This window comes from Thiobacillus thioparus DSM 505 (assembly GCF_000373385.1).
Taxonomy (GTDB): Bacteria; Pseudomonadota; Gammaproteobacteria; order Burkholderiales; family Thiobacillaceae; genus Thiobacillus; species Thiobacillus thioparus.
This window is the reverse complement of sequence record NZ_KB891317.1, coordinates 282,591-331,754: the sequence shown is the minus strand read 5'-3', so window position 1 is coordinate 331,754 and position 49,164 is coordinate 282,591. Positions and strand designations below refer to the sequence as shown.

Here is a 49,164-nt window from a genome sequence, read left to right as displayed (position 1 = left end):
TGCGATTCGGTCCGCGACGACAGGTCGGCGTTGCCAGAAGCAATCTCCCGTGAGGCAACGGCAATGGTCTCGGTGCCGGTCCGTACCTGGCCAACGATGGTCACCAGGCTGGCGTTCATGTCCTTCAGGGCCTGCATCAGCTGGCCAACTTCATCCGTGGAGTGAACGTCGATACGCTGCGTCAGGTCGCCTTCGGCAACGCCTCGCGCAAGCTTGACCGCTGCATCCAGCGGACGGGTGATGGCACGGATCAGGATGAAACCGAACCATGCGGCCAAGGCCAGACCCAGGACGATGGCCGCGACGGCAATCACCCGGCTGGTCTCGTAGCGGCTACGGGCCTGCCCGAATTCATTTTTAGCGACCGCGCCCTGCAATTCGATCAGTTTGAACAGGGTTTCGCGGGCAGCCGAAAACTTCGGACCGGCATCCTTGGATACGTTTTCCTTGGATGCATCGAAGTCCGAGTCCATCGCCAGCTTCATGGTCACGTCGCGCGAGGTCGCGTAAGCCTTCCATTGCGTATTGAAACTGTCCGCCAGCGTCTTCTCGTCCGAAATCATGGCCGTACGCGTGTATTTGGCCCAGAGCTTGTTGATTTCCACGTCCAGCTGCTGCGTGTCCGCATTGGCCTTGTTGGCCACATCCGCCCAGGGCGCCGTCGCGGCAATCAGGGCGTTGGTACGGGTCCGGTTGGCCATGTCGATAAGGCGCCCCAGATCCATCAAGGGAACGGTTCGATCCTCGTATACGGTTTTCAAGCCTGCATCGGTTTTACCCATACCACTCAAACCGATCCCGCCGATCGCGAGCAGCAGCGCCGCCATGAAGGAGATAAGGATGACCAGGCGCGACTTGATGGTAAGGTTTCTGAACATTTCAGACTCTCCGAATGATTGGCTATGTAGGCAATGTCACGATCGATCAGGCTGCCAGCTTCTCGATCAAGCCCATTTCAGCGCTGGACATCAGCTTGTCGATATCCACCAGGATCAGCATGCGTTCGTCGAGCGTGCCAAGGCCGATGAGATAGTCCGTATCGAAGGTCGTCCCGATTTCCGGAGCGGGCTTGATCTGTTCCGGCGTGAGCGTCGTCACGTCGGACACGCTGTCCACCACCATGCCGACGACCCGCCCGCCAATATTCAGGATGATCACCACCGTGAACTGGTCGTAGGTCGGCGTGCCCAGGTCGAACTTGATGCGCATGTCGACGACCGGCACGATGGTGCCGCGCAGGTTCACCACACCCTTGATGAAGTCGGGCGCATTGGCGATCCGGGTCACCGGCTCGTAGCCACGAATCTCCTGCACCCGCAGGATGTCAATCCCGTACTCTTCGCGGCCGAGGGTGAAGGCCAGAAATTCGTTTCCGGCGCTTTCCCCTGCAGCTTCCATGCTGGTCTGTGTTTGCGTGGTATACGACATGGTTCTTGTCCTTAAATCTGGCCTTAGAAGAAAACAGGATCGGCGTTGAGTTGACGGCTCGACCGTAACAGGGCGGACACGTCGAGAATCAGGGACACGCCTCCGTCGCCGAGGATCGTGGCGCCGGAAATCCCGGCCACCTTGCGGAAATTCGATTCCAGGTTCTTGACCACGACCTGCTGCTGCCCGACCAGGCTGTCGACCAGCAGGGCCGCTTTCTTGCCGTCGCTTTCGAGGATGACGATGATGCCCTGCGACGGGTCCTCGAACCGGGGATCGATCGCGAAGATCTGATACAGCGGGATCAGCGGTAGATATTCCTCGCGGACCTTGACCACCTTGCCCTGGCCGGCGACTTCCTTGACGTCCACCGCAGCCGGCTGCAGCGACTCGATGACGTAGCCCAATGGCAGGATGTAGATTTCCTCGCCGACCTTGACCGACATGCCGTCGAGAATCGCCAGCGTCAGCGGCAGGGAAATGGCGATCGTGGTGCCGGTTCCCGGGATCGAGCGAATATCGACGGTCCCGCCCATCGCGGTGATGTTGCGCTTGACAACGTCCATGCCGACCCCGCGTCCGGACACGTCGGTCACCACTTCCGCGGTGGAGAAACCGGGGGCGAAGATCAGTTGCCAGACATCGGCATCGGGCATCGTGTCCGAAACGGGCAGGCCTTGCGATTTAGCCTTGGCGAGGATTCTGTCGCGGTTCAGGCCGCCACCATCGTCGCTCACCTCGATCACGATGTTGCCGCCCTGGTGCGCGGCCGACAGAACCAGCTTGCCGGCTTCGGTCTTGCCGCTGACCTTGCGCTTGTCTGGCATCTCGATGCCGTGGTCGACGCTGTTGCGGACCAGATGGGTGAGCGGATCGACGATACGCTCGATCAGGCCCTTGTCGAGTTCAGTGGCGGCACCCCGCGTGACGAACTCGACCTTCTTGCCGAGTTTGGCAGCCAGGTCGCGTACCATGCGGGGAAAGCGCGAGAACACGTAGTCCATCGGCATCATGCGGATCGACATCACGGCTTCCTGCAGATCCCGCGTGTTGCGCGCCAGCTGGCCGGCACTGTTGAGCAGCCGCTCGTGATGCAAGGGGTCGAGCGCGGCGATGCGCTGTTCGATCATGGCCTGGGTGATGACCAGTTCGCCGACCAGATTGATCAACTGGTCGACCTTCTCCACGCTGACACGGATCGAAGACGACTCCTGGCTGGCCCCTTCCTTGTCGGTGGCACGGCGGCCGTAATTCTTGACCTCGCCGGCAGGCACGGCGGCGGCATCAGCCGCCGGGGTGGACACTTGCGGAGCCGTAGCGGGGCTATTCTCCGGTTCGAAGATTCCATAGCCCGGGTCTTCGGCGGGCGTGCCGGGCACTGCGTCGGCGGATGCCGCTGTAGGCGCAGCGTGATACGTGATCTTGAGATCGTCCGGGTCGAGCACGAACGAGCAGATGGCGACGATATTGTCCTGGCTCTCGCCAGTGGTCAGGATGAACACGGCGCGCTTGTCATCCAGGGCTTCCTGCTCAATCGTACCGAGCAGGCCGAGTTCGGTCGCCAGTGCATCGACGTCCTTCTGGGGTACTTCGGGCAATTCGATCCGGAAACGGCAATTGCCGTCCACATCCACGACCGGGGTCGCCACGGGTTCGGGTGCTGTGGCGACGGCCGGCGCCGGTGCGGCAACCGGCGCATCGGCCATGGCCCCTTGCGACAATGCCTTCAGCCGCTGGCATACGTTGTCGACCGCAGCCTGGTCGACGCTCGAACCATGATGATGGCCATCCATCTGCATGGTCAGCACGTCCTTGGCCACCAGGAAGGCATCCACGTGCTCGGGCGTCAGCGCCATTTCGCCCTTGCGGATGCGATCAAGCAGCGATTCCAGCATGTGGGTGACTTCGGTGATATCGGTAAACGCGAAGGTGGCGGCGCCTCCCTTGATGGAATGCGCAGCGCGGAAGATCGCATTGAGATCCTCGCTGTCCGGCGCCGACACGTCGAGAGCCAGCAGAAGCTTCTCCATTTCGGCGAGCAGCTCGTCTGCCTCGTCGAAGAACACCTGGTAGAACTGGCTCATGTCAATTGTCATTTTTTGAACTCCGTCATGTTTCGCTGCGTACCCTGTTGTCGAATCTTCAGCCGATCAGTTTTTTCACCACTTCGGTCAGACGCGTGGGATCGAAGGGTTTGACCAGCCAACCGTTGGCGCCCGCCGCCCGGCCCATTGCCTTGATGTCGTCGCCGGACTCGGTTGTCAGCATCAATATCGGCACGCTTTGGTAATTCTTCATGGCGCGTAATGCCTTGATCAGGCTCAGGCCATCCATACCCGGCATGTTTTGGTCGGTCAGCACCAGATCGACGGTCTGCTGTTTCGCCTTGTTCAGGCCGTCTTCGCCGTCGATGGCCTCGATCACGCCATAACCGGCCGCCTTCAGGCTGAAGGAGAGCATCTGGCGCAGCGAACCCGAGTCATCTACTGCAAGTATTGTTTTCATCGTCATTGCTCCTGCTACTTTCGTTAGCGGGACAAGCCCGCGCATTTCGTAATCTCAAAACAGCTCGATGTCGCCGCTTTCCATGTGGCGCTGGTTGACCGTGCTGCGCACGGCACCGGCCAGTTCGCTACAGCGTGCCCCGACCCGGTCGCTGATGCGATTCAGCATGACCAGCATTTCCTCGCTGCCGCTTTCCGGCAGGTCTGCCGCCCCGTTCGTGCCAAGCTCACCGAATACGTCGCGCAATCCCGCCAGATGCTGCACCATCCGGCCGATGAGCTGGCTGGTCATGTCCTGGAACTGCAGGCCCGTGACCGCGGCACCGACATGCTGGCCGATCTCTTCGCGCAGCATTTCCAGGCGCGCGGCCTGCTCGGGTGCCGGTTCTCCAGTCGACAGCATGCTCTTGAGGGTTTCCTGCTGCAGATCGATGGCGTGGTGGATCGCCATGAAACTGGTGCACAGCTTCTTGATCGCCTCGTTCAGCAATACGTCCATCTGCACCAGATCACGTTCGACCTCGGCCAGGTGCTGGTCCCCGTGCGTGGACACGCCAGACAGCAGGCGCATGACCTGGGTTTCCATCAGATCGGACGGGGATTCCCGGGAAAGCATGCCCATCCTTACAGGAACTTGAAGAGCGACAGGCTGGAGGTTTGCGCAAACGATTTCTGCGCGGCTTCCAGCGTCGTCTGCTGCCGCGACAGATCGGTCAGCGCCTTGGTGTAGTCGAGATCCTGCAAATCTGACAGGGTCTGGCTGTACTGGAGGTTCTTGTTGGTGCCGGAATTGTCGAGCGACGTGAGCTCCTGCATGCGCGTACCGACCGATGCGCGTACCGTGGACACGTTGTCCAGGGCCGCTTGCAGATCGCTGTTGGCGGTCGTCAGGGTGGCACTCAACCCCGTGGTGCCCGGCGTGTTCAATTGGGTGATGAGGTCGTTCAGGGTCTTGAACATATCCTGCCCCCCGCCCTGGAACACGCCCTGGCCCGGGCTGCTGACCGCCATCTGGCGAGTGGCGTCGACCTGGATCAGGCGCTGTCCCTGGTCGCCCTGGTACTGTACGCCGGAGGCAGTCTGGACAAAGGGAGGCGTCGAGGTCTGAAAGCCCGAGAACATATAGTTCCCCTGGCCGTCGCGGGAATTTGCCAAGCCCATCAGCAGACCGAGGCTGCTCTGCAATGAGGTTGCAATGGAGGCTCGCTCGCTGTCGGTCAGGGTCGGGTTGCCGGCCGAGATCGCGGTGGTCTTCACTTCCTGCAGCAGATCCGTCACGCTCGACAACGTGCCGTCCACGGCGGCGAGCGAGTCTTTTGCATAGCCGCGGTTGGTGCCGTACTGGGTATTGAGCGATTGCGACTGCGTCACTTCGAGCGCCCGCGCCGCCGCGACTGGATCGTCCGACGGCGTGAGGATGCGGCGATCGGCGGCAACCTGTTGCTGCGTCTTGTACAGGGCGGCTTGCGCATCAGCGATGCGGGCGGCGCCATTGTCAAACAGGGTCTGGGTACTGATGCGCATGATCTTTATTGTCCAATCGAGAGCAGAACATCGAACAACTGGCTGGCAATCTGCATGACCTTGCCGGCCGCCTGGTAGGCCTGTTGATAACGCAGCAGATTGGCCGCCTCTTCGTCGAGGTTGACGCCCGACTCGTTCTGCGCCGAGAGCGTGGCCTGGGAAAGCAGATTGCTGGCCGCACTGCTGGTCACTTCGAGTTCGCGGGTCTTGTTGCCGATCTCGCTGACGAACTGCGAATACGCGCCCTGGTAACTGGTGGTGCCGTTGCCCAGCGTATTGCTGGTCTGCAGGTCGCCCAGCAGCAGGGCATTGCGGCTGTCGCCCACGCCGCCGCTATTGGATGCCACGGTAAAGCTGTCGCCTGCGGCGGGCGTGCCGCTGATGGCGGTGCTCCAGCCGTTGTAGCTGATCGTTGCGCCGGGCGTATACGTCAGGCCCGTCGGATTGCCCGTGCCCGTGCCCGTCACGTTGTAGGTCGTGGCTGACGTGAACGTGATCGTGACGGGCTGCTGCAGATTGGCATTGGGCGGGGGCGGCGTGTTGACGCTGCCGGGGCCGATGGTGCCGGTACCGGTATTGCCGCTGGTCGCGGTGGCACGGATCGGTGCGGCGGCCGCGAGCAGGGCCGGATCGCTGATCGCCACGCCGATGCCGGACGCGCCGTTGACGGTGGGGCGGATCAGAAAGCTGTCGCCCGCAGCGGGTGCGGTCGACACGTTGATGGTCACGCCGTCCACTGTCTGCGGCAGGGCGGCGGGCGCGAAGGTCGTCGCGGTATTGTCGGACAACCGGGTCAGCGTGTAGTTGCTGCCGTCGTACTGCAGGCGGTAGTCGCTGGTGGTCAGGGCGCCGGCATCGCTGATACTGGCGGTCACGGTGGCCGAACCGGTATTGCCCGTATTGGCGTTCACCACCGGCGAGGCCAGCGTGAACAAGGCACCGCCCAGGTTGCCGTTGAGATCCTGGCCGAGGCTGTGCTGGGCATTGACGGTGCTGGCCAGCCCGATGGCAACCCGACCCAGTGCGTTCTGTGCCGGTTCCAGCGTCTTGCTGCGGAACTCGGCCAGGCCGCCCAGCTGCCCGCCCACCAGGCTCGACTCGCTCAGGGGGATGGTGCTGCCGCTGCTGGACTGGTAGGCCACCACGATTTTCGAGAGATCGGTCGCGGAGGCCACGCTGACCAGCTTGGACGTCGTCGTGCCCACCACCAGCGACTGGCCGTTGCCGATGAACACGTTGTAGGAACCGTCACCCTGCTTGACGACCGTCGCCTTGATCTCCTTGTTCAGATTCAGAACCAGCTGGTCGCGCTGATCGAGCAGATCGTTGGGAGGCTGGCCGGTCGCCCGTTGGGCCTTGCCGATCGAGTCGTTCAATTGCGCAATCTGCTGGGCATAGCTGTTGATGCTGCTAACGCTCGACTGGATCTGGCTGTTGACGCCCTGGCTGATTTCATTGAGTTGCCCGGCCAGGCTCTGGAAGCGCCCGGCCAGCGTGTCGGCTGACGACAGGACGGCCTGGCGCGCGGGAACGTTCGACGGATTCGAGGCCATGGCCTGGATGCCGCTGAAGAAATCCTGCAGGGACGGCGACAGACCGGCGGTCGAGTCGGCCAGCATGTTGTCGATCTGCTTGATCTGCGTGTAGTACGTGTCGAGCCCGCTTTGCGACGCCTGGGCGGACTGCACCTGCACGCCAAGATATTCGTTGTACACGCGCTGGACCGTGGATATCTGGGTGCCCTGCCCCATGAAGCCGAAGCCGAAGTTCTGCGGCTGGGCCGCGCCCTGTATCACAACCTGGCGGCTGTAGCCCGGCGTCGACGCGTTCGCGATGTTATGGCCGGTCGTGCTCAGTCCTGCCTGTGCGGCAGCGAGGGCGCTCTGACCGATACTGAGAATGCTGGTAGCCATCTATCTGGTCGCCAAGGTTATGAGGGAAGGAATATAAATACGCTTGATAGGTGAATCGGTCGGCCTGTGCTTTTCTTGAGTCAGGTCGTTTCTACCATCCGGATCACGCCCATCAGCTTCTGGGCGTAGCCTGGATCGGTGGCGTAGCCCGCCTGCTGCAGCCCTTGGGCGAAACCGGCGGCATCCTGGCCTTGCGCGATCGCATTCTGGTAGCGCGCATTACCGCGCAGCAGGTTGGCGTAGTCGCGGAAGGCGTCGGCATAGGAGTCGTAGGCGCGGAAAGTGTCCACCTGCTTCTGCGGCTTGCCGTTGACGTATTCGGTGGTGACGATGTCGACGGTGCGGCCTTTCCACGACCCGCCCGCCTTGATGCCGAACAGGTTATGGCTGTTCTGGCCGTCGGCTCCGCGGATTTCGCTGCGGCCCCAGCCGGTTTCCAGTGCGGCCTGGCCCATCATGAAGCTGGCGGGAATGCCGCTGCTGGCGCTCGCCGCCTGGGCATGCGGCAGCAGCTTCTGCACGAAGGCCTCAACATGGGGAGGGTTATCCCCGCTGCGGGCGGCGACCGGGGCTGCCGCTTGCGTTGCCGTGCCGGGCGCAGACGACTCCTCGGGCGCTTGGACACGTAGCGGCGCGGCATTCAATTCCATTCCCTTTTGCGGGGCGTTCAGCGGCAGGCCGGCCGGCGCGGCTCCATCGGACGACGCTCCGTCGACACCAGGTGCATTCAGGGTGCGCGAAAGCTGGCGCACCATCATGTCGGCCAGTCCGATCCCGCGGCTGGCAAGCTGCTGCGTCAGCTGCTGGTCGAGCATTGCGGTGTACATGCGGGTCTGTTCACTGTCGAACATGCCGTCCTGCGGCGACGCTTCGCGCATGCTCTTCATCAGCATGTTCATGAACACCGCCTCGAACTGCTGCGCCGCCGCCTTCAGCGCCTCGGGCGAGGACTGCTTGGCCTCCAGCTTGAGCTGGTTGACGCCCTGGACGTCGAGCGCGAACTTGGAGGTGAGGTCGGCGCCGCCTATCATTCTTCAGATCACCTCGAGTTCCGCATGGAGTGCGCCGGACGCCTTCAGGGCCTGGAGGATCGCCAGCAGGTCCTGCGGCGTCGCGCCGATGGAGTTCAGCGCTTTCACCACGTCGGCGAGCGATGCGCTGCCCTTCACCAGCATCACTTCGCCTGGCTGCTGGCGGATCTCGATCTGCGACTGCGAAGTGACCACCGTCTCGCCCTTCGAGAACGGCGCAGGCTGACTGATGACCGGCTGGGTATTGATGATCACCGACAGGTTGCCGTGCGACACCGCGCTGGGGTCGAGCATGACGGCCTGGTTCATCACCACCGAACCAGTGCGCGCATTGATGATGACCTTGGCCATGGCCTGGGCCGGGTTGACGTCGAGGCTTTCGATCGCGCCCAGGAAGGTCACGCGTGCATCGTCTCCCACCGGCGTCCTCACCTGGATCACGCGCCCGTTCAGCGCACGCGCGGTGTCCTTGCCGAAGCGGGCGTTCACCGCATCGACCACACGGCTGGCCGTGGTGAAATCGCTTTGCATCAGTTCAAGATTGATGGTGCCGGATGCGCCCAGCACCGTGGCGACGCTGCGTTCCACAGTCGCGCCGCTCGGGATGCGCCCCACGCTCAGATGGTTGATCTGCACCTTGCTGCCGCTGGCCGACGCGCCGGCGCCGCTGACCACGAGGTTGCCCTGGGCCATCGCGTAGACCTGGCCGTCGGCGCCCTTCAGCGGCGTCATCACCAGCGTGCCGCCGCGCAGGCTCTTGGCGTTGCCCATCGACGACACCGTGATATCGATGGCCTGTCCGGCCTGGGCAAACGGCGGCAGATCGGCGGTCACCATCACCGCCGCCACGTTCTTCAACTGCATGTTGGTGCCGGGCGGCAGGTTGACACCCATCTGCATCAGCATGTTGGTGATGCTCTGGGTGGTGAACGGCGTCTGCGTGGTCTGGTCGCCCGTGCCGTCGAGGCCCACCACCAGGCCGTAGCCCACCAGCTGGTTGACGCGCACCCCCTGGATGGCAGCAATGTCCTTGATGCGTTCGGCCTGCGCGGCGCTGCTCAGCACAAGCGCAGCCAGCAGAAACAGAGACGAAATCCTCATGAGGGCCACCATTTACAAGGGAATGAAACTGAGGAAGAAGCGCGCCAGCCAGCCCATCACTTCAGCCGAGTCGAACTTGGCGCTGGAACGGTATTCGATGCGCGCGTCAGCCACCTTGGCCGACGACACGGTATTGCCCGCCTGGATAGTATCGGGCTGTATCACACCGGACAGACGGACATATTCGGTGCTCTTGTCGAGCGCGATCTGCTTCTCGCCGGCGACCACCAGATTGCCGTTCGGCAGCACCTCGGTCACGGTGACGGTGATGTTTCCGGTAAAGAGATTGCTGGAGTCGATTGCCGACTTGTCGTCGTATGAGGTCGACGAATCGGCCTTCACGCCGGCGCCTTGGAAGGTCTTGAGCGGCAACCCGGCGACGGCGCTGATCGACGAATCGACCGCGCCGGTTTTCGCCCCATTGGACGACGCCTTCTTGCCGGCCTGCGTCTTCTCGTTGATGACGATGGTCAGCACGTCGCCGACGTGGCGCGCGCGCCGGTCTTCGAACATGGGGGTGTAGGAAGCGACCTGGTAGATGGCGCCATTGCCGGCTGCCTGGGTGGGCAGCGCCTGCGGACGCGCCGTGGTGGGCTGCTGGATGATGGACGACGGCGTGGTGCCGCAACCTGCCAGCCCCAGCAGCATCCCCGCACATCCCACGATACGCGACATCTTCATGGCAAACCTCAGAGCTGGGTCAGGCGCTGCAACATCTGGTCGGATGTCGTGATCGCCTTGCTGTTGATCTCGTACGCGCGCTGGGTCTGGATCATGTTGACCATCTCTTCCACCACGTTGACGTTCGAAGTTTCGACGTAACCCTGATTGAGCGTGCCAGCACCGTTGCTGCCGGGTGCGTTGGAACTCGGCGTGCCCGATGCGGCGGTTTCGGCATAGAGATTCTCGCCCAGGCTCTGCAGGCCGGCGGGGTTGACGAACATCGCCAGTTGCAGGGTGCCGACGGTCACCGGCGTGGACGAGCCCGCCTGCTGCACCGACACCGTACCGTCGCGTCCGATGGTCAGGGTCTGCGTGTCGGGCGGAATGGTGATGGCCGGTTGGACCGCGTAGCCGCTGGACGTCACCAATTGGCCATTGGAATCGGCCTGGAAGGAGCCGTCGCGCGTGTAGGAAGTCGTGCCGTCCGGCATCAGCACCTGGAAGAAACCGTTGCCCTGGATCGCCACATCCTTGGCGTTGCCGGTCTGCTGCAGATTCCCCTGCGTGAAGATGCGCTCGGTGGCCACCGTTTTCACGCCGGTGCCGATCTGCAGGCCGGAGGGCAGCTGCGTCTGCTCGGACGACTGCGCGCCGGGCTGGCGAATGGTCTGGTACAGCAGATCCTCGAACACCGCGCGCGCGCGCTTGAACCCGCTGGTGCTGACGTTGGCGAGGTTGTTGGAAATCACGTCCATTTGCGTCTGCTGCGCATCCAGACCGGTTTTGGCAATCCACAGTGAGCGAATCATGTCGGTTCCTTCAAGAATTACGGGATCAGTTCATCGACAGCAGCTGGCCGGCCTTGCTGTCGTTGCTCTCTGCGTTCTGCAGCAGCTTCATGTTCATGTCGAACGAGCGGGCCAGCGAGATCATGTTGACCATGGCGTCGACAACGTTGACGTTGCTCGATTCGAGCGCGCCGCTGACCACCTTCACGTTGGGATCGGCTTCCGCTGTCTGACCATCCTTCATGCGGAACAGGCCATCGTCGCCGCGCACCAGGTCCGCCGTGGGTGGATTCACCAGCTTCAGGCGGCCCACCGAGGTCAGGCCGGTGGCGGCGGAGCCGTCGGGCACCAGCGAGATCGTGCCGTCCTTGCCGATGGCGACATTGCGGCCCGGCGGGATGGACAGGGGGCCACCGTCGCCCATGACGTTGAGGCCGTCATGGGTCTGCAGCACACCGTTCTCGTCCAGCTTCAGGCTGCCGTTGCGGGTGTAGGCTTCGTTGCCGTCGGCCGCCTGCACCACGATCCAGCCGTCGCCCTGCACCGCCACGTCGAGCTCGCGGCCGGTCTGCTGGATCGCGCCGGAACGGAAATCGCTGCCGGTGGTGGAGTCGACCACGAACGCCCGGGTCGGTAGGATCGCTCCCTGCACCGGCACCGCGCGGAACTGGTCGATCTGCGCACGGAAACCCGTGGTGGTCGCGTTCGCCAGGTTGTTCGACGTGGTCGCCTGCTGCTCCAGCGCGTGCTTCGCGCCGGTCATGGCGGTGTAGATGAGACGGTCCATGCGGCCTCCTTAAACGCTCACTGCATCAACGCAGGTTGACCAGGGTCTGCATCACCGCATCCTGGGTCTTGATGGTCTGCGCATTGGCCTGGTACACCCGTTGCGCGGTGATCATGTTGACCAGCTCGGCGGTGAGGTCGACGTTGGAATCTTCCACTGCAGACGACTGCAACACGCCCAGGCTGCCCGAATTGGGCGTGCCGACCAGCGGCGAACCCGAGGTCGAGGATTCGGTCCACATGTTGTTGCCCATCTGCTGCAGGCCGTTGGGGTTGGAGAAATTCGCCAGCACCACCTGGCCCAGCACGGCCGACTGACCGTTGGTATAGCGGCCCAGGACCACGCCATCGGAGCCGACGTTGAAGCCGGCCAGGCGGCCCGAGGTATAGCCGTTCTGATCCAGCGTGTTGACGCTGAACGCGGAGCCGAACTGGGTGGTGCCGGTGTAATCGAAGGTGACAGGGAAAGGCGAGGTCGCACCCGTTGCCGTGGCCGGCACGTTGATGGCCGCAAGCGGCATCGCGGTCGTCAGGGCACCGCTGGCGTTGAAGTTGAGCGTGGCGACCGGGCCCGCGCCGATCTGGGTTCCGTCGTTGGCCGCATATACATCCCAGGCGCCGGACGGCCTTTTCACATAGTAGGTTTGCAGCGTCTGGGAATTGCCCAGGCTGTCGTAGACCGATACCGCGGTCGAATTGTGGAAGGTGGTCGGGTCGTTCATGTTGAACGGCGTGACGGTTCCGTCGATCGGCGTGCTGCCCGAATCCAGGTTGAGCACGGCGGTCACGTCCGTGGTGATGTTCGGCACCAGGTCGGCCGTATTGATCCGGATCGGCGACGGTGCGCCGACCGACAGTACGCCGCTCGCATTCGCCGTATAGCCGGTCAGCTTGGCCCCGGTCGGGTTGACGATGTAGCCGCTCTTGTCGAGTTGGAACTGGCCGTTGCGCTGGTAGGCGATCTCGCCATTGGTGTCCATGCGGAAGAAGCCGCCGCCGTTGATGGCCATATCCAGCGGATTGTTGGTGGATGTGATGTTGCCCTGGGTGAACTGCTGGGTCACCTGCGAAACTTTGGTGCCGATGCCGACGTTGGAGCCGCCGGCACCCGTCAGGGAGTTGGCGTAGACGTCGGCGAACTGGGCCTGGGACTGCTTGAATCCGACCGTGCTCGAGTTGGCTACGTTATTGCCGATGACGTCCAGGTTCTTTGCGGCGGCGTTGAGTCCGCTCAATCCTTGCTGAAAACTCATGTTCTGCTCCTTGTGATGATGGCTGGCGGCTTATCCGGCACGCCGACTCGAACTACTCAGAAAATCTGCCGGATATCGGCATACCCCACATTCGTATTGCCCGCCAGGTTCAACTGCACGCCCTGGCTATTCTGCGAAACACTGTTGACCGTCCCCAGGTTCAGGGCGGTGCTGTCGATTGCCTGGCCGCCCTGGACGGCATCGATCTTGAAGCTGTACTTGCCCGTAGGCGCGGTCGTCCCACTGTCCGTCAGGCCATCCCACGCCACCACGTTCACACCCGCCTCGCGCGAACCCAGGGTCAGTTTGCGCACCAGGGAGCCCGATGCGTCGTAGATGCTGGCCGTGACCTTGTCGGCGGGACGCGACAGGTCGAATCCCATGACGTTCTCGAGTTGGGCCGGGCTGATCGCATCGCCCGGAACCAGGACTGTCCGCCCGATCAGGCTGGCGGCCTGCGACATCTGGTTGGTGCCCAGACTGGCGGCCATCGCCTGCAGGCTGCTGTTCATGTTCTCGATGCCCTGTACCGTGCTGAGCTGGGCCATCTGGCTGGTCACCTGCGCGTTGTCGAGCGGATTAAGCGGATCCTGATTCTTCATCTGGGCCACCAGCAGGCTCAGGAAGCGGTTCTGCGTATCCGCCACGCTGCTCTTCGAGGACGTGGATGCGCTTGCGCCAAACAGGCTGTTTACACTACTGGTGTCTTGTACGGTGCTCATGGTTGTTCCTCGTTATCGCTGCTGTTTACTGTCCCAGGCTCAGAGTCTTGAGCAGCAGGGTCTTGGCGGTGTTCATCATGTCCACGTTGGACTGGTACGAGCGCGAGGCGGAGATCATGTTGACCATTTCCTCCACCACATTGACGTTGGGCATGGTCACGTAGCCTTTCTCGTCGGCGAGCGGATTCTTGGGGTCGTACACCTGCTTCATCGGTGACTGATCCTCGACCACCGCAGCCACGTTCACCCCGGTCGCGCCGTTCTCGCCCACCGGCGTGGCGGCGAACACGACCTGCTTGGCCTTGTAGGGCGTGCCATCGGCGCTGGTTGCGCTGTCGGCGTTGGCCAGATTGCTGGCGACGGTATTCAATCGCTGCGACTGGGCGTTCATGGCCGAGCCGGCGACGTTGAAGATATTGGACAGTGACATGCGTTATGCTCCCTATCCCTAGCCTTGGATCGCAGCCATCATGCTTTTGATCTGCTGCGTGATCCGGGTCAGATTGAATTCGTAGTGAACGGCGTTGTCGGCGAAGGCGGCGCGTTCGGCATCCATGTTCACCGTGTTGCCGTCGACGCTGCCCTGGGCCGGCGTGCGGTACAGCAACCCGGCTTCCGCCGCCACGCCCGGGTTGCCCGCCAGATGGCCGGGGGCCGTGGTGGCCAGCGCCGTACCGTCGGTCGCGGACGTGCCCTGCAACGCGCTCTGCAGGGCGGCCTTGAAATCCAGGTCGCGCGCCTTGTAGTTCGGCGTGTCGGCGTTGGCGATATTGGAAGCCAGCACCTGCTGGCGCTGCTCGCGTATGCGTAGCGCCTGGGTGTTGAAATTCAGCATGTCATCAAGCCGGTTCAGCATGGTTTTCACCTCTTTCTGCCGCAAAGCCTTTTTGCGATGACTGCATCCTAGGTACTCGCCTGTCCATTCAATCGAACGATAAAGGGCACAAAGCCCGTTCATTTCGCCGTTTAAGATGGGGCAACGCTCCCTACAATGCAGCAGTGTGAGAAACCGAGCCAAGGAGTCGACATGGCCTTCAAACGTAGCCGGACCCTGGCAGGCCGCCTGGGAGCCGGTGTGGCATTCGTGGCCGGCCTGGTTCTGCCCGCCGTGGCCCCCGCAGCGGACCTACAGGACCCGGCCGCCATCCAGGCGCACGCCGAGCAGTTCCTGAAGAAACAGACCGCCGGCCTGCCCGGCAAGGTGACAATCCAGGTTGCCGCGCCGCGCGCCGCGCTGCCAGCCTGTTCCGCATTCGACGCCTTCCAGCCCACCGGCAGCCGCAGCATGGGGAAAACCACGATCGGCGTGCGCTGCCTGGCGCCCAGCCGGTGGACGGTCTATCTGGCGGCGCAGATTCGCGTGATGGGGTCATACGTCGTGACCCGCGAGCCGCTGCCCGCCAACCACATCCTGAGCGCAGCCGACCTCGCGCTGCGCGAAGGCGATCTGGGCAGCCTGCCGGCCGACGTCGTCACCAATGCCGACGACCTGAAGGGATATCGCACGGTATCGGGTGTGGCAGCCGGAGCGCCGCTGCGCAACGCGCTGCTGCGCGCCCCGCTCGCCGTGCAGCAGGGGCAGAGCACCCGCCTGGTGATGAACGGACCGGGCTTTTCCATCCAGAGCGAAGGCCAGGCGCTGGCCAACGCCAGTCGGGGCGACCGGGTCCGAGTGAAAACCCCTTCCGGCGAAGTGGTCAGTGGCGTGGCGCAGGACGGCCAGCAGGTGGTCGTCGCCTTCTAAATCGGGTAGATTAAATCGGGCAGACTTCAGAAAATCCGTAAATTGACGTTACTGAGTTAGCTTAAAAAACCGAGCACCTGCCCGATCAGGAAACTGCCATGAAAATCGATCCCGGCCTGAAACCGATCACCCTGCCGAATTCCGTCGAAACCCGTACCGGCAAGGCCGAAGACGCCAAGCCTGCCGACGCCCAGAAGACGGATGTCAACCTAAGCCCGCGCGCCCTCCAGCTGAAACAGCTGGAATCGCAACTGGCGGCGATTCCGGTCGTCGACCGCGCACGCGTGGACAGCATCAAGCAGGCCATCACCCGCGGGGAATACACCATCAATACCGGGAACATCGCGGAAAACCTGCTCAATTCGGTCAAGGAAATGCTCCATGTCGCCAAGTGATCCGTCCTCCCGCCCGGCCCTGATCGCCAAACTGGCGGTGGAGAGCACACTCTGGCAAGCCCTGCTGAATGTCATGGGCGAAGAGGAACGCGCACTGGTGGACGGCGAGGCCGATCGCCTGGCGCCGCTGAACGCCTCCAAACTCGCACAGCTGCAAACGCTCAGCAACCTCGCGCGCGAGCGCTATGTCGAACTGCAGGCCGCCGGTTACACACCCGATCTCGCCGGCATGGGTACCTGGCTGACCCAGCATGGTCAGCCCCAACATCTCGCACGCTGGCAGCAGCTGTGCGACATGGAGCAACAGGCGCGCGCCCTGAATCAGCGTATCGGCACGCTGATCGATATGCGTCTGGCCTCCACCCGCCAGGCGCTCAATGTACTGGTCCACGCCGCGACCAATCAGAACGGCCTGTACGACCAGGCCGGCCAGTCCGTTGCTGCCAGCAAGGGCAAGCCCCTGGCAGCAGCCTGAGCCTGCGCCCCTGGCGCTAGCGTTCGAAACGTCCGGGCGCGATCGCCCGCATCAATTCGGTTTCCAGCGGCCGGGGCTGGCCTGTCATCTGATCGGCCAGCGCCTCGCCCAGCACCCCTGCCCACACGACCCCGCGCGAGGCATAGCCCGCCGCGACATACAGCCCGGGCTGCCCGTCGACTGCGCCTACCAGCGGCAGCCGATCCGGCAGGGTGGCGCGCAATGAGGCACGGCCGCTCACCTGCCCCACGGCCACACGCTCGCCCGCGCCCGGCAGGATCCCCTCCAGCCGGGCCAGGTTGGCGAGATCGCTTTCCAGGCGCGGCATCGTGTCGTCGTCATCGTGTTCGTAAGTGGCGCCGACCAGTGGTTGTGCACCTGGCGCCACATAGCCCTCACGGGCGATCACCCGCCGGATGTCCGGCAGGCTGCCGGGGGGCAAGCGCGTGATCTGGCCGCGTACGGTATTGAGCGGCCAGCGCTGCTCCGGCACCAGGCCCAGGGTGTCGCGCGCGTTTGCCAGCACCACGGCATCGGTCTCGGCCAGTATCGTGCCTTCCCGATCCACGACGTGCCATCCCGCCGCAACGCGTACCACGCGCGCAACGGTGCAGTTCGCCTGCACACGGATGGCCGGATGGTCGAGCCAGGCACGGCACAGGCTCCCTGGAACCACCCAACCCGCTGTCGGGTAATACACGCCTGAGGCTGCCACCGGCCAGTTCGCCAGTTCGCGTGCTTCGTCCCGTTCCACCCAATATGCATAATCGGTCGGCGGCATCGTGGCCGCCAGCGCCTGCTGCTGCTTCACAGCCGCTTCCGTATTCTTGGCCAGATGCAGCACGCCGCAGCGCGCCCACTCGACGCCATCCAGCATGGCCCATGCGCGCAGGTCGTGCAGGAAGGCCGCCCGTGTCAGGCGCGTAGCGCGGTTGTCGTCGCGCGAGATCACCGGCCGGAATACCGCCACCGGATTGCCCGAGGCCGCTTGTGCCGGCGAATCGGCGCGCTCCAGCACGGTGACCGCCACGCCGCGCTGTGCCAGGGCATGCGCCACGGCAGCGCCCGCCACGCCGGCGCCGACGACGGCGACATGCCGCGGCGACGCAGATTCGGCCCGACTGCTTTCCCTCTGGAAACGCGCGCGCAGGCAATGCCGCTTGCGGCCGTAGCCCGTCCGTTTCTCACAGTCGAAGCCGATCCGCCCCAGGCCCTCGCGCACCGACGCCGCCACGGTATAGGTCGCAGCCATCGCGCCAGGCCGGGCCAATGGCACCAGCGCGTCGAACAGTGCCGGCTGCCACAGGTCGGCATTGCAGTCGGGTGCGAAGCCATCCAGGTAGAACGCGTCCACTTTCGCCTGCACCTGCGGCAGGCAGTCGAGCGCGTCGCCCAGCATCAGGGTGAGCTGCACCCGCCCGCCGTCGAGTGCGATGCGATGGAAGCCCGGCGTCAGCGTCGGCCAGTTCGCCAGCAGTTCTTCCGATAGCGGCGCGAATTCCGGCCACTGCGCATGCAGCCGCGCCAAATCCTCTGTGCGGAATGGGTGTTTCTCGACCGACAGGAAATGCAGCCGTGCACAACGTGCCGGATCGTCGTGCCAGACCGCCCAGGTCGCCAGAAAATTCAGCCCGGTGCCGAATCCGGTTTCCAGCACGACAAAGCGACTGCGCCCTGCCCACGCCTGAGGCAATCCGCAACCCTGCAGAAACACATGGCGCGCCTGCCCCGCGCCGCCATCGGCCGAATGGTAGATGTCGCCGTAGGCGGCGGAATACGGGACGCCGTCCTTGAATTCGAGACGGGCGGGGACGATGGTTTTCAGCATGGTCGAATGTTACATTGGGGCGGTTAATTGCTGCTTCACCCCATCATGTTCAAACCCACAACCTGGCTTCGTCTTGTCATCATCGTGCTGGCGGTCGCTGCGCTGGCCTACGCGGGCTGGCACTTCACCCGGCCGCAATCACCCGCAGTCGAACTCGCCACGATTGCACGCGGCACGGTCGAATCGACCGTGGTCAACACCCGCGCCGGCACGGTCAAGGCCTGCCGCCGTGCCAAGCTCGCTCCGGTCGCAGGCGGGCAGATCGTCAAGCTGTGGGTGAAGGAAGGCGAACGTGTGAAGGCGGGGCAGCCGCTGCTCGAACTGTGGAATCGCGACCTCGCCGCGCAGCGTGAACTCGCAACCCGCCAGTTGACCACGAGCGAGGAACGCCGCCGCGAGGCCTGCATCATGGCGGACAACGCAAGGCGTGACGCCGAACGCACCGCACAACTGGCAGCCAAGGGATTCGTCAGCCCGCAGAGCACCGAAAATGCCCGCGCCGATGCGCGCGCGCGCCAGGCGAACTGCGATGCGCTCGCCGCCGACGTCAAGCGCGCGCAGGCGCAGATCCGCGTCACGCAGGTCGGGCTGGAGCGCACCACGCTCACCGCGCCGTTTGCCGGCATCGTGGCGAAAATCACCGGCGAAGTCGGCGAGTTCACCACGCCCTCGCCGCCCGGCATTCCCACCCCGCCGGCCGTGGATTTGATCGACGACAGTTGCCTGTACGTGAGCGCGCCGATGGACGAAGTCGACGCGCCGAAACTGAAGCCCGGGCAGCCCGCGCGCATCACGCTTGACGCCCTGCCCGGCAAGGTCTTCAACGGCCACGTCCGGCGCATCGCCCCGTACGTGACCGAAGTCGAGAAACAGGCGCGCACGGTCGACGTCGAGGTCGATTTCGACACGCCGCCGCACGATGCCCTGCTGGTCGGCTACAGCGCCGACGTCGAAGCCATCATCGATCATCGCGACAACGTGCTGCGCGTACCCACCCAGGCAATCCAGCAGGACGGCAGCGTGCTGGTGCTGGGCAAGGACGGCACGCTGGAAACGCGCAAGCTGAAGACCGGACTGGCCAATTGGGCATTCACGGAAATCACCAGCGGCCTCGACGCCGGCGACCGCGTGTTGCTGTCTTTCGACCAGGAGAACGTCAAGGCCGGCGTGAAGGTCACCCCAAAATGATCCGCCTCACCGCGATCACACGCGTGTTCCGCATGGGTGACCAGGAAGTACGCGCACTCAACGGCATCGACCTCGACATCGCGTCAGGCGAATACGTATCGATCATGGGGCCATCGGGCTCGGGAAAGTCTACCCTGCTCAACGTCATCGGCCTGCTCGACCAGCCCAACAGCGGCCGCTACGAACTCGACGGCAGCGACGTCACCGACCTATCCGAGACCGAGCGAGCGCGCGTGCGCCGCGAGAAGATCGGCTTCGTGTTCCAGTCCTTCCATCTGGTACCGCGCCTGACCGCGGCGGAGAACATCGAGTTGCCGCTGATGCTTGAGGGCATCGCCCCGGCCGAGCGCACGGCCCGTGTCGACGCCGCACTCGACGCCTTCGACCTCAAGGACCGCGCGCACCATCGTCCGGCCGAGCTCTCCGGCGGACAACGCCAGCGCGTGGCGATCGCGCGCGCCACCATCCTGCGCCCCACCGCACTGCTGGCCGACGAGCCGACCGGCAACCTCGACCACCGTATCGGCACCGAAGTGATGGAACTGCTCGAGGGCCTGCACCATGCCGGCACCACGCTGATCGTCGTTACCCACGACCGTGAGCTCGGCGCCCGTGCGCATCGCCACATTGCGATGCGCGATGGCGAGATCGTCGCCGACGAAAAATGAACCTGCGCGACACGCTGACCCTCTCCTTGCAGACCGTGGTGAGCTACCGTACCCGCTCGCTGCTCATCGTACTGGCGATGGCGCTGGGAGTGGCGGCGGTGGTGGTGCTGACCGCGCTCGGCGACGGCGCACGGCGCTATGTGGTCGGGCAGTTTTCCTCGCTCGGCACCAATCTGGTCTTCGTCCTGCCGGGCCGCGCCGAGACCTCGGGCGGCTTCCCCGGCGCCGCGCTCGGCCAGACGCCACGCGACCTGACCCTGGAAGACGCCCGCTTCATTGCCCATCTGCCGCAGGTCAAGCGCATGGCACCGCTCAACGTGGGCGTGGCCGAGCTCACGTCCGGCGGCCGCCTGCGCGAAGTGACCGTGCTCGGCAGCACGTCCGAACTGCTGCCGATCCGGCACATGAAGCTGTCGCAGGGCAGCTTTCTCGCCCACGGCTCGGAACGCAGCGCACAGATCGTGCTGGGCAGCACGCTTGCGCACGAATTCTTTCCTGACGGCGAGCCGGTCGGCCAGCGCATCCGCCTGGGCGACAGCCGCTTCCTGGTGTCCGGCGTGCTGGCCCCCCAGGGCGAGTCGATGGGATTCAATTCCGACGAGATCGTCATCATCCCGATCGACTACGCGCAGGAACTGTTCAACACCAACACGCTGTTCCGCATCCTGGTCGAGGCCCGCAGCCGCACCGACATCGAGCCAGCCAAGGCCGCCATCGCCCACGCCCTGAAGCTGCGCCACGACGGCGAGGAGGACGTCACCGTCATCACCCAGGACGCGATCCTCGCCACTTTCGACCGCATCCTGCGCGCGCTGACCCTGGGCGTGGCGGGCATCGCCGCCATCAGCCTGGCGGTCGCCGGCATCCTGGTGATGAACGTGATGCTGGTCGCGGTGGCGCAACGCACCTCGGAAATCGGCCTCCTGAAAGCCCTCGGCGCGCCCGCCGCCGACATACGCCGCCTGTTCTTCGCCGAGGCGCTGTGGCTGTCGCTGGCGGGCGGCGCCATCGGCTACGCGCTGGGGAACCTCAGCGCCTGGGGAATCCGCCTCGCCTATCCCACACTCCCCGCCTGGCCGCCGCACTGGGCCAGCCTAGCCGGCGTCGCCACTGCGATTCTCACCGGCATCATCGCCAGCCTGCTGCCCGCCGCGCGCGCGGCGCGGCTGGACCCTGTTCTGGCGCTGAGCGGAAAATGAGTTTCATCGACACCCTGCGCTTCGCCCTGCACGCCTTGACCGCGCACCGGTTGCGCACCTTCCTGTCCGCCACGGGCATCGCGGTCGGCATCGCCGCGGTGATCCTGCTCACCTCGATCGGCGACGGCATCCATCAATTCGTGCTGTCCGAGTTCACCCAGTTCGGCACCAACATCATCAACGTCAGCCCGGGCAAAATCACGACGCACGGCGCCTCGGTCGGCGCCATCGGAAGCGCGCGGCTGCTGACGATCGAAGATGCGCTGGCGCTGAAGACCTCGCGCTACGCGCAGTACACCAACGCGGGCGTGATGGGCAACGCGGAAATCCGCGCCCACGGCCGCAGCCGCCGCGTGACGGTGTACGGCGAGGGGCCGGACTTTTCGCGCGCCTTCAACATGCACGTGGCGGTCGGCCAATATCTGCCCGCCGACGATCCGCGCAATCCGCGCGCCTATGCCGTACTGGGCGCGAAAGTGCGAACCGAGCTGTTCGGCACAAGCAATCCGCTAGGTGCCTCCCTGCAGGTCGGGGCGTCGCGCTTCCGCATCATCGGCGTCATGGCGCCCAAGGGCCAGGTGCTCGGTTTCGATCTCGACGACACCGTCTACATCCCCACCGCGCGCGCGCTGGAAGTCTTCAACCGCGAAGGCGTGATGGAAATCCACATCGCCTACCGGCCCGGCGCGCCGCTCAAGGCGGTGGTCGCCGATGCCAAGCGCATCCTGATCGCGCGCCACGGCCGCGAGGATTTCACCCTGACGCCACAACAACAGATGCTCGACACGCTGAGCACCGTGCTCGAAGTGCTGACCTTCGCCGTCGCCGCGCTCGGCGGCATTTCGCTGCTGGTGGGCGCAGTGGGCATGGTCACGCTGATGCACATCGCGGTGGCCGAGCGCGTCGCCGAGATCGGCCTGCTCACCGCCCTGGGGACCACGCACGCCCAGATTCGCACCCTGTTCCTGATGGAATCGACCGTGCTGTCCACTCTGGGCGGACTCGGTGGACTGGCCGTCGGCGCGGGCATCGCCGCACTCCTGAAGCTCACCGTGAGGGATCTGCCGGTCAACACGCCGTGGGACTATGCCTTCGGCGCGCTGGGGGTGTCGGTGCTGATCGGGCTGGCGGCCGGCGTGGTGCCGGCGATGCGCGCGGCACGGCTCAATCCGGTGGATGCATTGCGGACCGAATAAGGCCCCTACACCGCGACCATCCATCCGTGGTGCCGCACAGGCAAGCCGCCCACCCTGCAGAAAACCCGATTGACAGTTGTCCTACAAGCGGGTGCGCCATTTACCTATACGGCCGGAACGGCACTCCCATTAAATTTTCATCTGCGTCGCCGACATCACAGCGTCCCCGCTCGGTGCGTAGCCAGCAGCCACGTTGCATCGTTGGCTCCTATCCCTTCCGTAAGGAGATCCTCATGAAACACGTATCCAGTATTGCAGCATTCGCCCTGGCTTCAGGCCTTACCCTGCTGGCAACCGGCTGTGACCGTAAGCCTGCAGATCAGCCGGCCAATGCAACCAGCCCGACGACGGGCGAGAAAATGGACAATGCCATCGACCATACCAAGCAGGCAACCCAGGAACTGGGCAACACGCTTGAACAGAAAGCCGACCAGGCAGGCCAAGCTATCGACGACGCCACGATTACGACGTCGATCAAAGGCAAGTATCTGGCCAACGACACCCTCAAGGGGCTCGATATTTCGGTTGAAACGGACCATGGCGTGGTGACGCTGACCGGTACGGTACAGAGCGATTCGGCCAAGGAGCTCGCCACGAAGATTGCTCAGGGCGTAGAGGGTGTGGCAAGCGTCAACAACCAGCTCACCGTCAAGTAAGCCGTTCGCTCCTTGGAACCGGCCAGAGCTTTCCGCCTGTCATGCGGCGCGTCATGAACGACCGGGAAACTCGTTACGCTCGCCAGCGATACCGAGGTGCTCGGGCAACAATTCGTCGCTTCCGTCCATGTCTTCCACTTCGTCATAACGCAGGGGTCGGACGCGTTCCTGCAAGAAACCGCCGCCCATTATCTCGGCCAAAATCACCCTGTGGTCGCCAGCCGGATATCCTGCTACGACGCGGCAGTCGAGATAGGACAGCCCTTCATCTAGTATCGGAGCGCCTGAGGGGGCTGCGTGCCAGGCTACTGCGCTCAGTTTGTCCTCGTCCTGGGCGCTATGGTTGCCGAAGAAGTCTGCGAGGGCGCATTGGTCGCGCTGCAATACCGTCACTGCGAACACGCCGCTTTCCACGAGCAAGGGATATGAAGCATTGTCGGGATTGACGGCAATCGCCAGCATGGGCGGTTGCATGGACACCTGCATGACCGACGAGGCGGTGAAGGCATTCCGCAGGCCGCCCTGCCCCACGCCCACTACATAAACACCTTGGGTCACAGTCATCAGCAGACGTTTGACGGGGTTTTCTATGCTCATGTTTACTCTGCCGGCATGGGCGCGGCACTCGGTGACCGAGCTCGCACTATGCCCGGATACGCCCGCCCGGACGAATCGGCATTATCCGAAACGGACGTAAGACCATTCCGGTTGCGCGAGCGAACCGGAAGATGCGGATTCCTCGTTCGGCTTGACTCGCCTTAACCTGCTTTTTATAACCCGAGCCGGGTCAGGCCGTCATTACGGCTCGTATCCCTCGCGATGCGTCGCATTGATGGTGCGCAGCAGTTCACGGAACGGGATGTTACGTTCGTGTTTCTTGAACAATGGCATGAAGGACAGGTCCTCGCCCGATCCCACGCCCGCATACTTTCCGGACGCCATCGATTCGTGCAGGTCGCGCAGCATCTTGTCGAGGTCGTCCAGGAACGGGGTGTAGATCGACGCCTCCTCGTCATCGTGTTCCAGGCAGGCACGCAGTTCTTCGACTTCGTACACCGCTTCGTGCACCAGGTCTGTCAGCTGGTTGAGGTCTTGGGCTCTTTTCATGTTCGTGTGCGTATTGGACAAAACGTAAGGATACCGCCGCTTGGCGGGCGGTGCGACCGTCATGGAATTTGAGCGCAAGTTTCGGATTGCGGCACGGCCCAAACCGGCTGACACTGTCACTCCCGCGCCCTGTTGAACGTCATCATGGATACCGAATCTGCCTCCCCGCCGAACGCCGCTTTGCCTGATACCGCGCAGCTTGCGGAGCAACGCTGGCAGGCCGTGGTCCGCCGCGATGTGCTGGCGGACGGCGAATTCGTCTACGCAGTTCGTACCACCGGCGTGTATTGCCGGCCTTCGTGTCCCTCGCGCGCGGCGAAACGGGAAAACGTGACGTTCTACGAGACTGGCGACCTTGCCGCCGCGGCAGGCTACCGCCCCTGCAAGCGCTGCCAGCCGGATGCGCCCTCACAGCAGCAAACCCGCAGCGTGCTCGTTCGCCAGGCCTGCCAGGCCATCGAGCTCAGCGCGTCCGCACCGTCCCTCGCTCAGCTGGCGCAGCACGCCGGGATGAGCCCGTATCATTTCCAGCGCGTCTTCAAGGCCGTGGCCGGCCTCAGCCCAAAGGCCTATCACAAGGCCCTTCAAGCCCGGCGGGTGGCGGCGTCTCTGCAATCCGCGCCGTCGGTGACCGAGGCTCTCTACGATGCCGGCTTCAATTCGGCCGGGCGCTTCTATGAGGCCGCGCCCGCGCTGCTCGGCATGTCGCCGGGCAGCTACCGCAAGGGTGGCGCGGGCGAGCACATTCGCCATGCCGTCGTGCCCTGCTCGCTCGGCTGGGTCATCGTCGCCGCCACCCGCAAGGGCGTGTGCGCCATCGAGTTCGACGAATCGGCCGAAGCGCTGGAAGACCGCATCCGAGCGCGCTTTCCGCAGGCGCAGTTCGAGCCGGCCGACGCCGGGTTTCAGCGCTGGATCGCCCGCGTGCTGGATTACATCGAGCAGCCGCGCGGCGTGCTCGATCTGCCGCTGGATGTCCAGGGCACGGTCTTCCAGCGCCGTGTCTGGCAGGCCCTGCAGGCCATTCCTGCGGGCGAGACGTCCACCTACAGCGAAATTGCCGCACGCATCGGCCAGCCCCGGGCCTTCCGCGCGGTGGCGCATGCCTGCGCCGAGAACGCCGTGGCGGTGGCGATTCCGTGCCACCGCGCCGTGCGCGCGGATGGCAGCCTGGCGGGCTACCGTTGGGGCCTCGCGCGCAAGGCAGAACTGCTGAAGCGGGAACGCAAGAAATAAGCGTCGCAGGATGCCCGCCCTTTCATTTCTTGCGATACTCCGGCATCGACAACGATCGGGCGGCTAAGCGCTGCCCAACCGGGCACACTTCATGGAAAACCTGCTGTACTGGGTCGGCCTGTCTGCCGTCGCGGTATTCGCGCTCACCGGTGTGCTCGATGCCGGGCGCAAGAACATGGATCTGGTCGGCGCCGTGATGGTGGGAACGGCCACCGCGCTGGGCGGCGGCACGGTGCGCGACCTGCTGCTGCAACGCCCGGTGTTCTGGCTCGGCGAGCCGGTATATCTGTATGTCGCGCTGGCGACGACGCTCGTCGTCTTCTTCGCCGTGCGCGGCCTGCGTTTGCCGCCGCGCCTGTTCCTCATCCCGGATGCCATCGGCCTGGCGCTGTTCACCATCGTCGGCACCCAGATCGCACTGGATTGGCACGCGCCCTGGCTGGCGGCGAGCCTGCTGGGAATGATCACCGGAATCTTCGGCGGCGTAGTGCGCGATGTGCTGTGCAACGAGGTCCCGCTGGTATTTCTGCGCGGCGAGCTTTATGCGTCGGCCGCCTGGACCGGCGCCCTGATGATGATCGGTCTGCAAGCCCTGGGCCTGGCGCCCGTGGTCGCAGCCTGGGCGGGGATGGCGACCGTCCTGGGTCTTCGACTGCTTGCCATGGCTTTCCGGATTACGCTGCCCACCTATTCGGCACGCAAGTAGTCCCGCCAAATGAAAACGGGGACCGAAGTCCCCGTTGATTTGCGCGGCGCGACCGCATCAGTTCGCGTAGCGCTTTCTGCGATGAACCGCGAAACCGACCAGCCCCAGGCCAGCAAGCAGCATGACAGAGGTCCCAGGTTCCGGAACCGCAGCCGCCAGATTGACCGCGGCATTCTGGGCGCCGAGGTAATTGCCGAGATCGACGGTCTTGCTTGGGTCGTAATACAGCGGGTCGTTGGGATCATTGGGATGCGAGTCGCTGAACGTCACCAATGCCTCATGGGTTTCCGGATCGTACACGCCGGAATACTTGTAGAACTCGTAGCGACGCAGGATCGATGCGGCATTCGGGCCCACCGGCACCCCGTAACCGCTCTCCAGCTGACCGGCGAGCGGATTGCCCGGATCTGTCTGCAACAATTGCCACTCGACCTCGGTGACGGCCTGTTCGACCTTCGGATTGCCCCCCACCAGTTCTTCGAGCGCGATCGGATCCGCAAGCTCCGTGGTGAACACCTTGACCCAGATGGCTTCACCGAACTGGGCTTCATTCGCGGCTGCCGGCGCCTGGATTTGTGCAACCACAAGGGGCGGATTGCCGGCGACCGGAGCGGGGATCACGTTCCAGACGGGAGCCGGAAGATTGACGACCCCATTGTTCAGGACACCCGGCGTTCCGGTCTCGACCAGCCAGCTATACGTGGTCTTGCTCGCATTCGCGGTCGTGCCGACCCCGAAATGATCGCACGGCGTCGCGGCACTGTAGCCCACACCGCCCCCGGACCAGCAGTTGTCACCCGGCGTGATGAAGGTGCCGCTTGGCGTACCGTAATCCCAGCTACCCGTATTGCTGTCGAACAACCCTTGATAGGTTATTTTCGTGCCGAACGTCAAACCGTTGGAATACTCGGTGATCGTGGGTGAGCCATAGCGCTCCACGCTGGTGAGCGGATCGAACCCGCGGCCACTCGGAAAGCCTCGACCCACCCCCCCGAAGGTATCGGTGATGTCGCTGCTGTGCAAGCCTTCGAGATCGATTTCGAAGCCATGGGCGGTGAATCCGGTGTCGTTGATCACGTCAAAATTGCCCAGACTGCCAAACACTGAAGCAGCGCCAATGCCAGGCGTGATTGCCATGGATGCAGCCACAGCCATGGCGCAGGTTCTTGATTTCAACATAGGTAAGGCTCCCTGAATTTAGTCGTATGAAGTGCATGCCCCTGCACGGCGGCCTCGCCCCCACCCTGCCAAGAGAGTGCAAAGCCCGCTGGCTGCCATCCAGCATGATTATTTATAGATAACATTATCTTATTATATTTATTGACCAACTCGATGTCCATACCGAGAGGGAACCTGGCTCACCACGTCATCAGAATTTCAATTAAAAAAACAGGGATGAACACCGTTATTCCTTATGGAGATATGCAGTGTTCAGCGGAGGGGGCATGGGAATCAAAAGCGATATCGAATATGCCATTTATTCACATGGCGCGTGGAAAGCCAGATTCCGGAGTTTTCTGAGTGGCAAGGCGGGGCTCGACTTGTCCGCGATCAGCCACACCGAATCCTGCAAACTGGGGAAATGGTTGGCGGATGAAGCCCGCAGGATGCTGTCGCCGGAAGACCACGTGAAAGCCTGCGAACTGCATGCCCACTTTCATCGAGTGGCCGGTGACATCGTCCACAACATCAAGCAGAAGAATTTCAGCGCCGCCCGTCAGGCGCTTGGCCCGGCCGGCGCCTTCGATCAGGCCAGCCATGAGATGGGCGCATTCCTCCGCACGCTAGCCCGGCGTAGCCGTCCAAAACCGGCCAACAAGACAACGGAAGACGGGGCAGTCGCTGAGCCGGCAGGCACGCCCCAGGCGAGCGGCTAAGGCGGGCCGCGTTCAGACACGACCGGGCCCACGCGCATTTCATGCACGCAAAAAAACAGGGGCACGCGGCCCCTGTTTGCAATGCACCTGAAACGACTCAGCGCTTGACCGGCTTGGCGGCGATTTCTTCCAGCCTGCGCGCCTTGATGACCTGGCCGTTCAGTGCGGCGTCCTTGGCGCTTCCGCCGTAGGCAACCACCATCAGCTGGCTGTAGTACATCACCGGGATGTTGAACTTGGTGCCATAGCGCTGGTTGATCTGGCCCTGGTAGATCTCCACGTTGGCCTGGCATAGCGGACATGGCGTGACGATCATCTCGGCGCCGTGGTCATAGGCCGACTCGACGATGTCCTTGATCTGTGCCTGCGCCTTCTCGGGCTCGGAGAACGCCAGCGCACCGCCGCAACAGGTCACTTTCATGTCGTATTCGGGGATCGATTCGGCACCGACCATCTCGACCATTTTGTCGAGGTACTGGGGATTTTCGAACGACTCGCCGTCCACGCCGAACGGGCGGTTGGTCTGGCAGCCGACGTAGCCCGCGATCTTCACGCCTTCGAGCGGACGCACGACGTGCTTCTTCATTTCGTCGAAGCCGAGGTCCTCGATCAGGACTTCGACCATGTGGCGAATATTGGGCATCTCGTTGATCGTCAGCCCGGCTTCCTTCAGCGCTTCGCGGGTGTCGGCCATCAGCGTGTCGGAGTGCGTCAGGCGCTCGCGGGTTTCGCGTGCGCCCAGCCAGCAGGCGGCGCAGGTGGCGACGATTTCCTGGCCGGGGAGGTTCTTCTCGGACAGCGCGAAGTTGCGCGCATTCATCACATGGCGCGGCAGCTCGCCGGCCTCGGCGTATCCGATCGAAGCGCCGCAGCAGTTCCAGTCGGGAATCTCGGTCAGCTTGACGTCGAGCGTCTTGCACATCGACTCGACCGAGGTCAGATAGTTGGAAGCGGAGGCGCCCTTCTGCGACGAGCACCCCGGGTAAAACGCGTATTCATGTTTGGCCATATGTCTCTCCTCAGCCCGCCATCTTGGCGGCCTTGCGGCTGCGTTCGATTTCGTAGGCTTTTTTCAGCATCGCCTGGATGCCTTTCTGGTCCTTGCACTTGTGGCCGCCGAACAGTTCGAACGGATTGAGCCGCTTGGCCTTCAAGAGGCCAATCGCCACATCCTTCATCTTCATGCCCTCCTTGATGCCGGCACCCAACCCGTCCTTGAAATACAGACCCATCGACAGCTTGAGTTCGTTGACGCGTCCCGTATGGGTGCAGTTCTTCCAGAACAGGCCGCTGAAGAAGCGCGTCGGCTGCATCTTCGGTGCCATGCCGAGCCGGTGCGCGTATTCGGCGATGCCGTGCATGATGTGGGTGATCGGCAGCTTGCGCGGACAGCGCACGATGCAGTTGTAGCAGGAAGTGCAGTTCCACATCGAACTGCTGGTCAACACTTCCTCGCGCTTGCCTGCGCGGATCATCATGAAGAGTTCCTGCGGCGGATGTTCCCACGCGCTCTGGAAGTTGGTCGGGCAGGAACCGGAGCAGACGCCGCATTGCATGCACATCTTCACCCAGTCGCCCATCTCAACCTGTTCTTCGATTTCCTTCAGGAAGTTGTTGCGGTATTTCTCCGCCAGTGCGGTGTTTGCGCTCATGGTGGATCTCCTGTTAGAAGCCTTTGAACGGGCTGGGGCCTACGGCAACCAGCTCGGCGGCATACTTGTTGATCATGTCTGGTACCCGTTCGATATCGGTGATGGCGACTTCGAGATCGCGCACGCGCTCCGATTCGAGATTCAGCGTCTTCAGCGTGTCGTCGATCTTGGACATCCGTACGCGCCCCAACTCGGAACCCTTGACGAAGTGGCATTGATATTCGTCGCCGGATTTGCAGCCCATCAGCATCACGCCGTCGTAGCCGGCGTTCAGCGCATCGGTGATCCAGATGGTGTTGACGGAACCGAGGCAGCGGATCGGAATGATGCGCACGAAGGCCGAATACTCGTTGCGGCTCATGCCTGCCATGTCGAGCGCCGGGTAGGCGTCGTTCTCGCACGCCAGGATCAGGATGCGCGGCTTTTCCGAGAACTCGTCGGGGATGTCGACCGCCTTGATCTGCGCGCCGACCGTGTTGACCGAATAGTTCTCGAACGAAATCACACGCACCGGGCAGGCGCCCATGCAGGTGCCGCAACGGCGGCAGCGCGATTCGTTGAATACCGGGAAGCGCTTCTCGTCCTCGTCGATGGCGCCGAACGGGCATTCCACCGTGCAGCGCTTGCACTGCGTGCAGCCTTCAAGGCGCACTTTCGGGAACGACAGGTCACCCGAGCGCGGATGCGCGGCGCGGCCGAGCTCGGCATTTTCCAGTGCCTGGATCGCCTTCAGCGCGGCACCGGTGGCATCCTCGCGCGCCTGCGCGATGTCCATCGGGCGGCGCACCGGACCGGCGGTGTAGATGCCGGTCCGGCGGGTTTCGTAGGGGAAGCAGATGAAGTGCGAATCGGTGAAGCCCTGCTTCAACTGCGGCACGTCCGGACCCTGACGGTAGGTCAGGTTGAGGATGGAAATCGGCTTCACTTCCACTGTGCCGACGGCTGAGGGCTCGCCTTCCTGGCCTTCGACCTGCGGCTTGGTCAGCGCATCGATGTTGATGCCCGAGTTCGCCACCTGGCCGGTCGCCAGCACCACCAGATCGACATCCACCATCGACGCATCGGTGTCTCCCAGGATCAGGTCGTTGAATTTGACCGTGCTGGTATTGCCGTTCGGCACCACTTCGGCGACCTTGCCCTTGGTGAAGATGACGCCCTTTTCCTGTGCGCTACGGTAGAAGTCCTCGCCGTTGCCGGGCGTGCGCAGGTCGGTGTAGATGATGGTGGTATCGACGCCCGGATTGGTGTCCTTGAAGTACATCGCCTGCTTGATGCTGGCGTTGCAGCAGAAGCCCGAGCAGTAGGACAGGTGCGTGCCGGTTGGGTCGCGCTGGCCGGCGCACTGCACGAATACCACCGATTTCACCGGCTGGTTGTCCGAGGGCCGGCGAATGATGCCGTCTCCTGCCGCAGCCGCTTTCGCCAGCGCTTCGAGGCCGGCCTGGTCGATCACGTTGGGCGACTTGCCGCCGCCGAGTTCGGGCAGCTTGTTCATGTCGTACAGGGTGAAGCCGGTAGCCTGCACGATCGCGCCGATGTCTTCGGTGTGCGTCGCACCCGATTCGGTGGCGATGTCGACCACGAAACGGCCCGGCGCACCATCGGTTTTCGCGATAGTGGCATTCAGATACACCTTGATGTTGCTGTCGCCCATCACCTGCGAGGCGAGGTCGGCCACGCCGGTATCGGCCGGCGACTTGAACGGCTCGTGCACCGGCGTGCGCTTGTAGAGCTTGCCGGCCCAGCCACCGAGTTCGCCGGATTTCTCGACCAGCACCACCGAATAACCGGTCTTCGACGCTTCGATCGCGGTCGTCATGCCAGTGACGCCGCCGCCCACCACCAAGAGGGTCTTGCTGGTGCCGGTGTTGGTGTTGCCGCCGGGCGCGGTCATCGCCTTCACTTCTGCGCAGCCCATGCGGATGTAGTCTTCCGCCATGTCCTGCGTGGTTTCGCGCGCTTCCTCGGTATCGGGACGGATCCAGACCACGCCTTCGCGCAGGTTGGCACGCGCCACCGCGTTTTCGGGGAAGAAGAACGCTTCGGTCTTGGCGCGGCGCGAGCAGGCGCCGATCATGATGTGAGTGACGCCTTCATTCGCGATGTCGTTCTTGATCATCGCCACGCCGTCGGCGTTGCACAGGAAATCGTGCGACTTCGCCAGCGGCACCTTGCCGTCCTTCTGTGCGATCTTGACCAATGCGTCCGTATCCAGACGCTCGCCGAGTCCGCAGCCCTTGCAGATATACGCTGCGACTTTGATGTCAGCCATTGTTTACGCCTCCGCCTTTGCTACTTTGTTGACCACCTGGATGGCGCGCAATGCCGCCGCGGTGGCCGATTGCACGGCACGGTTCACGTCCAGCGCATTCGACGCGCAACCGGCGCCGAACACGGCGCCGTTGGCCGGGTCGGCTTCGATGAAACCGCTCGAATCGGCGACGATGTGGCCGGGAATGTTGATGCCCTTGACCGAGGGCTCCATGCCCACCGCCAGCACCACCAGGTCGTGCGGCGTGGTGTAGCGCTTGTAGCCTTCGGTATCGACGCCATGGCACACGGCGTTGCCGTGCTCGTCTTCGGTGATCTTCGCGACCTTGGACTTGATGAAGGTGACCGAGGGATCGGCCTGCACTTTCTGGTAGAAATCCTCGAAGCGGTCGATGGCGCGAATGTCGATGTAGTAGATGGTCGACTTGCCGTCTTCCGGATACTTCTCGCGCACGTAGTGCGTCTGCTTCAGCGACGCCATGCAGCAGATGCGCGAACAGTGGCGCAGGTGGTTCTCGTCGCGCGAACCGGCGCACTGGATGAAGGCGATGTTCTTCGCTTCCTTGCCGTCGGACGGGCGCAGGATCTTGCCGCCGGTGGGGCCGTGGATGTCGGCCAGGCGCTCGAATTCGACGCTGGTGATGACGTTCTTGAAGCGGCCGTAGCCGTAAGGCTGAATCTTCGCCGCGTCGTAGGGCTGCCAGCCGGTTGCCCACACCACAGCGCCGGCCTTGACCTGGATCGTCTCCTCTTTCATGTCAAGGTCGATCGCGCCGTATTTGCAGGCGGCCTTGGCCTTGTCCGCATCGGGGGTACCGATGATCGCGGGGTCCAGCACATAGCGCTGCGGGTAGGCCATCGCGTTCGGCAGGAAGGCGGCCTTGTGCTGGCCGAGGTTGTAGTTGAACGGGTCGTCCACCATCGTCTCGACCGCGCGCCCGCAATCGCCGCAGGCGGTGCAGTTCTCGTTCACGTAACGCGGCTTGACCTTGACGGAGACGGTGTAGTTGCCCGTGCTGCCTTCGATGCCGGTCACTTCGGCCAGCGTCAGCACGCGCACGCGGGGGTTGTTCTTGAGGCGGCGCAGGTTGATTTCCAGACCGCAGGTGGGGTGGCACAGCTTGGGGAAGTAGCGATACAACTGGGAAGTCCGGCCGCCCAGTGCGGGATTTTTCTCAACCAGGACGACGTTCTTGCCGGTTTCGGCCGCTTCGAGCGCGGCAGTCATGCCGGAAATCCCGCCGCCCACCACGAGAATCGTCTCGTTGGTCGCAACATGCTCCGTCATTGTTGTTTCCTCCATCCGATGGATGCAAAATCATTTGAAACCGCCCGAAAAGCCACCACGGACGGTCGGGCGTTTCGCCCATAAGTGAATCCCTGAAATGGTACTCCGAAGGCCATGCCCGCCGCCACGGCCAAGTGCGCATTCTCAATCGAAGTTTTCTATGCGGGAATAAGGGGAAGTGTTTTTAGCCGGACGTGCTGGCTGTATTTGATACCCAGGGTGGGACAATACGTAGTTACGTCCATTTCCATTTCATGGTTAAATTTTTATCCGGCATTTGAAAAGTTCGCGGCAAGCGCCGCCCCCCACGCCGCCGGTACCCGGGGCAGCCCGACCAACGCGCGAAATGCTGAGACATAGGCCGGCCGGCCGCGCGAAATAGCTTAAAATTGCGGCTTGCTTCATATCCGCTAGTCCTCCCGATGGAATCCACTCCAACCGCGCCGGCTCAACCCGGCGACCCGGCTTTGGTGCGCGACGTCAAGAAACGCCGCACCTTCGCCATCATTTCCCACCCCGACGCGGGCAAGACCACGCTGACCGAGAAACTGCTGCTGTTCGGCGGCGCCATCCAGATGGCCGGCACGGTCAAGGCCAAGAAGAGCGGCAAGTTCGCCACCTCCGACTGGATGGAGGTCGAACGCGAGCGCGGCATTTCGGTGGCCAGCTCGGTGATGCAGTTTTCCTATGGCGACTGCGTGTTCAACCTGCTCGACACCCCCGGTCACAAGGACTTCTCGGAGGACACCTACCGCGTGCTGACCGCCGTTGACGCCGCCATCATGGTGGTCGACGCCGCCAAGGGCGTGGAGGAACAGACGATCAAGCTCTTGGAAGTGTGCCGCCTGCGCGACACGCCCATCATCACCTTCATCAACAAGATGGACCGCGAGGTACGCGAGCCGCTGGAACTGCTCGATGAGATCGAATCGATCCTGAAGATCCACTGCGCACCGGTGACCTGGCCGATCGGGATGGGCAAACGCTTCCATGGCGTCTACCACCTGATCCACGACGAGATCCTGCGCTTCAAGGCCGGCGAGGAAAACGCCGACCAGCAGTTCGAGTCGCTACAGGGGCTGGGCGATGCCGCGTTGCGCGAGATGTTCCCGCTCGAAGCGGATACCCTGCTGTCCGAAATCGAACTCGTGCGCGGCGCCGGCGCCACCTTCGATCTCGACGACTTCCTCTCCGGCAAGCAGACTCCCGTCTTCTTCGGTTCCGGGATCAACAACTTCGGCGTGCGCGAAGTGCTGCGCGCGCTGTCCGACTGGGCGCCGTCGCCGCTGCCGCGCGAAGCCATCGAGCGCACGGTCGACCCCACCGAGCCCAAGTTCACCGGCTTCGTGTTCAAGATCCAGGCCAACATGGACCCGCAGCACCGCGACCGCATCGCCTTCTTCCGCGTCTGCTCCGGCCGCTACACGCCCGGCATGAAAGTACGCCACCGCCGCACCGGCAAGGACATGAAAATCGCCAACGCGGTCGTCTTCATGGCCAACGAGCGCACCCGCATGGAAGACGCCGTGGCCGGCGATATCATCGGCATCCACAACCACGGCCAGCTGCACATCGGCGACACCCTCACCGAAGGCGAGGCGCTGCAATACAAGGGCATTCCCTACTTCGCCCCCGAACTGTTCAGTCGTCCGCGCCTGCGCGACCCGCTGCGTGCCAAGCAGCTGAACAAGGGGCTGCTGGAACTGGGCGAAGAAGGCGCGGTGCAGGTGTTCGAACCCTTCGCCGACAACACGCTGCTGATCGGTGCGGTCGGACAATTGCAGTTCGAAGTCGTCGCCCATCGCCTGAAAACCGAATACGGCGTCGACGCCAGCTTCGAAAACGCCGGCATCTATACTGCGCGCTGGGTCACCTGCCCCGACGCCCAGCATCTGGCCGAATTCACCAAGGCCAATTCGCTCAAACTGGCGAAGGACGTCGATGGCAACCTGGTGTATCTGGCGGATACGCGTGTGAACCTGAGTCTGGCGCAGGAGCGCTGGCCCAAGGTCGCGTTCCACGATACTCGGGAGCATGGGCAGGTGATGAGTTGACCTGGACGGGCCGGCCTGGCCTGTCGTCCCGAAGACGCAGCCGCTACAGCGCCCACCCCGCCAGTTCCAGCGCCCCGCGCACCACTGCCGCCACGGCAAGCGCCACGCCGATGGAAAGCGCGACCGAATAGAGCGCGTCGCGCCGGCCCAGCAGCTTCAGCATCATGGCGAAGGTGGACACGCAGGGCACGTAAAAAGTCAGGAACACCAGGAAGGTGGCAATCTGCGTGGTGTCGAGCACGCTGGCCAGTTCCTGCGTGCCGAGCGCCTGGAACACCATGAGCAGCGACAGCTCCTTGCGCAGCACGCCGAACAGGATCGGCACCCCAAGCGCCACCGGCAGCCCCAGCCACCATACCGTCACCGGCGTGAGCGCGAGATTGACCCAGGCATCGGCACCGTAATGGCTCAGCAGCGCCAGCACCACGCTGCCCGCCACCAGGAGCGGCAGCACGATGGTGACGATGTCGCGGCTGCGCTCCCAGGTATTGGCCAGCAAGGCGCGCAGGGTGGGCACGGCGTAAGCGGGAATTTCCTGGATCATGCCGGGTGTGGTTTCGGGATAGCGGCGTTTCAGGAGCTTGCCGACCAGGCTGACGACGACAGGGGCGAGCATGAAGAGGGCGAACACGCCGAACCCGCCGAGGTACTTGCCGCCCACTGCCAGGATGATGGCCGAGCGCGCCGAACACGGCAGGAAGGTGATCAGCAGCGAGGCCACCGTGCGGTCACGGCCGTGGGTGACGGCCGCGGTCGCGGCCAGCGCAGGCACGTTGCAGCCCAGCCCCATCAGGAATGGCAGGGCGACGCCGCCGTGCAGTCCCAGCCGATGGAAACCGCGATCGACCACGAAGGCCACGCGGTGCATGATCCCCGATTCCTCCAGCCACACCAGCAGCAACACCAATGGAATCATGTAGGGAATGACGATGCCGGCGAGGCCGATGAAGCCGTCGAGCACCGCGCGGCCGAGCACGCCCGCGAGTTCGGTCGGCTGCCACGGCTCGGCCCACGCAATCAGGCGCGCGACCGTCAGACTGTCGAGCACGGCGCTCACCTCGAACACGAACAGCAGCACCAGCGCGAACACCGCCAGCGTGCCGACGAAGCCCCAGCGCGGATGCAGGAAAAGATCGTCGGCCCACACCTGCCAGCGCGGCGGCGCGCCTTCCTGGCCGGGGCGGGTCGCCGCCTCCGTCAGCAGGGCGGCGCGGTGATGGCGGTCGGCATGCAGCTCCTCCGCCAGCCGGCGTGGCAAGGCGGCGTCGGCGATGGCGCGCGCGGCGAGCAAGGCCGCGTAGTGACCGGGGAAGTGCGCCTGCAATTCCTGCGCGAAATAGCCGTCGTTTTCCGCGAGCTGCAGCGTCAGCAAAGTCTCGGGGACTGCGAAGGCCGCCGCCACGTCCGGCTGGCGGGCGATTTCGGCAATGGCTCGCAATTGCGCTTCGATGTGCGCACTGTAGGGCGGAGCCGCCGGATGCGGCTGCAGGAATCTTGCTTCGCGGGCGACGTGCACCACGGTGGTATACAGATCGGCCAGGCCGATGCCCATGTGTGCCACGGTCGGCACCACCGGCGCGCCCAGCTGGGCCGACAGGGCGCGCACATTGATGAAACGCCGTCTGGCACGCGCTTCGTCCATGCGGTTGAGCGCAAACACCATCGGCCTGCCCAGCTGCATCAGTTCCAGCGCGAGCTCGAGATCGCGTTCCAGCGCCGTGGCATCCATCACCACCAGCAGCACGTCGGGGGCGGCAAACCTGTTGTCGGGCTGATGCGCTTCGTGCTGCGCGATGGCCGGCCAGCGGTCGCCCCACAGCAGATACTTCAGCGTCACACAGGCGTCCGCATCCAGATGGTGCAGGCCGCCGATGGCGGGCAGGGCAACCAGGGAAATCTGGTCGATCCCCACTTCGACCAGGCATTCCTCATACGCAGGCCCGATGCCGGCCAGACGCTCGTGGTGCGTGGACGTGCTGGCGGCCGCACGAAAAATGCTGTGCTTGCCGCTGCCGGTGCGGCCGACGATGGCCACGCGAGGGCGCCTGGCACCGCGCAGCCCGGGACCGTGAAGGGGAAAGCTATGCGGGGGCGAAACCATGAGTTGAAAACGCTCAGCTTTCCCTGAACAAACGGATCGCCTCGTCCAGTCGTTGCACGGCATGCACCGTCATGCCGGCGATCTTCTGCTTGGGCTGGTTGGCGGCTGGCACGATGGCCTGTGTGAAGCCGAGCTTGGCGGCTTCCTTCAGGCGTTCCTGTCCGCGCTGCACCGGGCGGATTTCGCCGGCCAGGCCGACTTCGCCGAACATCACCAGCTTGTCGGGCAGGGGCTGGCTTCTGAGCGAGGATACGATGGCGGCGAGCACGGCGAGGTCGGCGGCGGGTTCGCTGATCTTCACACCACCGACCGCGTTGACGAACACATCCTGGTCGAAGCAGGCAATGCCGGCGTGGCGGTGCAGCACGGCCAGCAGCATGGCGAGCCGATTCTGTTCCAGGCCGACGGACAGGCGGCGCGGACTCGGCGCATGGCTGGAATCGACCAGCGCTTGAATCTCAACCAATAGCGGACGCGTGCCTTCCTGCGTCACCAGCACGCAGGAACCGGGCACCGGCTCGCCGTGGCGCGACAGGAAGATCGCCGAGGGATTGGAGACGCCCTTGAGGCCTTTCTCGGTCATCGCGAACACGCCGATCTCGTTGACCGCACCGAAGCGGTTCTTGAACGCGCGCACGAGCCTGAACGACGAGCCGGTGTCGCCCTCGAAATACAGCACGGTGTCGACGATGTGCTCGAGCACGCGCGGACCGGCGATGGCGCCTTCCTTGGTGACATGGCCGACGAGGATGATCGCGGTGCCGGTCTGCTTGGCGTGGCGCGTGAGCTGCGCTGCGCATTCGCGCACCTGTGCCACCGAGCCTGGCGCCGAGGTCAGCGCCTCGGAATACACGGTCTGGATCGAGTCGATCACCGCGACCTCGGGCTTCATCTCGGCCAGTTGTGCGAGGATGGCTTCGAGCCGGATCTCGGGCAGTACCGGCAGGTTGGTCTCAGGCAGGGAAAGCCGCCGTGCGCGCAGCGCAACCTGGCGCGCCGACTCCTCGCCGCTGACGTAGAGCGTTTTCAGATTGCCGGATAGACCAGCCAGGGCTTGTAAAAGCAGCGTCGACTTGCCGATGCCGGGGTCGCCGCCGATCAGCACCACCCCGCCCGGCACCAGCCCGCCGCCAAGCACGCGGTCGAGCTCGCCGATGTCGGTGGCGATGCGGCTTTCCTCGGAGGCCTCGACGTCATGCAGGAATTGCGCGGTGCTGGTCGCCGCCAGTCCGGCGAAGCGCGGCTTGGCCGACTCGGCGATGGTTTCGACCAGCGTGTTCCAGGCATTGCAGGACGGGCACTGGCCTTGCCACTTGGGCGACTGTCCACCGCATTCGGTACAGGTGTAGATCGTCCTGGTTTTGGCCATCCGTTAACCCGCTACTTACGCGGCGGGGAATACACCCGTCGACAGATACCGGTCGCCGCGGTCGCAAACGATGGAGACGATGACGGCGTCCTGAATGTCTTTGGACAGCTGCAGGGCTGCCCACAGCGCGCCGCCGGACGAGACGCCGGCGAAGATGCCTTCCTCGCGCGCCATCCGGCGCGTGGTTTCCTCTGCATTCAACTGGCTCACATAGATCATGTGGTCAACCCGGTCGTAGTCGCAGATCTTCGGCACGTATTCATCCGGCCACTTGCGGATGCCTGGAATCTGCGAGCCCTCGGTCGGCTGCACGCCAACGATCTGGATCGCCGGATTCTGTTCCTTGAGGTAACGCGAACAGCCCATGATGGTGCCGGTCGTGCCCATGCTAGAAACGAAGTGGGTGATCCTGCCCTGCGTGTCGTGCCAGATCTCGGGCCCGGTGGTGCGGTAGTGCGCCTCGGGATTGTCGGGGTTGGCGAACTGGTCGAGGATCTTGCCGATACCCTGTTTCTCCATGGCGATCGCCAGATCGCGCGCGCCTTCCATGCCGGCCTCCTTGCTCACCAGCTGCAATTCGGCACCGAACGCACGCATGGTCTGCTGGCGTTCGATCGAGGCATTCTCGGGCATGAGCAGGATAAGCTTGTAGCCGCGCATGGCTGCCGCCATCGCCAGCGCGATGCCGGTATTGCCGCTGGTCGCTTCGATCAGCGTATCGCCGGGCTTGATCTCGCCGCGCGCCTGCGCGGCGTCGATCATCGAGAGGGCCGGGCGGTCCTTCACCGAGCCGGCAGGATTGTTGCCTTCGAGCTTGACGAGAATGATGTTGCTGGTCGTGCCGGGCATGCGCTTCAGGCGCACCAGCGGCGTGTTGCCAACCGTATCCTCGATGGTCTTGTAGGTACTCATGTCTTCAACAGGTGTTCGATGTAGCGGGAAGTGCCTTCTTCCACGCTGTAGAAGGGCGCATCATACCCCGCCCCGCGCAGCGCGGAGATATCGGCCTCGGTATAGCTCTGGTATTTGCCCTTGAGCGCGTCGGGAAAAGCGATGTAGCTGACGAGGCCCTGGGCCTGCATCTGCTCCAGCGTCAAGGCCGGCTGGCCTTCGGATGCCCGGCAGGCGTTCACCGCCGCCACCGCGACATCGTTGAAGCTCTGGCAGCGCCCGGTGCCGACGTTGAAGATGCCCGACACATCCGGGTGGTCGAGGAACCACAGGTTGACGCGCACTACGTCCTCGATCGAGACGAAATCGCGCCGCTGCTCGCCGTTGGGGTAGCCGTCGCAGCCCTCGAACAGCTTCACCCTGCCCTCGGCGCGGTACTGGTTGAAGAAGTGGAACGCCACCGAGGCCATGCGTCCCTTGTGCTGCTCGCGCGGGCCGTAGACGTTGAAATAGCGGAAGCCTGCGATCTGCGCCGTGCGGTCGTTCCAAAGACGGCGCACGCTCTGGTCGAACAGGAACTTGGAATAGCCGTAGACGTTGAGCGGCGACTCGAACTCACGCGATTCGGAGAACACGCGCCCGGCGCCATAGACGCTCGCCGACGAAGCATAGAGGAACTGTGCGCCCTCATCCTGGCAGAACTTGAGCAGCGCGCTGGAGTAACGGTAGTTGTTCTCCATCATGTAGCGGCCGTCGGTTTCCATGGTGTCGGAGCACGCGCCTTCGTGGAAGACCGCCGCCACGGCGCCGTCGAGCACGCCCTCCTCGACCAGGTCGAGGAATTCGGCCTTGTCGAAATAGTCGGCGATCTCGCAGTCGGTCAGGTTCCTGAACTTGTCGGCCTTGGTCAGGTTGTCGACCGCGATGATGTTGGTCTCGCCGTGCGCGTTGAGCGCCTTGACGAGGTTGGCACCGATGAATCCGGCGGCACCGGTGACGACGGTGTACTGGCTCATGCTTCTTCTCCAAAGACTTCGTCCGCAGTCGCGACAGCGGTGCCGAACTTGCCGACCACGATGCCCGCCGCCCGGTTGGCCAGGCGCACTGCCTCGACCCCGCTCGCGCCAGCAGCCAGGGCCACGGCATAGGCTGCGATGACGGTGTCGCCGGCGCCGGAGACATCGAACACTTCCTGTGCCCGGGTGGCCTCGTGGTGCGCGCCAGTGGCGTCGAACAGGCTCATGCCTTCCTCGCTGCGCGTCACCAGCAGCGCATCCAGCTGGAAGCTCGCGCGCACCGCCGCGGCTTTGTCGGCGAGTTCGGCCTCGGTTTTCCAGCTGCCGGCCACGTCGCGAAATTCGCTGCGGTTGGGCGTGATCAGGGTGGCTCCAGTGTAGCGTGCCCAGTCGTCGCCCTTGGGGTCGACCAGGATGGGCTTGTTCGCCGCGCGCGCCAGCTCGATCATGCGCGTGACATGCGTCAGCCCGCCCTTGCCGTAGTCCGACAGGATCACCACGTCGCAGTCGGTCAGCAGCTGCGCATAGGCTTCCAGCTTGGCAGCCAACACCTCGTGACCCGGCTGGGTCTCGAAGTCGACGCGCAGCAGTTGTTGCTGGCGTCCGATGACGCGCAGCTTGGTGATAGTGGAAAACGCCGGGTCTTCGTGCAGATGCACGGTGAACGACTCGGCCTCGAGCAGCGCTCGCAGGGCCTGCCCGGCCTCGTCGCACCCCGCCACCGACAGCAGCGTGACCTGCGCACCCAGCGCCGCGGCATTGCGTGCCACGTTGCCGGCGCCGCCGATGCGGTCTTCGTTGCGCGTGACATGCACCACCGGCACCGGCGCCTCGGGCGAGATGCGCGAGACGTCGCCGAACCAGTAGCGGTCCAGCATCACATCGCCCACTACCAGGATGCGGGCGCGGCGGATGGCGTCACGCAAGGACATTACTGGCGTCCGATCGGCAGATAGTCGAATCCCATCTCGCGCATCGCCTGCGGCTCGTAAAGATTGCGGCCGTCGAACACCAGCGGCGTCTTCAGCAGCGCTTTCATGGTGTCGAAATTGGGGCTGCGGAAGACCTTCCACTCGGTGACGATCAGCAGCGCGTCGGCGCCTTTCAGTGCATCCATCGGGCTGTCGACCAGCAGCAGGTCGGCACGCTCACCGTAGATGCGGCGCGTTTCCTCCATCGCCGCCGGATCGTAGGCCGACACGCTCGCGCCCATCGCCCACAGCGCTTCGAGCATGGTGCGGCTGGGCGCCTCGCGCATGTCGTCGGTATTCGGCTTGAACGCCAGACCCCACATGGCAAAGCGCTTGCCCTTCAGGTCTTTTCCGAAGCGGGCGGTCAGCTTGTTGATCAGGATGTGCTTCTGCGCGTCGTTGGCCTCTTCCACCGCATCGAGCACGCGCAAGGAGATGCCGTTTTCCTGGCCGGTGCGGCGCAAGGCCTGCACGTCCTTGGGAAAGCACGAACCCCCGTAGCCGCAGCCGGCATACAGGAAGTGATAGCCGATGCGCGGATCGGAGCCGATGCCATGACGTACCTGCTCGATGTCGGCGCCGAGTTTCTCGGCCAGTACGGCCAGCTCGTTCATGAAGGAAATGCGCGTCGCCAGCATGGCATTGGCGGCGTACTTGGTGAGTTCGGCACTGCGCACGTCCATCACCGTCAGACGGTCGTGGTTGCGCTGGAACGGCGCGTAGAGCTGGCGCAGCAAGGCCGTGGCGCGTTCGCTGTCGGTGCCGATGACGATGCGGTCTGGCTTCATGAAATCGTCCACCGCCGCCCCTTCCTTCAGGAATTCGGGATTCGATGCGACGTTGAATTCGATGGCTACGCCGCGCTTGGCCAACTCCTCCGTGAGCGCAGCACGCACCTTGTCGGCGGTGCCGACCGGCACGGTGGACTTGTCGACCACCAGTTTGTAGTCGCCCATGTGGCGGCCGATGTTGCGCGCCGCGGCCACCACATATTGCAGGTCGGCCGAGCCGTCCTCGTCCGGCGGGGTTCCGACGGCGATGAACTGGATCTGGCCAAAGGCCACCGACTCCTCGATGTCGGTGGTGAAGGACAGCCGGCCGGCGGCGACGTTGCGCTTGACCATGTCCTCCAGCCCTGGCTCGTAGATCGGGATGCCGCCGGATTTCAGGATCTCGATCTTGTTGGGGTCGACGTCGAGGCACAGCACCTCGTTGCCGACTTCGGCCAGACAGGTCCCGGTTACCAGGCCCACATAGCCCGTTCCAATTACCGTGATTTTCAAAGCGTCTTCTCCCTAAGAATTCTGTATGTCGGACTGTATCTGTTTGAGCGCAGCCAGCGGATCGGCCGCGGCGGTGATCGGACGCCCGATCACCAGGTCGGTCGCGCCGGCACGTAGTGCCTCTTCCGGCGTCATCACGCGGCGCTGGTCGCCCACTTCCGCGCCGGCCGGTCGGATGCCCGGCGTCACCAGGCGAAAATCCGCGCCCAGATCGGCGCGCAGCATGGACGCTTCCTGCGCCGAGCAGACCACGCCATCCAGCCTGCAGGCCCGGGCCAGATGCGCCAGACGCAACACCTGATCGGCCGGCACATCGGCCACGCCGACCTCGGCCAGATCCTCGGCGCGCATGCTGGTCAGTACCGTCACGGCAATCAGCAGCGGCCGCTGCGCGAGGCCTGCCAGCGCGTCCTGCGCCGCCGCCATCATGCGGCGTCCGCCCGAGGCATGGACGTTCAGCATCCACACACCCAGTCCCGCTGCCGCCTTGCAGGCCGCCGCCACCGTATTGGGGATGTCGTGGAATTTCAGGTCGAGGAATACGTCGAACCCGCGCGCCACCAGCGCGCGCACCAGTTCCGGCCCGGCCACGGTGAACAGCTCCTTGCCCACCTTGAGCCGGCACAGCGTCGGATCGAGTTGGCCTACCAGCGCCAGCGCCGACGCCGCGTCGGCAAAATCCAGCGCCACGATGATCTTGGTCGAATTCACGCCATCCCTTCCACTTACCACTGACTGCTCCCCACTCACGCTTCTCCTTCGCTCCGCTCGGGATCGAAGCTGTCCCAGCGCCCGCAGGCCGGGCAGCGCCAGAAGAACTGTTTGGCCTTGAAACCGCAACTGCCGCATTGGTAGCGCATCATGCGCTGGCTATGCGCAGCCACCAGGTTTTTTTCCACCTGCAGCAGTTCGCGCACCTCAGGCTCCGCATTGACGAGCTCGGCTTCGAGCAGGCGGTCCAGCGTGCGCAGGCTGGGATTGCGCCGCAATTCCTCGCGCGCAAGCTGGCTGGCTGCAGTGGCGCCTTCGATTTCGGCTACTGCCAGATACAGCGCGTTGAACACGTCCGGCGATGGCTGCCGGGCATACAGGGCGCGCAGCCACTGCACGCCTTCTTCCAGCCGCCCCAGCTGGCGATAACTGCCGAGTACGCGATCCACCACCAGTGCCATGTGCGCCGCACTTTGCGTTTCGACCAGGCGCCAGTCTGCGATGGCGGCCTCGTGCCGTCCCGCCGCCGCGTCGAGGTCGCCCGCCATCAGGTTGGCGCGCACCGACTGGCGGTTGCTGGACAGCGCCTGCTGCAATTGGGCGGCGGCGGCTTCGGAATTGCCCCGGGCCGATTCGAGCAGCGCCAGTTCGCAATGGAAATGGGCGATGTCGGCGTTGAGCGGCTTGCTGGTGTCTTTTTCCAGTACATGGGCGGCGTCGATGGCCTTCTGCCAGTCTTTCTCCTGCACGTAGATTTCCAGCAGATAGGTGCGTGCCAGACCGTGCTGTGGCGTTTTCAGCAGCCTCGTGAACACCTGCTCGGCGCGATCGAGCAGGCCCGCCTTGAGGTAATCCTGGCCCAGTTCGCTCATCGCACGCAGACGCTGCTCCTCGGCCAGGCCTTCGCGCTCCAGCAGGTTCTCGTGCATGCGGATGGCGCGATCGAGTTCGCCGCGCCGGCGGAACAAGCCGCCCAGCGCAAAGTGCAGGTCGATGGTTTCAGGTTCGAGCTTGACGACTTCCAGGAAGGCTTCGATAGCCTTGTCGGGCTGCTCGTTGAGCAGAAAATTCAGACCGCGGAAATACGAGTTGGGCAACGCACGCGATTCGGTCACCACCTGCCGGATGTCCACTCGCGCAGCCAACCAGCCCAGCACGAAAAACAGGGGAAACGCCAGTAACCACCAGAGCTCGAATTCCATGGGGTTTATACGACGGGCAGGTCGGTTTGCGTGACCGTATCCAGTTCGACCGCCCGCAGCTTGCGGCCCAGTTCGCGCCGCAAGCGGAATAGCGTGGGCAGCAAGGCGAGCACCCCGATCAGGGCGCCGAGGATGAACGCCAACCCCAGCATGACGATCAGCGGCGCCTGCCACACATAATCCAGATAGGAATAAAAAGTCACGCTATGGCTGTTTTTCAGGGCAAAGCCCAGCACCAGCAGAAAAACCAGCAGTTTCGCCAGCAGGCCCAGATAGTGCGTGAAATTTTTCATGTATATACGCCAGGAAGTTCGCCCATTTTACCCGCGCGGCGCCAATCGCCAAAGAAAACGGCGCCTTGCGGCGCCGTCTTGTTGGTCTTGCTGTCCTTGACCGGATCTAACGGCCGCGGGCCGGCCATGAATGCGAAGGCGCCGAAGCACCTATAACATCGCACGCGCCCGCCACCACCACGCCTAGAGCGGAAAATCCACCCGGTCGCGCAACTCCTTGCCGGCCTTGAAGTGCGGCACATACTTGGCCGGCACCTGCACGCGCTCGCCAGACTTGGGGTTGCGCCAGAGACGGGCGGGACGAAAGCTCAGACTGAAGCTGCCGAAACCGCGGATTTCGATACGCTCCCCGCGCGACAGGTTTTTCGCCAGCGCATCGAGGATCGTTTTCACCGCCATTTCGATATCCGCAACCGAAAATTGCGAATGCCGCGCCGCCAGTTGAGCAATCAGCTCGGACTTGGTCATGGATTACTCGGCGTTCTTGTTATCGAGCTTGGCTTTCAGCAGTGCGCCGAGGTTGGTCGAACCGCTGGCCGCCGCTGCGGATTCGGCCGAGAATTTCTTCATCGCCGCATCCTGCTCGGTCATGTCCTTGGCCTTGATCGACAGGTTGATCACACGGTTCTTGCGGTCCACGTTGATGATCATGGCCTCGATCTCGTCGCCTTCCTTGTAGTGGCTGCGCATGTCTTCGACGCGGTCGCGCGAGACTTCGGATGCACGCAGGTAGCCTTCCATGTCGCTGTCCAGCTGCACGGTGGCGCCCTTGGGCTCCACGGTCTTGATGGTGCCCTTGACGATGCTGCCCTTCTCGTGGCCCGACGCGTAGCTGGTCAGCGGATCGCCTTCGAGCTGCTTGATGCCGAGCGAAATGCGCTCGCGCTCGAGGTCGATACCGAGAACCACGGCTTCCACGTCCTGGCCCTTGCGGAAGTTGCGCACGGCTTCTTCGCCGGGCACGTTCCACGACAGGTCGGACAGGTGGACCAGGCCGTCGATGCCGCCGGGCAGGCCGATGAACACGCCGAAGTCGGTGATCGACTTGATCGCGCCGCTGACCTTGTCGCCCTTCTTGTGGTTCATCGAGAAATCTTCCCACGGGTTCGACTTGCACTGCTTCATACCCAGCGAGATGCGGCGCTTGTCCTCGTCGATGTCAAGCACCATGACTTCGACTTCGTAGCCCAGCTGGACAATCTTGGAGGGGCTGACGTTCTTGTTGGTCCAGTCCATCTCGGAGACGTGCACCAGGCCTTCGATACCCTCTTCAATCTCGACGAACGCGCCGTAGTCGGTCAGGTTGGCGACCTTGCCGAACATGCGGGTGCCCTGCGGATAGCGGCGTGCAATGCCAACCCACGGGTCATCGCCCAGCTGCTTGATGCCGAGCGACACGCGGTTCTTCTCGGTGTCGTAGCGCAGGATCTTGGCTTCCAGTTCCTGGCCGACGTGAACCACTTCGGACGGGTGCTTGACGCGGCGCCAGGCCATGTCGGTGATGTGCAGCAGGCCGTCGATGCCGCCCAGGTCCACGAACGCGCCGTAGTCGGTGATGTTCTTCACCACGCCCTTGACGATGGAGCCTTCCTTCAGGTTCTCCATCATCGCTTCACGGTCGGCACCCATGGTCTCTTCCAGCACGGCACGGCGCGACACCACGACGTTGTTGCGCTTGCGGTCGAGCTTGATGACCTTGAATTCCATTTCCTTGTATTCGAAGGGCGTGGTGTCCTTGACCGGACGCATGTCGACCAGCGAACCCGGCAGGAAGGCGCGCAGGCCGCCCACCAGAACCGTCAAGCCGCCCTTGACCTTGCCCTGTACCATGCCGGTGACGATGCGGCCTTCGTTCATCGCCGCTTCCAGATCCAGCCACGCGGCCAGTTTCTTGGCGCGCTCGCGCGACAGCTTGGTGGCACCGAAGCCGTCTTCGATCGACTCGATCGCAACGGCAACGAAATCGCCGACCTTGGCTTCGATCTCGCCCTGGTCGTTCTTGAATTCTTCGAGGGGAATCAGGCTCTCGGATTTGAGGCCGGCATTCACCGTCACGAAGTTGTGGTCGATGCCGACGATTTCGGCGGTGATGACTTCACCCTGGCGCATTTCCTGGTGCTCGAGGGATTCCTCGAACAGGGCGGCAAAGCTTTCCATGGACTCGGGGGCGGAAGCAGCGGTAGCAGTAGACATTAAAAACCTTCTTGTCCGTCGGTGAGGACGGGGTTAGTTGCACATCGCCAGCCTGCGGGCGCAGGTCTGACACGAGTAATACTTCTAATACTTCATTGCTTGCTGTGGTAGTGCGCCAGCACCGCCTGCACCGCCGACTCGATATCCATATGGGTCGTGTCGAGCAATAACGCATCCGGCGCGGGTTTCAGCGGTGCAACGGTGCGGGCGGAATCGCGCGCATCGCGGGCCTGCATATCCGCAACAAGGGCCGTTAGACTAGCAGAGTTCCCCTTTTCGATCAACTGCTTATAGCGCCGCTCGGCACGCGCCTCGGCACTGGCGGTGAGGAAGACCTTGGTCGCCGCATCGGCAAATACCACGGTGCCCATATCGCGCCCATCCGCCACCAGCCCGGGCGGCTGGCGGTAGGCGCGCTGGCGGTCGAGCAAGGCCGCGCGCACGCCCGGCAGGGCCGCCACTTTCGAGGCGCCCTCGCCCACCGCTTCGGCGCGGATCGCGTCGGTCACGTTTTCGCCCGCCAGCCAGACCGAGCCGTCGCGGAACGTTGCCGGCAAATGGCCCGCCAGTTCCGCCACGCGCGCCTCGTCGTCCAGCGCCACGCCATGCTTCATCGCCGACAGCGCGGTCAGCCGGTACAGCGCGCCGCTGTCGAGAAAGTGAAATCCCAGCGCGACTGCCACCCGTTCCGCCACGGTACCCTTGCCCGAGGCCGAGGGGCCGTCGATGGTGATGACCGGGATTGGGCTGGGCGCAGCGCTCATTGGGCGATCCCCGCAAATATCTTGAAATACGTCGGGAAGGTCTTATTCACACAGGCCGGATCGTTGATGCGCACCGGCACGCCGCCGAGTGTCGCCAGCGACAGGCACATCGCCATGCGGTGGTCGTCATAGGTATCGATGACGGCATTGGGGATGAGGTGTTCCGGCGGCGTGATGCGGATGAAGTCGGCCCCCTCCTCCACCGTCGCGCCGACCTTGCGCAGTTCGGTCGCCATCGCGGCAATGCGGTCGGTCTCTTTCACCCGCCAGCTGGCGATGTTCCTGAGCGTGGTCGGGCCGTCGGCGAACAGCGCCGTCACCGCCAGCGTCATCGCGGCGTCGGGAATGGCGTTGCAGTCGAGGTCGATCGCCTTCAGGCGGCCATTTCTGGGTGCTTGCGCCTCGATCCAGTTCGGCCCCATGTCGATCTGCGCGCCCATTTTCGCCAGCGCATCGGCAAAGCGCACGTCGCCCTGCACGCTGTCGCGGCCCACGCCCTGCACCCGCACGGGACCACCGCCGATGGCGCCCGCGGCGAGGAAATACGACGCCGACGAGGCGTCGCCCTCGACCCAGATTTCGCCCGGGCTCCGATAGCGAGCTGCCGCCGGCACGCCGAAGCCTTGCCAGCCGTTGCGCGCGATATCCACGCCAAAGCGGCGCAGCATCGCCAGCGTGATCCCGATATAGGGCTTGGAAATCAGCTCGCCCACGACTTCGATCGTGGTATTGCGCTGGCGCAGCGGCAGCGCCATCAGGAGGCCGGTGAGGAATTGGCTCGATACGTTGCCGCGCACCTCGGTGGTGTCGCCGGCGATCTCCGCCGGATGGATCTTCAGCGGCGGAAAACCCTCCTGGCCGAGATAGTCGATACGCGCGCCCAGCTTGCGCAAGGCGTCGACCAGATCGCCGATCGGCCGCTCGTGCATGCGCGCGACGCCTTTCAGCACATACTCGCCGCCCGACAGCGCGCACGCGGCGGTCAGCGAACGGAACGCCGTGCCGGCATTGCCCAGGAACAGCTCGGCCTGCTTGACCGGAAACGCGCCACCCACGCCGGTGATCTCGTAGTCGTCGGAATCGCTCACCCGCGCCACGCCGACCCCCAGCGCGCGCA

The 49,164-nt window shown here is 63.9% G+C and carries 49 protein-coding genes (1 of these 49 cut by a window edge); 12 read left to right on the top strand and 37 right to left on the bottom strand.

Going from position 1 to position 49,164, the window contains the following annotated elements:
* From B058_RS18415 to flgB, 16 genes are all read right to left on the bottom strand, one after another.
* On the bottom strand, positions 1-878 hold an 878-nt coding region (locus B058_RS18415; RefSeq protein WP_018507831.1), incomplete at its 3' end, for an MCP four helix bundle domain-containing protein.
* Between the two features lie 46 nt (positions 879-924).
* The gene (locus B058_RS0107310; RefSeq protein WP_018507830.1) at positions 925-1,428 is read right to left on the bottom strand and encodes a chemotaxis protein CheW; all 504 of its coding nucleotides are present in this window, start codon (positions 1,426-1,428) and stop codon (positions 925-927) included.
* A gap of 23 nt (positions 1,429-1,451) precedes the next feature.
* On the bottom strand, positions 1,452-3,524 hold the full coding sequence (gene cheA / locus B058_RS0107305; RefSeq protein ID WP_026240733.1) for a chemotaxis protein CheA: 2,073 nt from the start codon (positions 3,522-3,524) through the stop codon (positions 1,452-1,454).
* 46 nt (positions 3,525-3,570) lie between these two features.
* Positions 3,571-3,933, bottom strand: coding sequence for a response regulator (locus B058_RS0107300; protein WP_018507828.1), 363 nt, complete (start codon positions 3,931-3,933; stop codon positions 3,571-3,573).
* Positions 3,934-3,987: 54 nt separating this feature from the next.
* Positions 3,988-4,548, bottom strand: coding sequence for a hypothetical protein (locus B058_RS0107295; RefSeq protein ID WP_018507827.1), 561 nt, complete (start codon positions 4,546-4,548; stop codon positions 3,988-3,990).
* Positions 4,549-4,556: 8 nt separating this feature from the next.
* A complete protein-coding gene (gene flgL, locus B058_RS0107290) occupies positions 4,557-5,456 on the bottom strand; it encodes a flagellar hook-associated protein FlgL (protein ID WP_018507826.1) in 900 nt (299 codons plus the stop codon).
* 5 nt (positions 5,457-5,461) lie between these two features.
* Positions 5,462-7,369 carry a flagellar hook-associated protein FlgK gene (gene flgK / locus B058_RS0107285; protein WP_018507825.1) on the bottom strand — a complete coding sequence of 636 codons (1,908 nt, stop codon included), beginning with the start codon at positions 7,367-7,369 and terminating at the stop codon, positions 5,462-5,464.
* 80 nt (positions 7,370-7,449) lie between these two features.
* Positions 7,450-8,400 (bottom strand): flagellar assembly peptidoglycan hydrolase FlgJ, encoded by a 951-nt coding sequence (flgJ, locus tag B058_RS0107280; RefSeq protein WP_018507824.1) that lies wholly within the window; start codon positions 8,398-8,400, stop codon positions 7,450-7,452.
* A gap of 3 nt (positions 8,401-8,403) precedes the next feature.
* Positions 8,404-9,501 (bottom strand): flagellar basal body P-ring protein FlgI, encoded by a 1,098-nt coding sequence (locus tag B058_RS0107275; protein WP_026240730.1) that lies wholly within the window; start codon positions 9,499-9,501, stop codon positions 8,404-8,406.
* Positions 9,502-9,513: 12 nt separating this feature from the next.
* Entirely contained in the window at positions 9,514-10,182 is a 669-nt protein-coding gene (locus tag B058_RS0107270) for a flagellar basal body L-ring protein FlgH (protein ID WP_026240729.1), read from the bottom strand.
* Between the two features lie 8 nt (positions 10,183-10,190).
* Positions 10,191-10,973 carry a flagellar basal-body rod protein FlgG gene (gene flgG / locus B058_RS0107265; RefSeq protein WP_018507821.1) on the bottom strand — a complete coding sequence of 261 codons (783 nt, stop codon included), beginning with the start codon at positions 10,971-10,973 and terminating at the stop codon, positions 10,191-10,193.
* 25 nt (positions 10,974-10,998) lie between these two features.
* Positions 10,999-11,739: a flagellar basal-body rod protein FlgF gene (flgF, locus tag B058_RS0107260; protein ID WP_018507820.1), complete on the bottom strand. Its 741-nt coding sequence runs from the start codon at positions 11,737-11,739 to the stop codon at positions 10,999-11,001.
* 25 nt (positions 11,740-11,764) lie between these two features.
* Positions 11,765-12,991: a flagellar hook protein FlgE gene (flgE, locus tag B058_RS0107255; RefSeq protein ID WP_018507819.1), complete on the bottom strand. Its 1,227-nt coding sequence runs from the start codon at positions 12,989-12,991 to the stop codon at positions 11,765-11,767.
* Positions 12,992-13,047: 56 nt separating this feature from the next.
* Positions 13,048-13,713, bottom strand: coding sequence for a flagellar hook assembly protein FlgD (locus B058_RS0107250; protein ID WP_018507818.1), 666 nt, complete (start codon positions 13,711-13,713; stop codon positions 13,048-13,050).
* 25 nt (positions 13,714-13,738) lie between these two features.
* Positions 13,739-14,143: a flagellar basal body rod protein FlgC gene (gene flgC / locus B058_RS0107245; protein WP_018507817.1), complete on the bottom strand. Its 405-nt coding sequence runs from the start codon at positions 14,141-14,143 to the stop codon at positions 13,739-13,741.
* Positions 14,144-14,161: 18 nt separating this feature from the next.
* Positions 14,162-14,569 (bottom strand): flagellar basal body rod protein FlgB, encoded by a 408-nt coding sequence (flgB, locus tag B058_RS0107240; RefSeq protein WP_026240728.1) that lies wholly within the window; start codon positions 14,567-14,569, stop codon positions 14,162-14,164.
* A gap of 171 nt (positions 14,570-14,740) precedes the next feature.
* On the opposite strand from flgB, the gene flgA reads away from it, so the two are divergent.
* The 3 genes from flgA to B058_RS0107225 all read left to right on the top strand — a co-directional run bounded on the left by flgA (position 14,741) and on the right by B058_RS0107225 (position 16,327).
* Positions 14,741-15,457, top strand: a complete 717-nt coding sequence (flgA, locus tag B058_RS0107235) for a flagellar basal body P-ring formation chaperone FlgA (RefSeq protein ID WP_018507815.1) — start codon at positions 14,741-14,743, stop codon at positions 15,455-15,457.
* Between the two features lie 98 nt (positions 15,458-15,555).
* A complete protein-coding gene (gene flgM / locus B058_RS0107230) occupies positions 15,556-15,852 on the top strand; it encodes a flagellar biosynthesis anti-sigma factor FlgM (protein ID WP_018507814.1) in 297 nt (98 codons plus the stop codon).
* The gene (locus tag B058_RS0107225) at positions 15,839-16,327 is read left to right on the top strand and encodes a flagella synthesis protein FlgN (protein ID WP_018507813.1); all 489 of its coding nucleotides are present in this window, start codon (positions 15,839-15,841) and stop codon (positions 16,325-16,327) included. The genes flgM and B058_RS0107225 overlap by 14 nt, the downstream gene beginning before the upstream one ends.
* A 16-nt stretch (positions 16,328-16,343) precedes the next feature.
* Here the strand turns inward: B058_RS0107225 and mnmC are convergent, their stop codons facing one another.
* Positions 16,344-18,155 (bottom strand): bifunctional tRNA (5-methylaminomethyl-2-thiouridine)(34)-methyltransferase MnmC2/FAD-dependent 5-carboxymethylaminomethyl-2-thiouridine(34) oxidoreductase MnmC1, encoded by a 1,812-nt coding sequence (gene mnmC / locus B058_RS0107220; RefSeq protein ID WP_018507812.1) that lies wholly within the window; start codon positions 18,153-18,155, stop codon positions 16,344-16,346.
* Positions 18,156-18,200: 45 nt separating this feature from the next.
* On the opposite strand from mnmC, the gene B058_RS0107215 reads away from it, so the two are divergent.
* The 5 genes from B058_RS0107215 (at position 18,201) to B058_RS0107195 (ending at position 23,062) form a co-directional block, all read left to right on the top strand.
* Positions 18,201-19,343 (top strand): efflux RND transporter periplasmic adaptor subunit, encoded by a 1,143-nt coding sequence (locus tag B058_RS0107215; protein WP_018507811.1) that lies wholly within the window; start codon positions 18,201-18,203, stop codon positions 19,341-19,343.
* Positions 19,340-20,011 (top strand): ABC transporter ATP-binding protein, encoded by a 672-nt coding sequence (locus B058_RS0107210; RefSeq protein ID WP_018507810.1) that lies wholly within the window; start codon positions 19,340-19,342, stop codon positions 20,009-20,011. Before B058_RS0107215 ends, B058_RS0107210 begins: the two co-directional genes overlap by 4 nt.
* Positions 20,008-21,210, top strand: coding sequence for an ABC transporter permease (locus tag B058_RS0107205; RefSeq protein WP_018507809.1), 1,203 nt, complete (start codon positions 20,008-20,010; stop codon positions 21,208-21,210). Before B058_RS0107210 ends, B058_RS0107205 begins: the two co-directional genes overlap by 4 nt.
* Positions 21,207-22,406, top strand: a complete 1,200-nt coding sequence (locus B058_RS0107200) for an ABC transporter permease (protein WP_018507808.1) — start codon at positions 21,207-21,209, stop codon at positions 22,404-22,406. The genes B058_RS0107205 and B058_RS0107200 overlap by 4 nt, the downstream gene beginning before the upstream one ends.
* Positions 22,407-22,639: 233 nt before the next feature.
* Entirely contained in the window at positions 22,640-23,062 is a 423-nt protein-coding gene (locus tag B058_RS0107195) for a BON domain-containing protein (RefSeq protein WP_018507807.1), read from the top strand.
* 51 nt (positions 23,063-23,113) lie between these two features.
* Here the strand turns inward: B058_RS0107195 and B058_RS0107190 are convergent, their stop codons facing one another.
* Positions 23,114-23,659: a flavin reductase family protein gene (locus B058_RS0107190; protein ID WP_018507806.1), complete on the bottom strand. Its 546-nt coding sequence runs from the start codon at positions 23,657-23,659 to the stop codon at positions 23,114-23,116.
* Positions 23,660-23,860: 201 nt separating this feature from the next.
* On the bottom strand, positions 23,861-24,169 hold the full coding sequence (locus B058_RS0107185; protein ID WP_026240727.1) for a hypothetical protein: 309 nt from the start codon (positions 24,167-24,169) through the stop codon (positions 23,861-23,863).
* Positions 24,170-24,313: 144 nt separating this feature from the next.
* Between B058_RS0107185 and ada the strand changes: the two genes are divergently transcribed.
* Positions 24,314-25,405: a bifunctional DNA-binding transcriptional regulator/O6-methylguanine-DNA methyltransferase Ada gene (gene ada, locus B058_RS0107180; protein WP_018507804.1), complete on the top strand. Its 1,092-nt coding sequence runs from the start codon at positions 24,314-24,316 to the stop codon at positions 25,403-25,405.
* 91 nt (positions 25,406-25,496) lie between these two features.
* The gene (locus B058_RS0107175; RefSeq protein WP_018507803.1) at positions 25,497-26,111 is read left to right on the top strand and encodes a trimeric intracellular cation channel family protein; all 615 of its coding nucleotides are present in this window, start codon (positions 25,497-25,499) and stop codon (positions 26,109-26,111) included.
* Between the two features lie 57 nt (positions 26,112-26,168).
* Here the strand turns inward: B058_RS0107175 and B058_RS0107170 are convergent, their stop codons facing one another.
* Positions 26,169-27,266, bottom strand: a complete 1,098-nt coding sequence (locus B058_RS0107170; protein ID WP_018507802.1) for a PEP-CTERM sorting domain-containing protein — start codon at positions 27,264-27,266, stop codon at positions 26,169-26,171.
* A 290-nt stretch (positions 27,267-27,556) separates the two neighbouring features.
* Between B058_RS0107170 and B058_RS0107165 the strand changes: the two genes are divergently transcribed.
* Positions 27,557-27,988: a CZB domain-containing protein gene (locus tag B058_RS0107165; RefSeq protein ID WP_018507801.1), complete on the top strand. Its 432-nt coding sequence runs from the start codon at positions 27,557-27,559 to the stop codon at positions 27,986-27,988.
* 97 nt (positions 27,989-28,085) lie between these two features.
* Here B058_RS0107165 and B058_RS0107160 read toward each other — a convergent pair whose 3' ends face one another.
* From B058_RS0107160 to B058_RS0107145, 4 genes are read right to left on the bottom strand one after another with little or no spacing between them, the layout of a single operon-like run.
* The gene (locus B058_RS0107160) at positions 28,086-28,997 is read right to left on the bottom strand and encodes a CoB--CoM heterodisulfide reductase iron-sulfur subunit B family protein (RefSeq protein ID WP_018507800.1); all 912 of its coding nucleotides are present in this window, start codon (positions 28,995-28,997) and stop codon (positions 28,086-28,088) included.
* 10 nt (positions 28,998-29,007) lie between these two features.
* Positions 29,008-29,640 carry a 4Fe-4S dicluster domain-containing protein gene (locus B058_RS0107155; RefSeq protein WP_018507799.1) on the bottom strand — a complete coding sequence of 211 codons (633 nt, stop codon included), beginning with the start codon at positions 29,638-29,640 and terminating at the stop codon, positions 29,008-29,010.
* A gap of 13 nt (positions 29,641-29,653) precedes the next feature.
* Entirely contained in the window at positions 29,654-31,912 is a 2,259-nt protein-coding gene (locus B058_RS0107150) for an FAD-dependent oxidoreductase (RefSeq protein ID WP_018507798.1), read from the bottom strand.
* 3 nt (positions 31,913-31,915) lie between these two features.
* Positions 31,916-33,199, bottom strand: a complete 1,284-nt coding sequence (locus tag B058_RS0107145) for a CoB--CoM heterodisulfide reductase iron-sulfur subunit A family protein (RefSeq protein WP_018507797.1) — start codon at positions 33,197-33,199, stop codon at positions 31,916-31,918.
* Positions 33,200-33,621: 422 nt separating this feature from the next.
* Here B058_RS0107145 and B058_RS0107140 point away from each other — a divergent pair, with 422 nt between their 5' ends.
* Entirely contained in the window at positions 33,622-35,253 is a 1,632-nt protein-coding gene (locus tag B058_RS0107140; RefSeq protein ID WP_026240725.1) for a peptide chain release factor 3, read from the top strand.
* A 43-nt stretch (positions 35,254-35,296) separates the two neighbouring features.
* Here B058_RS0107140 and B058_RS0107135 read toward each other — a convergent pair whose 3' ends face one another.
* The 13 genes from B058_RS0107135 to aroA form a co-directional block, all read right to left on the bottom strand.
* Positions 35,297-37,288 (bottom strand): ferrous iron transporter B, encoded by a 1,992-nt coding sequence (locus tag B058_RS0107135; protein WP_018507795.1) that lies wholly within the window; start codon positions 37,286-37,288, stop codon positions 35,297-35,299.
* A gap of 79 nt (positions 37,289-37,367) precedes the next feature.
* Positions 37,368-38,723, bottom strand: coding sequence for a DNA repair protein RadA (radA, locus tag B058_RS0107130; protein ID WP_018507794.1), 1,356 nt, complete (start codon positions 38,721-38,723; stop codon positions 37,368-37,370).
* Positions 38,724-38,738: 15 nt separating this feature from the next.
* Positions 38,739-39,635, bottom strand: coding sequence for a cysteine synthase CysM (gene cysM, locus B058_RS0107125; RefSeq protein WP_018507793.1), 897 nt, complete (start codon positions 39,633-39,635; stop codon positions 38,739-38,741).
* Entirely contained in the window at positions 39,632-40,630 is a 999-nt protein-coding gene (gene rfaD, locus B058_RS0107120; protein ID WP_018507792.1) for an ADP-glyceromanno-heptose 6-epimerase, read from the bottom strand. The genes cysM and rfaD overlap by 4 nt, the downstream gene beginning before the upstream one ends.
* On the bottom strand, positions 40,627-41,562 hold the full coding sequence (rfaE1, locus tag B058_RS16585) for a D-glycero-beta-D-manno-heptose-7-phosphate kinase (protein WP_018507791.1): 936 nt from the start codon (positions 41,560-41,562) through the stop codon (positions 40,627-40,629). The genes rfaD and rfaE1 overlap by 4 nt, the downstream gene beginning before the upstream one ends.
* Complete coding sequence (locus B058_RS0107110) at positions 41,562-42,884, bottom strand: UDP-glucose dehydrogenase family protein (protein ID WP_018507790.1); 1,323 nt, start codon at positions 42,882-42,884, stop codon at positions 41,562-41,564. The genes rfaE1 and B058_RS0107110 overlap by 1 nt, the downstream gene beginning before the upstream one ends.
* A gap of 12 nt (positions 42,885-42,896) precedes the next feature.
* Positions 42,897-43,595 carry an orotidine-5'-phosphate decarboxylase gene (gene pyrF / locus B058_RS0107105; RefSeq protein ID WP_018507789.1) on the bottom strand — a complete coding sequence of 233 codons (699 nt, stop codon included), beginning with the start codon at positions 43,593-43,595 and terminating at the stop codon, positions 42,897-42,899.
* Between the two features lie 35 nt (positions 43,596-43,630).
* Positions 43,631-44,797 (bottom strand): lipopolysaccharide assembly protein LapB, encoded by a 1,167-nt coding sequence (gene lapB / locus B058_RS0107100; protein ID WP_018507788.1) that lies wholly within the window; start codon positions 44,795-44,797, stop codon positions 43,631-43,633.
* A 5-nt stretch (positions 44,798-44,802) separates the two neighbouring features.
* Positions 44,803-45,090: a LapA family protein gene (locus B058_RS0107095; RefSeq protein WP_018507787.1), complete on the bottom strand. Its 288-nt coding sequence runs from the start codon at positions 45,088-45,090 to the stop codon at positions 44,803-44,805.
* A gap of 183 nt (positions 45,091-45,273) precedes the next feature.
* Positions 45,274-45,558, bottom strand: coding sequence for an integration host factor subunit beta (locus B058_RS0107085; protein ID WP_018507785.1), 285 nt, complete (start codon positions 45,556-45,558; stop codon positions 45,274-45,276).
* Between the two features lie 3 nt (positions 45,559-45,561).
* Positions 45,562-47,283, bottom strand: a complete 1,722-nt coding sequence (gene rpsA / locus B058_RS0107080; RefSeq protein ID WP_026240723.1) for a 30S ribosomal protein S1 — start codon at positions 47,281-47,283, stop codon at positions 45,562-45,564.
* Between the two features lie 92 nt (positions 47,284-47,375).
* Complete coding sequence (gene cmk, locus B058_RS0107075) at positions 47,376-48,047, bottom strand: (d)CMP kinase (RefSeq protein WP_018507783.1); 672 nt, start codon at positions 48,045-48,047, stop codon at positions 47,376-47,378.
* Positions 48,044-49,164: the 3' portion of a 3-phosphoshikimate 1-carboxyvinyltransferase gene (gene aroA / locus B058_RS0107070; protein ID WP_018507782.1), read on the bottom strand. 169 nt of this gene lie beyond the right edge of the window; only the last 1,121 of its 1,290 coding nucleotides appear in the window; its start codon lies off the right edge, out of view — the gene reads right to left on this strand; its stop codon occupies positions 48,044-48,046. Before aroA ends, cmk begins: the two co-directional genes overlap by 4 nt.

Excerpts from the sequence above, each read along its gene's own strand:
- B058_RS0107175 (WP_018507803.1), top strand. The coding sequence starts at position 25,497 with ATGGAAAACCTGCTGTACTGGGTCGGCCTGTCTGCCGTCGCGGTATTC.
- B058_RS0107165 (WP_018507801.1), top strand. The coding sequence starts at position 27,557 with ATGGGAATCAAAAGCGATATCGAATATGCCATTTATTCACATGGCGCG.
- B058_RS0107300 (WP_018507828.1), bottom strand. The coding sequence starts at position 3,933 with ATGAAAACAATACTTGCAGTAGATGACTCGGGTTCGCTGCGCCAGATG.
- B058_RS0107140 (WP_026240725.1), top strand. The coding sequence starts at position 33,622 with ATGGAATCCACTCCAACCGCGCCGGCTCAACCCGGCGACCCGGCTTTG.
- flgE (WP_018507819.1), bottom strand. The coding sequence starts at position 12,991 with ATGAGTTTTCAGCAAGGATTGAGCGGACTCAACGCCGCCGCAAAGAAC.
- flgK (WP_018507825.1), bottom strand. The coding sequence starts at position 7,369 with ATGGCTACCAGCATTCTCAGTATCGGTCAGAGCGCCCTCGCTGCCGCA.
- rpsA (WP_026240723.1), bottom strand. The coding sequence starts at position 47,283 with ATGTCTACTGCTACCGCTGCTTCCGCCCCCGAGTCCATGGAAAGCTTT.
- B058_RS0107225 (WP_018507813.1), top strand. The coding sequence starts at position 15,839 with ATGTCGCCAAGTGATCCGTCCTCCCGCCCGGCCCTGATCGCCAAACTG.
- rfaE1 (WP_018507791.1), bottom strand. The coding sequence starts at position 41,562 with ATGTCCTTGCGTGACGCCATCCGCCGCGCCCGCATCCTGGTAGTGGGC.
- B058_RS0107310 (WP_018507830.1), bottom strand. The coding sequence starts at position 1,428 with ATGTCGTATACCACGCAAACACAGACCAGCATGGAAGCTGCAGGGGAA.
- flgJ (WP_018507824.1), bottom strand. The coding sequence starts at position 8,400 with ATGATAGGCGGCGCCGACCTCACCTCCAAGTTCGCGCTCGACGTCCAG.
- lapB (WP_018507788.1), bottom strand. The coding sequence starts at position 44,797 with ATGGAATTCGAGCTCTGGTGGTTACTGGCGTTTCCCCTGTTTTTCGTG.
- B058_RS0107160 (WP_018507800.1), bottom strand. The coding sequence starts at position 28,997 with ATGGCCAAACATGAATACGCGTTTTACCCGGGGTGCTCGTCGCAGAAG.
- cmk (WP_018507783.1), bottom strand. The coding sequence starts at position 48,047 with ATGAGCGCTGCGCCCAGCCCAATCCCGGTCATCACCATCGACGGCCCC.
- flgL (WP_018507826.1), bottom strand. The coding sequence starts at position 5,456 with ATGCGCATCAGTACCCAGACCCTGTTTGACAATGGCGCCGCCCGCATC.
- radA (WP_018507794.1), bottom strand. The coding sequence starts at position 38,723 with ATGGCCAAAACCAGGACGATCTACACCTGTACCGAATGCGGTGGACAG.
- flgM (WP_018507814.1), top strand. The coding sequence starts at position 15,556 with ATGAAAATCGATCCCGGCCTGAAACCGATCACCCTGCCGAATTCCGTC.
- B058_RS0107085 (WP_018507785.1), bottom strand. The coding sequence starts at position 45,558 with ATGACCAAGTCCGAGCTGATTGCTCAACTGGCGGCGCGGCATTCGCAA.
- B058_RS0107145 (WP_018507797.1), bottom strand. The coding sequence starts at position 33,199 with ATGACGGAGCATGTTGCGACCAACGAGACGATTCTCGTGGTGGGCGGC.
- B058_RS0107295 (WP_018507827.1), bottom strand. The coding sequence starts at position 4,548 with ATGCTTTCCCGGGAATCCCCGTCCGATCTGATGGAAACCCAGGTCATG.
- B058_RS0107205 (WP_018507809.1), top strand. The coding sequence starts at position 20,008 with ATGAACCTGCGCGACACGCTGACCCTCTCCTTGCAGACCGTGGTGAGC.
- flgB (WP_026240728.1), bottom strand. The coding sequence starts at position 14,569 with ATGCTGAACCGGCTTGATGACATGCTGAATTTCAACACCCAGGCGCTA.
- cysM (WP_018507793.1), bottom strand. The coding sequence starts at position 39,635 with ATGAGTACCTACAAGACCATCGAGGATACGGTTGGCAACACGCCGCTG.
- B058_RS0107095 (WP_018507787.1), bottom strand. The coding sequence starts at position 45,090 with ATGAAAAATTTCACGCACTATCTGGGCCTGCTGGCGAAACTGCTGGTT.
- B058_RS0107190 (WP_018507806.1), bottom strand. The coding sequence starts at position 23,659 with ATGAGCATAGAAAACCCCGTCAAACGTCTGCTGATGACTGTGACCCAA.
- flgC (WP_018507817.1), bottom strand. The coding sequence starts at position 14,143 with ATGTCACTGTCCAATATCTTCAACGTCGCCGGCTCGGCCATGAACGCC.
- B058_RS0107210 (WP_018507810.1), top strand. The coding sequence starts at position 19,340 with ATGATCCGCCTCACCGCGATCACACGCGTGTTCCGCATGGGTGACCAG.
- mnmC (WP_018507812.1), bottom strand. The coding sequence starts at position 18,155 with ATGCTGAAAACCATCGTCCCCGCCCGTCTCGAATTCAAGGACGGCGTC.
- B058_RS0107155 (WP_018507799.1), bottom strand. The coding sequence starts at position 29,640 with ATGAGCGCAAACACCGCACTGGCGGAGAAATACCGCAACAACTTCCTG.
- B058_RS0107200 (WP_018507808.1), top strand. The coding sequence starts at position 21,207 with ATGAGTTTCATCGACACCCTGCGCTTCGCCCTGCACGCCTTGACCGCG.
- B058_RS0107270 (WP_026240729.1), bottom strand. The coding sequence starts at position 10,182 with ATGAAGATGTCGCGTATCGTGGGATGTGCGGGGATGCTGCTGGGGCTG.
- B058_RS0107185 (WP_026240727.1), bottom strand. The coding sequence starts at position 24,169 with ATGAAAAGAGCCCAAGACCTCAACCAGCTGACAGACCTGGTGCACGAA.
- B058_RS0107250 (WP_018507818.1), bottom strand. The coding sequence starts at position 13,713 with ATGAGCACCGTACAAGACACCAGTAGTGTAAACAGCCTGTTTGGCGCA.
- flgF (WP_018507820.1), bottom strand. The coding sequence starts at position 11,739 with ATGGACCGTCTCATCTACACCGCCATGACCGGCGCGAAGCACGCGCTG.
- B058_RS0107215 (WP_018507811.1), top strand. The coding sequence starts at position 18,201 with ATGTTCAAACCCACAACCTGGCTTCGTCTTGTCATCATCGTGCTGGCG.
- B058_RS0107195 (WP_018507807.1), top strand. The coding sequence starts at position 22,640 with ATGAAACACGTATCCAGTATTGCAGCATTCGCCCTGGCTTCAGGCCTT.
- flgG (WP_018507821.1), bottom strand. The coding sequence starts at position 10,973 with ATGATTCGCTCACTGTGGATTGCCAAAACCGGTCTGGATGCGCAGCAG.
- flgA (WP_018507815.1), top strand. The coding sequence starts at position 14,741 with ATGGCCTTCAAACGTAGCCGGACCCTGGCAGGCCGCCTGGGAGCCGGT.
- B058_RS0107170 (WP_018507802.1), bottom strand. The coding sequence starts at position 27,266 with ATGGCTGTGGCTGCATCCATGGCAATCACGCCTGGCATTGGCGCTGCT.
- cheA (WP_026240733.1), bottom strand. The coding sequence starts at position 3,524 with ATGACAATTGACATGAGCCAGTTCTACCAGGTGTTCTTCGACGAGGCA.
- B058_RS0107275 (WP_026240730.1), bottom strand. The coding sequence starts at position 9,501 with ATGAGGATTTCGTCTCTGTTTCTGCTGGCTGCGCTTGTGCTGAGCAGC.
- rfaD (WP_018507792.1), bottom strand. The coding sequence starts at position 40,630 with ATGAGCCAGTACACCGTCGTCACCGGTGCCGCCGGATTCATCGGTGCC.
- ada (WP_018507804.1), top strand. The coding sequence starts at position 24,314 with ATGGATACCGAATCTGCCTCCCCGCCGAACGCCGCTTTGCCTGATACC.
- B058_RS0107150 (WP_018507798.1), bottom strand. The coding sequence starts at position 31,912 with ATGGCTGACATCAAAGTCGCAGCGTATATCTGCAAGGGCTGCGGACTC.